Here is a 42,577-nt window from a genome sequence, read left to right on the forward strand (position 1 = left end):
CTTCTTCAAGATGTCCTAAAAGAAAGTAACAAAAAGATTCAAAAGTTAATTCGATGTCAACTACAACACTGGATTGCAGGCTTACCTAATTACATCAAGGTCTACCTGCCTATTTCAGTGAGCGAAAGTTGAGTTAATAAATAAAAAATTAGCTTAACTTGCTAGTTTAAGTTATGGAAAAATTCATTAATAACTTGTTTGGCAGGGCATTATAACTTGTAAGTTAGCAGGCATTTCATGCCTTATGTTTTTAACTCACCTTTTTACCATAATTATTGAGATAATATATATTATTTTGCCTATTTTCTATTTTTATAGGTCTTTTAATTATAATATTTAGAAAATAATGAATAAGTTAATAGAAGTAAAATATCAACTTTTAAAAACTCAAAGGTGTGGAGGGTTATATTTGGCCAAAGTAACCGTGTTAATGCCTGTATATAATGGAGAACAATTTTTAAACGAATCGATTAAGAGTATTCTAAGTCAGACCTATAAAGATTTTGAATTATTAATTATCGATGATGGATCAACTGATAATAGTGTAAAAGTTATTAAATCATTTCAAGATTCAAGAATTCGTTTAGTTCATAATGAAAATAATTTAAAGTTAATTTCAACTTTAAACAAAGGTATTAGATTATCAAAAGGAGATTATATCGCAAGAATGGATTGTGATGATATTAGCTTACCAGAACGGATGGAAAGACAATTTAAATTTTTGGAAAATAATTCAAAAGTAGGTGTTTGCGGAACTTGGTTAAGGAGAATGGATAAAAACAGCATCTGGAAAGCTCCTTTACATCACGATGAAATTAAATGTTCCCTACTTTTTAATAGTTGTATTTACCACCCTACTGTTATGATTCGAAAGAACATCCTTAATAAATTTAACTTATTTTATAACGAGGATGCCATACATGCTGAAGATTATGATTTATGGGTTCGTTTAGCACAAAAAACAAATTTAGCAAATTTACCTGAACCCTTATTATTTTATAGAATGCATAAAAATCAAATAGGAAAAGTATTTTATAAAGAGCAATTAAACACAACCAATAAAATTCGTTTAAAACAAATACATTATCTTGGAATTGAACCAACTAAGGAAGAATTCCACATCCATCGACTTCTTACTAAATCAAAGAACCAAAAACACCTGAAATTATTAAAGCAAAAAATTACGGATGTAGAAAAATGGATTGATAAATTATTACAAAAAAACAACAAAATACATTATTTTAATCAGGACTCTTTTAAAAAAATATTATCAAATTTCCTTATAAAAATTAAAAAACAGTAAAAGGAGCATATAAATGTTTAACAATATTTCAGTTCTTATCCCTTTTCAGTCGGATAATAGGATGAGAAAAGATATATTCGAATGGGTAAAAAGATTCTACAAAACAATGCTTCCTGGAGCAGAAATATGTATTGGTGAACAAAATGATGAAATATTTTCGAGGTCTAAAGGCATAAACCAAGCTGCTCAAATGGCAACAAATAGTATTTTTGTTATTGCTGATGCTGATATATTTTATGATCCAATTATTATAACCAAGTCTATAAAACTACTTGAAATCCATCCATGGGTTATTCCATATAATAATGTATTAAATTTAACGGAAACTAGTACTAAAAAGCTTTTGAAAACTAAACCTATATGGCCGACGAATATTAGAATAGAGGCTAGAAAACGCCATTCCGGAACCTACAGTAGTGTTGGCGGATTAAATGTCATTCCACGACATCATTTTGAAGCTGTCGGTGGTTTTGATGAAAGATTTGTAGGTTGGGGGAGAGAAGACGATACATTTGTCTTGGCAATGAATGCAATATGTGGTCCTTTTGTCAGAATAGATTCAAGTATTTATCATTTATGGCATCCGCCCATGGAGAAATCAAATCTTAATCAGAACGATCAACTTTATCAAAAGTATAAAAAAGCTAGTGGAAAAAAAGAAGCAATAGAAAAACTCATTAATGATAGAAAAAAAAAGTAAAAATCAACAGGTAATAGATTATTAATTTAACTTGTTTTGAAATGGAGGTATTTTTGTAATGGTATCAGTTATTACCTGTACAATGCGACAAAATTATATCGATAATGTTTTTGAAAATTATAACACTCAAGGGTGGAGAGACAAGGAATTAATTATCATTTTAAATAAAGATAATATGGATCTTAATGAATGGGAAAATAGAGCAAAAAATGCTCACAATGTTTCAGTGTATCAATTACCAGAAAAGACTCCTTTAGGCCAATGTTTGAACTTTGGAGTTGGTAAAGCAAAATACGATTATATTGCTAAGTTTGACGATGATGATTATTATTCAACTCATTATTTAACAGAAGCGATGTTAGCTTTTAATAAAATTAATACTCAAATCATAGGTAAAACAACATATTACGCATATATTGAAAGAAAAAATGCTTTAATAATAATGCATAAAAATAGTGAAAATCAGTATGTAAATTCTGTGGCTGGTGGAACGCTCATTTTTAAAAAAAATGTATTTCAGAAAGTGAAATTTGGTAATAGAAGAGTTGGATCAGACCAGGAATTTTTAAAGCAATGTAGGAAATGTGGTTTTAGAATATACTCTACAAATAAGGAGAACTATACCTTAATTAGAAAGCCAAATCAAAACCATCATACTTGGAAAGATGGTGATGATTTTATTTTAAGAAAAGGAGAATTAATAACTTTTACTGATAACTTTAAATCGATCGTTTCATCACAGGATAAATAATATTTAAATTAAAAAGCGTTGGTAATATTAATAAATTTGTGTAAATCGATAGATTACTTTTCAGTATTTGTATTTATAAGGGGCTGATTATGGACCACGTATCAGAAAAAAATCTCTATCTAATGAACAGGTGGTGATTATTTTATAGTTATTCCCAGTTTTGGTTCAATTAGTGTTTTACTCTGTTATACTTAAGCTAACAAAAGATCATTGGAGAGGTAGTGCTATGGATGAATTAATGAAACTACTTGACTACTTGACGAGAATTTGATTTTTACAGGTACTGACATATCCATTTCTATGTTAAATCTACTCAAAAAGAATGTATGTGTCCTTTTTGTTAAACAGTATCTTCCCGAATCCACTCTCGTTACAAACGAAGCTTTCAAGATTTACCTATTCAAGGTAAAAAAGTGTTGATTACGTTATCCAATCGAAAAATGTTTTGTGATAACCCATAATGTGATCGTACGACATTTGCAGAATCCTTTTCCTTTATAGACAATAAAGACAAAAAAACAAAGTGGTTAAAAGAAACGATCATCGAAATTTCACTAACACAAAGTTCTGTTTCAGCCTCAACTTATCTAACGCAACATGTAGTCGATGTTAAAAAAAGTACGATCTGTTATTATCAAAAAAAACGAACCGACAATAAATAAAGAGAAAATAGAAGCTGTCTGTATCGATAATTTTGCTATGAAAAAGAGAACTAGTTACAGCACTGTAATGGTTGATCTAAACGATGGCAGGATCATTGATATAATAGAATCAAGAGATAAAAATGACGTTGTCGCTTGGCTCTCACAATTTCCAAATTTAAAATATGGCCCAAGAGATTGATCTCATACATATGCTTCTGCTATTCGAGAAGCTCATCCAAACGCCCATCACATCAGTTATCGATTTCATTTAGTGAAAAATTTGACGGATGCGATCATCCAATGTATTTATAAGTTTTTATCTGGACGAATTGTCATTTCTTTGACAAAGGAAAAGAAAGTGATGAACGAACTGCTGAGTAGTAAACCGTCACGCCGTGATAAAATTCTACTGGTCAAGTCCTTGGCTTCTCAAGGACGAACCATACAAAAAATCAAATCTCTAACGAAATGCAGTCTTCAAACAATTCGAAAATATATTAGAATGCCTGAATGCCTGAAGAAGATATCCCAAAAAATTCAGATGATAAGCGTTGTCGTGAACATAAGGAAGCTATCCAGAAGATCATGGATAGAGTCAAAGAAGTAAGAGCTTTACAGAAAGAAGGGTATAGTATAAGAAAAATAGCAGATAAGACAGGCTATACAAAGAAAACAATAAAAAATTATTTATCTCCCAACTTCAATCCTATTCATGGTCAATATGACGTACAGCGTCCAGGAAAACTGTCTCCCTTTAGAAATGAAGTCATTGCATTGCGTGCGAAAGGAATACCCTATAAAGACATTCATACATCCCTTCGCAAAAAGGATATACAGGATCAGAAGCTGCTATTAGACAATTCATAGCGAAAGAAAAAAGGCAGCAAAAAGATCTCAAAGACTATGATGCTGTTGGTTCTACTGAGATCATAGAAAGAAAATAGCTAGTAAAGCTACTTTATAAACCTCTAGAGAAAATGAAATCACTCACCCATGAACAAGTGAAGAACGTTGTCCAGAAGTATCCGTTATTAGATAAATTGCACCACTTGGTTGGCATTTTAAAGAGATACTTCTTTCAGGGAAAAAAGAATCTTTACATGCATGGATAGCAGAGGTAGAAAGCCTCGAATTAAGTGAATTGACTAGTTTTCTCAACGGAATAAAAAAAGAAAATAAATGCGGTTAAAAATGCATTTACGCTTCTCTATAGTAAAGGATTGGCTGAAGGGAGTGTGAATAAGTTAAAGACAATCAAACGCATCATGTATGGCAGAAATAGTTTTGAACTTCTACGGAATAAATTATTGCTACTTGAATCACGCAAATTCAACTAACACTGGAAAAAACTGGTTTGGCGCTTACCTTATTTTCACAAAAGGTCCTTTATCGATTTCGATAAACACTATTTTTGAAAAATATCCATCTGTTCATATAAGCCTCCCTATACTGTTTCACCAAAATTGCGAGAGAACCATTTTACCATCGTTACTTACAAAGTGTTTAGATAATTCCAACATTAATAGAACAAAGACTTCAAAGATAGCGATATCTAAGAAAACATTTTTAATTAATCCCATAGATTTTTTGTATAATCTTTTTCTCCAAACTTGTATTTTTTGACCATATAAGTAAATTTGAAAAAACCTTTTTTCTTTGTATATTAGGGTCATTTGTACTTTGGCTCCTTTCACTATTAACAGGATCATCATTATAAACTAATAATGGTTCATTAATAAATGCGAATTTAGTTTTTGTAGCTACTCTTAACCATAATGCGTAATCTTCTACTCCTCTCATATCTCTCCCTTCCGGAAAACCAATGACATCTAAAAATAAAGATTTATGAACAATAGTAGAACTACATATGACTTGATTTACTTTAATTAAATCATCTAAAGTTAATATTGATTTGTTTTCATTGATTAATAAGGTATCTGAAACACCTTTATTTGGTATATATCGATACGCGTTAGTACAAGATGCTAGATGATTATGTTTAGTTAAAGTAGTTAATTGCTTTTCTAATTTATTTGGCATCCATTCATCATCACTATCTAAAAATGCAATCCATTGACCTTTACTTATTTTGATTCCTCTATTTCTAGGAATAGCAGGTCTTCCACCGCGCTCTCCTGGAATCCACTTTACCCTATCATCTTTTAACGAAATTACTATATTTTCACTTTTATCTGTTGAGCCATCATCACAAACTAATACCTCTATTGAATCAACCGTTTGATTAAGGGCACTTAAAATAGCTTTTTTAAGGGTTTTTTCACGGTTCCATGTAGGGATAATAACTGATATTAAACACAAGGATTCCACCTTCTTTTTTAAAAACTTTCTATAATCATTTATTTAAATGACTAACTTATAGTTGCTTGTGTATCATCTTTATTGATTTACATAAAGTTTAGGTTGATTTTTCTTAATCTGGTTTATAAGAGACGTACGATTAGAATCAGCTTTCGGTCCCATTGTACATCCATGGCGACGATAAAAGAATAATGGTTCCCGAATAGTATCACCAAGCCATCCTTTCTCTGTAAGGGAAAGTCAAAAGTCCCAATCTTCATATCCTTATTATAACTACTAGCTAATTCCCAAACTTGTTTTCTAACTAGAGAACATACAACTACAATATTGATGTGAAAAAGTGTTTGTATATTAAAAGCTGCAGGAAGTCAAGTCGTTTCAAGGTATCAAAAAAATTTGATACTACTAGGAGAAACAAAACTAATTTATGGCTTGTTATCAAGACTTTAACATCTTTTTCAATTAAGGTTGGGGAATTTTATCGTCTGCATGTAAAGGGAAAATATAGTTTCCTTTTACTTCCTTATTTCCAGCATTCTGAGCAACAAGTAATCCTTTATTTTCCTGATAGGTCATCCTAGTTTTCGATTTATTCCTTAAGTTTTTTGTATATCGATTGGTAGAACCGTTATTTACAATAATGAGTTCAATATTTTGAAAGACGGAACTTAAACAAGAATCCACAGCTTCTTCAAAGAATTGTCCGTAATTTTAACAAGAAATAATAACACTAACCTTTGGATTATTTTGAGAGATAGATATATTAACTTCTCCAAATAGTTTGATATTCTATTGTATTAAGTTATAAACCAGTACGTTCTAGGCACAACACTAGATTTAGCCAATTCCTCATTCGTTTAGAATATTGTCTGTAAGTTAGCTTTAATAATAATGAAATTCCTTTTAGTTAAGTAACTATACATTTTAGGTAATAAGTACATAAACTACATTAGAAGTTTAAAATTAAAAAGGTGTGTTGTGATACTAATGAAAATAGTTTTGGTGACAGGGGGAGCAAGCTTTATCGGCTCGCATATTGTTGATTTATTATTGAAAACCGGATATGAACCTATCATTATTGATAATTTAAGTACAGGGGAAAAGGAAAATATCCCTAAAAATATTACAATGTATAAAATGGATATATTATCATCTGAAGTAATAAATGTCTTTTCTAAAGAAAAACCGGATTATGTTATACATCAGGCCGCGCAAGTAGATGTGACTCGATCTATGAAAAGTCCTCTAACAGATGCATCTGTAAATATTATGGGTACATTAAATTTATTAAAGTATTGCAAAACATTTAAAATAAAAAAGTTTATATATGCCTCTACGTCTGCTGTTTACGGTAATACTTCTGATTGCAGTATAACAGAATATTTCCCAATTCAACCAATCTCTTATTATGGTGTTTCTAAACATTCTTCGGAATTGTATATTAAGCTTTTTCATCATCAGTATCATTTACCTTACACAATTTTAAGATATGCCAATGTTTATGGTCCCCGTCAAACACCAAAAGGAGAAGGAGGAGTTATTTCTATTTTTATTAAAAAGTTGTTAAAAAGCGAAATACCGATTATTTTTGGAGATGGAAACCAAACAAGGGATTTTATTTATGTAAAGGATGTAGCTAATGCAAATATCCGTTCATTAAGTTATGGTGACAATAAAGTAATTAATATTTCTAGAAATGAAAAAGTCACCATAAATGAGCTTTATCACAAAATAATTTCTCTAATCCCAGGCCCTTCTATCCCTTCATATTAACCAAAGCGAGATAGGGATATTAGGTATAGCAGGTTATGTAATAAGAAAGCAAGAAAACTTCTTAAATGGCAGCCAAAATATAATTTAATAGATGGTTTAAACGAAACGATTAATTTTCACAAAAACTTATGAACTTACAACTAAAACGGTTCCAAAAAGAGGTGGAGAATTTTGAATAAAGTAGGCCTATTATATATTTGTACAGGTAAATATGAGATTTTTTGGGAGAGCTTTTATAACAGTTCTGAAAAATTCCTTTTACCTAATTGTCAAAAAATGTACTTTGTCTTTAGTGATGCTAAGAGGATATATAACGAAGATAATGATACTGTAAGAAAGGTATCCCAAAAAAATTTAGGTTGGCCGAGAAATACATTAATGAGATTTAATATGTTTAGAAAAATAGAAGAAGAGTTAAAGGAATATGATTATTTGTTCTTTTTTAATGCTAATATGTTGCTCGTAGATATTGTGTATGAAGAAGAAATCTTACCCAAAAAAGAAGGATTAATGGCAGTTATTCATCCAGGTTTCTATAATAAAAAAGAAAATGCTTTTTCATACGATAGAAACCCTAATAGTCAAGCTTATATTCCATATGGGCAAGGTAAGTACTATTTTATGGGTGGATTAAATGGAGGAAGATCACATGATTATTTGAAGTTGATAAAAACATTGGATGGAAGGATTAAGAAAGATTTAGCTAATGGAGTTACCGCTATATGGCATGATGAATCACATTTAAATAAATATCTTTTAGGAAAAACCATAAAAATACTAAATCCATCTTATGGCTATCCAGAAGGTTGGAACCTCCCATTTACTCCTAAAATCATAATCAGAGATAAAAAGAAATGGGGGGGGCATGCTTTTTTAAGACATAACTGATAATGAGTAAATTTAATTCAATATATTCTCATTTTATAAACATAAAGGTTCTTGACCTGAGTTGGTGCTTTAAATTAATTAGCTGTTTCAAGCTTTACTAGTAGGTTGAAATGATGTCCGATAGCTAAAGACACGTCGTTTTATCATTTTAATCTTGTTGTTACTTCCTTCGATTCAAAACTTTACTAAAAAAGGAACTATCGTCTGTGTATGTTCTATGTTAAGAAAATAGACATGTCGTGATGTAGGGAATATACTGAACAAATGAAAGAAGGATTTGAAGATTGGGGTTTTTAAATTTCACCAGCTCTACAAATGGATGGTAAGCCTGGACTATAAAAATAAGCGCACCTTCACGGTACGCATCACAAATAGCCGTATATCATGATTTTTTTATCGAGATATACTGTAAATCATCACATTATTTCAGGTCAGCTTTTTCACATTCATTCATCCTAAAATCTGAAATAATGTGATATTTTTTTCGGATTATTTCAGATTTTGTACGTTCTCTGTAAGCCCGAATTATAAAAAAATAAGCGCACCTTACGGTACGTACAACAAATGGCCGTATATCGCGATTTTTTTTAGCCGTATATCGCGATTTTTTTTAATCGAATATACGGCTATTTTATTTTCTGCTACACGCTGCCTGAATTAACTTTGACCAAGGCATGTATTGATTTAAAATTTCAGGGTTTTAATGGATGTTGAAATTCGGTAGATCCGTCAAAAGTTTCTTTATGTATTCATAGAAATCTACACCGTTACTTTTAGCGGTTTCTGCAATACTTAAACAGATGACGTTTGCTGTTGCACCAGATTCACTAACGGAGTGTAGCCAGCTTTTTCTTCCCACCACACTTGGACGGATAGCGTTTTCAGCTGGTTATTAAAACATTAGAATAACCAGCTGAGCGATCCATCAAGCCCGTGGTCATTGGCCGTAAAAACTTCTTATTCAGCAACACTCCTCGCGGGCCAAGGCCAGCGCGATCATCTACAGCATCGTGGAAACCGCAAAAGCAAACCAGCTTAATCCGTTTCAGTACTTGACCTATCTCTTTGATCGGTTGCCTCAGCTCTCCGATCCAACCGATCCTGAGGCGTTGAAAATGCTGGTTCCTTGGTCGTCATCCTTACCGTTGACTTGCCGCATCTTTTCCAAATAAGCGTAACTCAGCCCTCATCTTCTCACAAGGTGTGGGCTATTTGACGCTTATGACTCTACATATTGTCGAATATGGGGATATCTCCATATTCGGCACACTTGTGCTACACATCTCCTGCAAGAGGGAGCTCATTTGGTGTCTATTCAAAAATTGCTTGGACATAAAAGCATAACGACCACTCAAATTTATTTGCACATCACCACCTCTGACTTAAAAGAACTTTCAAAGCATCATCCTATGCGAAAAATGCGTAACATAATGGGGTTAAAAGGCGATCCCGTCCATTCCTTTCAGACTCCTTATGGCATCCGGACAGGAACATAACGAAATTTAATGAAATACTGCGGATGAGCTAGATTGGAATAGAATTACCATATCTAACTGACCTAAACGGTTAATCTGAGCCTAAATTAATGCCGCTAAATCCTTTAAAATCTCCTTCAAATATCCATGTTTTCGTGCTATTGGCATTCGCTTTTGCGTGGATACTTTGTATAGCGTCATGTGTCCTCTTCGGTCGAAACCCATAGGAAGTCGCCACAAATTGAGCTTCCCATTGAGGTTCCAGCGCATTTTTGACCACATTCTTCCATACTCTATCTTTTATAATGGGTATGCCAAGCGGTCGTAATTTTCCATTTTTTTCATAATGCGAATCCGCCTTGCAGGTTTAGGTTGGTGAGTGTAGACACTCTGTGTTTTCATAAGGATAAATAATTCTTCTCTAGCTGAAGGCTTATGAACTTTATGTCCATCTACACCTGCTGTGCGTTTACCTCAGTTAATTTGAGTTACTCGTTTAATAGACCATAACAAGTTAGCCTGGCTGCGAAGCATCAAGCGTTGTAACTTCCTTACTTTTCGATGATGAGCTAGCTGTTCAGCACGAAAGATCCGTTGTCGTAACTTCTGTACATATCGTTCGATCTCTTTCCAATTTAGTAAGGACCATTGGATAAGTGAGGGAATAGCCGACTTTTGATGCAAAGCATTCATAACTTATTCCTTCCTTTCGACAGAAGATGCTTTTCGCTTTCTTTCTGGTTGATGACCAATTGGAAGTCAGCACCCTTTGGGGTTACATCATGGATTTGGTCACTTGACCGATGTTATCCGTTCAGTTATGTATTCCTGTTGCCTTTCGGCGTAACGGCCTTCGCTTCTTCCAATCTCCTTTACCTCCTGCAACGTCGGTTTATCTTGCGATATTCCTACTACATATGCAGATTGCATGAGGCTTACCAAGTTCCGCTTAAATCAGATACGATGAAGGTAGGTGTCTTCTCTACTCCGACAGGTTTGTGGTCGTTGTTCAATGGCCGTAGAAGCCCATTTTTCCTACCTGTTCTACTAACGCAACGCATTTCTTTTTCGTTAGCTGTTTATGACGAAGCTTACAAAGATTCACGTAAAGTTCAACTTGTTCATCTTTCCCTTGCGCGGTTTCCATGTGCGCTCATGTACACCTTACGCTTTATCTCATGCAACCGACCTATCTGTTGCCAGATACGCCGTTTCGATTGGGAATTGCCTTAACGACTAGGCAAGTAATTGTATTACACTGATATTAAGCAACTTTCATGTAGCACCCTACGCTTAAACATAGCCGTTACCTTCTATTCTCCAAGGCTAACTACCAGTGGTCGGCTCAACCTTTCTGGGTGGGATTCGCACCCACTATATGACACGCCCCTGCTTGGAAGCATGGTCAGTCCCTCAGTTAGTTAAAGCACGAAAGTGCTTTAAAGTTTCCGTTCATTGGTTCGTATCATTGAAGTAAAGACTAGTGAAACTTGGGATGCTTTGCGTAAAGAATTGGAACGTATTCATCTTGGACATTTTTCTTCAAAAAACGGTGACGTCTACCAAAGCACAGAACTGACAACCAAACAACGTCAAGCCTTTGCGGCGCTTGAGGTTGAACCTCCTCCAAGGTTCATAAAAATTGATCCGAAGGCATAGATACACACCTTATCTGTGTCCCAATCCCGTGAGCCCACAATGGATAAGGGTTTGCAGGTATTTTATTTGCCTAGCAATTGTCGAACTCGGCTGGAGCAATTGAGGTTATTATATCCCTTTCACTACAGTATCTTGACAATGAAATTTCTAGCTTGTTCCAGCTTTTTTTAAAGATTTTAAGAAGACAAATTTATATTTATTTGAAATAATTTCTGGCTACTGACCATTTTCTACATGGAAGGGAGTAAAAGACTTCTGATAAAATATTAGGGAATCATCGTAGAAAAAAGTATATCTATGGTTTTCCATATCTTGATATATCTTCTAACCACAATGTTAAAAGTTCAATTTCCTCTTTTTTAACAATACCACTTTTGTATAGTGCCTCATAAGCTTGATACATGTTATCCTCTATGGAATATTCTGATTTAATACTCCTAGATACTATATCAATAATTTTGTAAGGATATAGATAACATGGGATTTCCGATTCAAAATCTTTGATAAACTCATGAGCATTTCTTTCTTGAACTACCGTTGCTTTAGTAAAGCCTAAATGATAACCTTTAGTCCACATAATGGGTTGGGCAACTAAACCTCTTAGAATATCAGTAAAACGAAAGGTTACATATGCGGGAAGATACAATAAGGGAAATAGTTCTTTACGAAATGCAGTATTTTGTGAATTAAAAGGGGAAATTGTTCCTTTTCCAAGAACAATTGGCCCAATTTCATCAAAATAACAAGAGGTATTATTAGTTAAACGATATATTGCATCTACATCAGGATCACCATCTGCTAAGCCCTGCCAAACGCCAATAAAGGAATATTTTTTTTTCAAATTGGTTGAAAAGTTTTTTGGCTTTGTAATTTTATCCAGTGGCAAACCTCGTGGCCATATGTGCATATTGGAAAAATACTTATAGATGTTAATAAACCCCAAATTCTGATCAGTAATTTCAAATGGACCTTCGAACTTTGGAAAACCCCAGTTGTTTTTAGGAATATTATCATCATCAGTATCAACAATAATCTGCGCTCCAGATTGTATAGAATATAGATATCCGATCATTTTCCGAGAATAATGATTATATGGTAATTTTTTTATTATTTTATAATCAATATTATTCTGTTTATTAGTTGGGAAAAATACAACATGACTATGTTGCCAATTTGAAGGGGTCTTAAGGTCTCCAACTACAATAATATTGTAGTTGGAAAATGTCGAAAATTTTTTAATAGCTGAAGTCGGATCATGAATAGTGGTGATAACAATAAAAAATTTATTCCGCTCATCGCTGTGCTTTTTCAAGATCACTTCACACCTTTCAAATATTTATCAAAAAAAGCTTTCGTGGTATACTTATTTTTAGCTTTCTCATAAGCATTTTGAACAATTGGCAAATATTCATTATAATTTTTCAATATTTCTGCTATCTTCTTATCCAATTCATTCTCTTGATAATAAATGAATTCTTTATTAGGTTCAAAAAAATACTCTATTATATTAAACGGATCCTTTCTACATAGAATTAAAGATTGAGAAAATGCAGCTTCAAACACTCTCGATTTTAATTGAGGTACAAGAACTTCGCTGTCCTTAAGATCATCGCCGGGTTTAGGAACATAATGAAAAGCCTCATTATTCTCCCACCCATCAATTTGATAGAGATGATTTAATTGATCTTTCCCTAAAAAGAGTAAATTATGAACAACACTGATTTTCGATTTTGAAGCAATTTCCAATTTTTTTTGATAGGACACACTCCTATCGGTTACAAGTTTGTGGTTGCTATGTGATACGATCTTGTAGTTGTATTTACTTATTGTTTGAGCCACCTCTATAATATTTTTTTTGCGTAAATGACCTGAATAAAAGACATCAAATATTTTATTATTTTTTTTAGGGATTAACTGCTCATTAAAAGGGAAAAATACAAATGTTCTTTTATTATTTGAATACTTTTGATTCAACCATTTTGAGGTATATGGGCAAATTGTAAATATTTTATAAAAATAATCCTCATATGGTATATGATTAAATGAAGCATCTGGAACCCAAAGCCGATTAGGTTCTTCAAATTCAAGATACACTATTTTCTTATTTTTTGTACCCAACTTTCTCCAATCAACAATATTATGAATAAGCAAAAAATCCCCAGCTAATGATTTGAAGCGTGAAAAATTATAAAAGCGCGTAGGATCTTCAGGGTAATTTTTTATCCCTTCTTGATATACTTCCACTCCACTATCCTCCTCTCCGTTTATTACGACTTTCATTCTTTGGCTAGTATTTCCTTCATCTTCTATAAATTATTATTTTTCATAACTAACTGTTACAACTTTTATTTTATTGCCTATTTGATTTATTTGGACAATACTTCTATAGAAATTTATCCCGAATTTCGAAAGTCCGTAACATCAACCCAAATCAGGCTCTTCGCCACTAGCTGTGATGTAATAACATAGTTTCTCTATTGTAAGCGTCAAACTATCTACACCTACAAAACCTAGATAGCGTTTATCATAATAGTACCCAGGAGGTGCTATTATGGCAGAGGTTACTAGAAGATTAAGTACGCAAGAGTGGGACGAACTCATTGAAAACTACCATATCAGCGGATTAACTGCAGCACAATGGTGTGAATCTCATAGTTTTAAAGTTAGTCAATTACGCTGGCAGATGATCAAACGATTCAATGGGTACCTCTTCACACCGATTCCATTATCTCTGGATCACCATCGATTACTGTAAAGATCGGTAACGCGGAGATTTCCGTCTCAGAAGGATTCAACAAACAACTTTTTGCAGAAGTTGTTCATTCTCTACTAACCTTATGTTAAACCTGAAGCAGACATCAAATGTATACCTTGCCATAGGAAAAACGGACATGCGAAAGAGCATTGACGGGCTGGCCATTATAGTTCAGATGAGTTTCAAACTAGATCCTTTTTCCAATGCTATCTTTGTATTTTGCAATTTAAAACGAGATAAAATTAAATTGCTTTATTGGGAAAATAATGGGTTCTGGCTTGCCTATCGCCGTCTGGAAAGAGGGAGATTTAAATGGCCGGAAAATGCGAACGATAAAGTGATGCCTATTACCGAACGACAACTTCGCTGGCTCCTTATACTGAATTCGGAATAAGGAGCCAGCGAAGTTCCTACTGCGACAGATTACGGACTTCTTGTTCATCTTTCGGCCATTGCAGCTTACCATTATCCAAACGTTTATAGAGCATAGCGAAGCCATCCCCATCGAAATACAGACATTTATATCGATCTTTCTTCCATCCAGCAAATAAGAATATAGAATCGCCATAGGAACTAATTCAAAAGAGTCTTGAATCAGGGGAGCTAATCCGTCAATTCCTTTTCTCATATCCGTCTTTCCAAAAATGATATAGATATTTTTCACATCCGTATAATCATGTTTCACCAATGCTTCAACTCCTTTATGATCGTTTGGATGATGTGCCCCTCAACGCCGTTGTAAAAGGAGATCTCTACTTTTTCCGTTTTGATTGTGCAGATGCTAGAGGAACCGATTGTTGAACAAACCGGTGAGGATTTACTATTTTCGGGAAGAAGTGTAACGGGGACAATAGTTAATTTTTCTTGCGGCATCAAAAAAGCACCTCCTTCTATTTATACTTGTATCGTATTAGGAGGTGCTGCCTAATTATATGCGTTGTTTGAATGGGGGCTTACCGTTCTCTCTCCATTTTTTCAAATTATTTCAGTTTAAAATGAAGGGTAGTAGAGTAAGAAACTGATTTCAAAGGGGCTGTCCCATAAGGTCATAAAATGACCTTATGGGACAGCCCCTTTTTTCATAATATTTTTTAAAAAAAGTGCACAAAAAAATCGCCAAATCGATTAAAATGAAGTCACCACAACTAAACAAATTAAAAGAAAGAGGCGATTTTTTTTGAGTAACCAAGTGGCTACGTTTAAACAGTATAACATGAATCAACTTATTCTTCCTATTGACTTTTCAGATTTTAATCCCAGACAATCATGTCGTTCGAGTGGTAAACGGCATGATCAATGCGTTAAGTGATGATCTTTTCTTCCAGGAGTATAAAGGTGGCGGTCGCCCTGCTTATCACCCGAAAATGATGACGAAAATTGTACTCTTTGCCTACACACAAAAGATGTTCTCTTGTCGAGAAAATGCCAAAGCTCTTCAGGAGAACCTTCCTATGATGTGGCTAGCGGCTCAACAAACACCAGATTTTCGTACGATCAATCGTTTTCGTTCTGAACGGCTAAAACTATTAATGGATACGTTATTTTCAGTGTTAACCTGCTTACTTATTAAAGAAGGTTATGTGGATGGGAAGTCTTATTTTTTAGATGGGACTAAAATTGAAGCGAATGCCAATAAGTACTCCTTTGTTTGGAAAAAGAGCATCGTTGGATATGAGGAAAAGCTCCAAGTTAAAATAGAAGAGATGCTTCAAGCGATCGAGGATCATATTGAACTAGATACAGCTCAGCCTAAACAAGAAGATACCCTATTTGAAAAACCACGTATTTCAAGCGAAGCTCTTCAAACCGTTATTCATTCGATTGAAGAGGAATTACAGAAAAAAGAAGAGCAAATCGAACAAGCGAAAGATAAAGAAGAAAAGAAAGTCCAAAAAAGAGAAGCAAAACCTCTTCAAAAACTTTATCGAAAAGTCACAACCGATTATCTTCCTCGCCTTTTAAAATACGAGGAAGCCTTCGGTCTCTTTGGTGAGCGTAATAGTTACTCCAAAACCGATCCCGATGCGACATTTATGCGCATGAAAGATGACCATATGAACAACGGACAGTTAAAAGCAGGCTACAACTGGCAAGTCGGAACGAAAAATCAATTCATTCTTTTTCATACGCTGTACCACAATCCAACGGATAAACGATGTCTTGAACCTCATGTCAAAGCGCTAAAAGAAAGTGGGATTCCATTGCCAGACACGTTAATTGCCGATGCGGGTTATGGAAGCGAATCCAATTACGTCGCCATGGAAGAAGAAACATTTGAAACCTTGATTCCGTACAATACATTTCGCCAAGAACAAAAACCATCCTTCTCTAAAAAAACGTACCATCCTCACAACTGGAATTATAATGAGAAAGATGACTTCTACTGGTGCCCGAATCAACGGAAAGTAATCTTTAAACGCTATAGTAAAAAGACGGATCAGTACGGATATACTCGGGATTTTAAAATCTATGAATGTGAATCTTGTGAAGGTTGTCCTTTTAAAGCAGACTGTACAAAAACAAAGGGAAATCGCCAAATTCATTACAATCCAGTTTATGAAGAATTAAAAACGAAGCAAAACCAAAAGTTAAATAGTGAAGAAGGCCGAACGCTCTACCAAAAAAGAAAAATCGATGTGGAGAGCGTATTTGGTCATGTCAAACAAAATCTTGGCTTTCGAAGACTCCACCTTCGAGGGAAAGAAAAAGTATACATTGAACTAGGATTAATTGCATTAGCCCACAACATTCTTAAACCCTTGTAGTTTACGGTTCAGACCTTTAACCAACTCTCGTATATCCATGTATAATTTATGTCGTGGTTCTGTATTATTTACCCATTCTAATTGCCATTTTGGTTCATTTAAGCAAACACAATTATTTAAACTGTCTAGTAATGCACTCGTTAAAGTAGTCCCCCCCTCTTGGAATTCCTGTTACAATTATGTTTTTTGTTTCTAAGAAAACTCTCCTTTTATAATAAATACATAGACCTAATAAAATGTAATATCATTTCCTTATATTAATATAATAACTTTTTATAAATTAATAAGAATAGATATATACTATTCCTTTTCTCCTTGCTAGTACTGTATTCTCAAAAATAGTGGTAAGGAATTTGTCCCATTCGAAAAAGGCTGATGTTGACAGTATGAATTTGAATTATAATTGAATACTTACTCCTTCCTTGATGCATTGTCCTGTAAAAAAACTCTTATCAGACCTAAATAACTAGGACTTCACCCATTTTTCAGCGATATACTGGGATATTGTCACGTCTTTCCTATGCCCATTAATACGATATATAAGCCATTACTTTCGATGTCGTATTTGCAGTTTGGAAGGAGATTTCAGATGAATATATGTGTGATTGGAGCTGGGTATGTAGGACTTACAACTGCAGCCGTTTTATCTGACTGTGGTCATTATATCGATTGTGTAGATATAAATCATGAAAGGATAGCCATGTTAAAAAAAGGAGTCGTTCCAATTTTTGAACCGGGCTTAGAAGAAATAATTTCAAAAAACATAGAGAACAACCATTTAACTTTTTCAACTAAAGTGAAGGAAAAAATTGATGAAAATCCAATAATTTTTATTACGGTTGGCACTCCATCATTAGAAGATGGAAGTCCAAACCTCACCTATGTAAAGTTAGTTGTCGATGATATTGCCAATTCAATAACTTCTCACAAAACGATTATTATTAAAAGTACGGTACCACCTGGAACAAATGAAGAAATTTATAACATGTTTATTGAAAAAGATGTCGACCCTGAATTGTTTGATATCGTTTCCAATCCTGAGTTTTTACGTGAAGGCTCAGCTGTGAAGGATATGCTGGAGCCAGATAAGGTAGTAGTCGGTATAAAGCGACCTGAGCCAGTACAAGTGATGCAAAAGATTTATCAACAAATACATGCTCCTTATATTGTGACAAGTCTAACGGGGGCGGAAATGATTAAGTATGCTTCGAATGCTTTTTTAGCGACCAAGATTTCATTTATTAATGAAATTGCCCGAATATGTGATGCGTATGAAGTGAATGTATCTGATGTTGCTTTGGGACTCGGAACCGACCCGAGAATTGGTCCACTTTTCCTTCGAGCGGGGTTAGGATACGGTGGATCATGTTTCCCTAAAGATTTACAAGGACTGACGTATGCCGCGAAAAAGAAAAACATTCACCCCGAGTTAATTACTTCCGTACAAAACGTCAATGATATGCAAATTGATATCTACTTGAAAAAACTGAAAAGCGCTATTCCAGAGCTAAAAGAAAAACAAGTTACGGTTTGGGGACTTTCCTTCAAACCTGACACAGACGACACCCGTTATTCTGCTTCAATTCGATTAATCGAAAAATTACTGGAGGAAGGTGCAACCATTCACGCATACGATCCTGTAGTTAAGCTAGACCATCCCGAGATTATTTGTCATTCGAACGCCTATGAAGCTGTTAAACAATCTGACGCACTGATCGTTGCGACCGAATGGAATGAATTTAAAGAAATCAATTGGTTAAAAGTGAAAGAATCAATGGATGGAAACATTGTTCTTGATGGCCGCAATATCATTGACCCTAGAATCGTAAGGCATGCCGGCTTCCACTATTTAGGGGTGGGGCAATTGTGAAAATACTAGTGACTGGTGCCGCTGGGTTTATCGGCTCGCACCTATGTGAATATCTACTAACAGATGAATCAAATGAAGTCATTGGGGTTGATGGTTTTGTAGGTTTTACGGACCATGCTATAAAGCAGAGAAACTTAGTGAACCTTATGAACCACCCTCGTTTTCAATTTGTAAAAAAAGATTTGCTCGATATTAATTGGGATGATCACCTGAAAGACGTCGATGTCATTTTTCATTTAGCCGGTATGCCAGGGGTGAGAACGAGCTGGGGGGAAGACTTTAAACTTTATGTTAACTATAATATCAATGTGACTCAACGTTTATTAGAGGCGAGCCGTAACTTACCCATTAAAAAATTCATTTATGCTTCCACTTCCTCCGCTTACGGCGACAAAACAGGAAAAGTATCAGAGGATTCCAGGTGTACTCCTCTTTCCCCATATGGTGTAACGAAATTAACTGGTGAATATTTATGTCGGGTCTATCATGAAAATGATGGTGTTCCTATCGTAATCCTAAGATATTTCACCGTTTATGGCCCGAGACAACGACCTGACATGGCTTTTCACCGCTTTATTAGAAAAATAATGCTGGGTGAACCAATCGAAGTCTATGGTGATGGAAAACAAACTCGCGACTTTACGTTTATATCTGATTGTGTAAAAGGAACAGCAGCGACACTTTATACAGACCATTCTATTATCGGAGAGACGATTAACATTGGTGGAAAAGAACGAGCTTCAGTCTTAGATACCATCTCCATTATTGAAGAGCTTTTTCAACAAAAAGCGAATATCAATTTTACTGGAAATACTCGCGGGGAACCGAAACACACGTGGGCCGATATTTCTAAAGCTCAAAAACTCCTTCATTATTATCCAACCATCTCTCTAAAAATAGGACTACAAAAAGAAATAGAAGATTTAAAGCAACTCTACAAGGAGGTGTGATCATGAAAGTTGCGTTGGTATGTACCGAGAACCTTCCTTCACCGGCTATCAAAGGTGGAGCGATCCAAGTGTTAATTGATGGAATCGTACCAATATTAAGTGAGAAGCATGACATTTCCATCTTTTCAGTCGCTGACCATTCACTACCTAATCGAGAAATAGTGAATAACATTGAATATATTCGCGTTCCTTATAAAAATTATATGAGAGAGATTGCTAAACTTTTATCTCAATCTCGCTTTGATATTATTCAAGTATACAACCGTCCAAAAGCGATATTACATTTTAAAGAGGTTGCTCCAAACAGCAAATTGATACTAAGCCTTCATAATGATGTATTACGTGAAGAAAAGGTTGCTTATGAGTTAGGAAAAAAGGTGATTGAGACTTGTGATCATATTTTTGCGATCAGTCAATATATTAAACAAGAACTCATGAATCGGTTTCCTGAAGCCGGTGATAAAACGACCGTTGTTTATTCAGGTGTGAACTTAAATGACTATTCGCCGATTTGGTCCTCACATATTCAACCCATACGTCAGCATTATCGAGAAAAATATGGTGTAGAAAATAAAAAGGTGATTTTATTTGCCGGGCGTCTTTGTAAATCGAAAGGACCCCATATTCTAATTCAAGCGATGAGATCCTTGATAAAAAAACATCCTGATGCTGTTTTAGTCATTGCTGGCGGCAAATGGTTTAGTGATAATACAATTAATCATTATGTGTATTACCTCTACCAGCTTGCAAAGCCTTTAAAGGAAAAAGTGATTTTTACAAAATTTATTCCTGCACAAGAAATTCCTAAATTTTTTCTAATTGCCGACATTTTTGTATGCAGCTCTCAATGGGAGGAACCACTTGCTAGAGTTCATTATGAAGCAATGGCGGCGGGGCTCCCGATTATTACAACAAATAGAGGCGGTAATACCGAAGTTATCACCCATTTAAAAAATGGCTATGTTATTGATGATTATAACGTACCGAAACAATTTGCCGATGCCATTGATTACTATTTATGTAACCCAAATGTTGCTTTACAGTTTGCAAAAAACGGTCGTTTACTCGTTGAAGAAAACTTTCAATACAAGCATACTGTAAAACGTCTTGAAACAGCCTATGAAGCTATAAAAGAAGGGATTACAAATTAGATTTTAATAAATAGCACCAGCGGTAGGGTTTAGGATGTTCTATTTTCTCCTAAACCTTTAAATTTTTGTTCACCACTAAATGCGTTTCCACCTTTATTAAGCGGATTAAAAATGTTAACACTTCTTAGGCAAGCGACAGAACAAATCCACTAAAAGGTACATATGTAAGTAGTAATATATTGAATAGGTATGGTGTGCATTATGTCTTTTTCTGTTATAACGGTTACTGTCGTTTTAATTTTTATGTTTATTTGTCTTATTAAAGAATGGTTTGCACCTGAGCTTACCGTTTTTACTTCATTAGCTTTGCTTATTGTTTTAGGAGTTCTGCCTATCCATGAAGCTTTTCAAGGTTTTGCAAACCCTGCAGTTCATACGATTGGCTTATTAATGGTTATTGCCTATGCTGTTCAAAAATGTGGCATTGTACCGAAGCTCCTAACACGTATTTTAGGGAAAAATTCACAACTACCTATCGTCCTTATTAAAATGATGCTTCCTGTTTCTTTTTTATCGGCATTCATGAATAATACTCCAATCGTTGCCATGCTTACCCCGATTATTCATAGTTGGGGGATGAAAAATAAAATCTCTCCTTCTAAACTACTTATTCCACTTTCTTATGCTGCCATTATTGGAGGAACGATAACGTTAATTGGCACATCGACAAATTTACTCGTTCATGGATTACTACAGCAGCATGGACATCCAGGATTTTCAATGTTTCAGTTTTCATTAATTGGTATCCCGCTTTTTCTTGTTAGTTTATTTTATATGATCATTTATGGTCATATAAAATTACCGAATAATCAAAATTTGATCGAGGCCTACCAATCTACCAGAAAAGATTATACGGTTGAAGTCAAAGTAAATATTGATTCCCCTTGGATTGGAAAAACGGTAAAGGATGTTAACTTAAGGGCATTGCACGATATCTTTCTCGTTCAAATCATTCGAAGCAATAACGTCATCACTCCAGCCTCTAGGTATGAAATTATTCAAGAAAACGACGTACTGATCTTTTCCGGTAATGTAGAAAGCATTTTGAAGCTGCTCCATTTAAAAGGAATAGAGCTCACTACCTTGAATGAAGAAGTGGAACCCGTTTATAAGCCCAATACCTCTAATTTAGTTGAAGTCGTTGTATCCCACTCTTCTCCTTTAATTCGAAAAAAAATTAAAGATTCGAACTTTAGAGCTCAATATAATTCTGCAATCGTCGCTATTCGCAGAAACAATCAACAAATCTCTACCGGCATCGGAAACATTGTCATCAAGCCAGGAGATACACTCCTGCTTTTGGAAGGAAAAGATTTTATTAACTCATGGTCTAACTCTCGTGATTTTTATCTTGTGTCTGGGATCCAAACAGATGAAACAACAGTCACCGCTAAGTCCAAGGTTATTATTCCTACCTTAGTTGTCGTCATTGCATTAGCATCCCTTCAACTCTTATCGATATTTGAAGCCGCTCTTCTAGGAATGATTATATTAACTGTCACGAAATCCATAACAGCTGTTGAAGTAAAAAATGCCATTGACTGGGGGATTTTAGTACTCATCGCTTCAGCAATTGGCATAGCAAAAGCAGTTGAAAATGCTGGATTACCTACTCTAATAACCAATCTCTTAAACTTGGCGAATCCAATGAACGTAATCATCCTTTGCTTCATAATCTACCTAGTAACTCTCATTTTAACAGAACTAATCAGCAATATCGCAGCGGCTGCGCTTATGTTTCCGATTGGATTTTCATTAGCGGTTCAACTAGGTTACAATCCTGAACTGTTTGCGATCATTATTGCCATAGCTGCCTCCTGTAGCTTTATGACTCCTATCGGCTATCAAACGAATTTACTCGTTTATGGACCAGGTGATTACCGTTTTTCTGACTTTTTTAAAGTAGGCTTTCCACTAAGTCTCCTATGTATGATTGTTACCGTATTTATAGCTGTTTTTATTTGGGGATGAGTAAGAGAGAGTTTTTAATAATTAGGAAGGGAGTTGTCCAAAATGAAAAAGAAGAAAAACACCCCAGCAAATATTGTTTGGCATCAATCTAAGATTACAAAACTCGATCGACAAAAATTACACGGCCACAAAAGTCTTATGCTTTGGTTCACAGGCCTCTCAGGTTCGGGAAAGTCCACAATCGCTAACGCTCTTCAACACGAATTGCATCAAGACGGAATGAGTGTGTATTTATTAGACGGTGACAATCTTCGTCATGGGATCAATCGTAATTTAACGTTTTCTGAGCAAGACCGGAAAGAAAATGTTCGCCGAACAGCTGAGGTCGGAAAACTATTTGTAAATGCAGGTATAGTTGTTCTTGCAGCGCTTATTTCCCCTTATGAAGAAGATCGCGAGCAAGCCCGATTACTGTTTGAACCTGGTGAATTTGTTGAAGTTTATGTGAAGTGTTCATTACAGGAATGTGAAAAACGAGACCCAAAAGGCTTATATAAAAAGGCTCGACGTGGTGAAATCCCTCAATTTACCGGGATAAGTCAGCCTTATGAAGAACCACAAAATCCAGAGGTTACGATTGATACGACAAAAATGTCGGTAGGTGAATCTGTTCAAAAGATTAAATCCTTTATCTTAAGTGAATTAAAATTAGCAGAACATAAAGAGGAGTGAGTGTTTTGACACATAGTATCCCCCACGGTGGAGAGCTGGTTAATCAAATTGATTTAAATTTTGATTTCTCTTCAATCTCTTCAGAAGTTAAAATCGATAGAATGGCCTTATCTGATTTAGAGTTAATCGCAAACGGAGCTTATAGTCCACTAACTGGATTTTTGGGAAAGGATGACTATGAATCTGTTTTACACAATATGATGCTTAAAAATGAGATGGTTTGGAGTATTCCGATTACTTTGCCGGTGACTGAAAAAGCTGCAAAGCGCTTGATTATAGGAGAACCTATTAAACTACTCTTTGACAATACAGTCTACGGCATTTTACACGTTGAAGAAATATATACACCAGATAAATTGCTTGAAGCAAAGCTTGTCTATCAAACAACGGATAAAAACCACCCAGGAGTTAAAAAACTACAAGAACGTCCAAATGTTTATGTAGCTGGCCCCGTTACTTTAACGAAAATTCCTTCTAAAAATAAAAAGTTTTTACAATACTATAACTCCCCATCGGAAACGAGAAAAGCATTTGAACAAAATAATTGGAAAACAGTCGTTGGATTCCAAACGCGAAACCCTGTGCACAGAGCTCATGAATTCATTCAAAAATGTGCCCTTGAAACAGTTGATGGTTTATTTCTTAACCCCCTTGTCGGTGAAACAAAATCAGATGATATACCTGCTGACGTTAGAATGGAAAGCTATGAAGTTCTTCTAAAAAACTATTATCCTAGTGAGAGAGTATTTTTATCCGTATTTCCAGCAGCGATGAGATATGCCGGTCCGAAAGAAGCTGTGTTCCACGCGCTTGTTAGAAAAAATTATGGTTGTACTCATTTTATCGTCGGTCGTGATCATGCTGGTGTTGGCGATTATTATGGAACATACGATGCACAGGAGATTTTTAAGCAATTTTCACCAGAAGAAATAGGGATCAACATTCTTTGTTTTGAACATAGTTTTTATTGTAAAAAATGTGAGAACATGTCTTCGCGTAAAACGTGTCCACATGGGAAGGAAGATCATCTGCATTTATCGGGAACGAAGGTACGTGAAATGCTACGAAATGGAATTACACCGCCGCCGCAATTTAGCCGACCAGAGGTGATCGAAGTGTTAATGAGGGGGATGGAAAGTTAATTTTTTACCACTGAAGTTATATTAACTAGGGGCTAAAGAAGAAATTTGGAGATTACCGGTTGAAATCGGATTAGTTTTCAGGAAATTCTAGCTTATATTTTCTTCCCTTGTTCTCTCCTATTTGTTCGAAATTTGATGCAATGAGTAGTTTTTTTGCAACAGTAGTAGACATAATGTTTAAAAAGGTTCTCACTTGTTGATTTGTAACCTCTTTATCTATTAGTAAAGAATAATCTTTAAGTGAAAAAATGTGGGCATCAGAGGAATGAGTAGTACATTCGGGACAAACCCATTTCCCTCTTTTTCTAATCATCGCAATTCTGAAACATTCTGGGCAATGGACTCCCGTTAAAATATCTGTATGTGGGATTTGATATTGCTGGAGTAAATTTTGATCTCGAGGCTGGTGTTGCTTTATTAAGAGATTAGATAATTTTTTTATTTCTTTTAAAGTAAGGATTTCCTTATTGGAGAATTTATCTAACATGATTAGCTTATTTGGAAGTGAGGCAGCATGAATAACTTCTTTGTTCGGTGCTGCTTTAATAATTGTTGAGGGATTACTAATCACAACTATTGTTTTAATTGGTACTGGGGGAAATTTATGTTTTAGTAGCCACATGTCTAATTGTCGTTTTTGTCGTTCTACCTGTAATAGAGGATCTGGGAATGCCTCTTCTACATCATTTGAAGTACGGATTAACTGCTGAAACGTTTGATCGAATATTAATGACCCATTTATATTTTTCACTTCGAGAATAAGGAGAAATTTCGGTGTCAAAACCAATGTATCCATTTGAAAGTAGAGTCTATCATTATGAGGGATTCTGAGATCGTGCAATATCGTGTACCTTTCTTCAGGTAAAAAGGATAAATGAAAGTCAATCGCCTTTTCTCCATTATATCCTGCTAAACTTTTAGCGAGAGCTTCCTTTATCTGGCTTCTTTTTGGGTGCTCTAGTGGCAGTCTCCTTAGTAACGCTTCTAGTTTTAATATCTTCAATGGAATACTGCGTTGTTTTTTAATCAATTTGGATCACTCTCCTCTTGTTTTGAAGAAAATTTCTCCATGAATAGATAACATCCCTTCATATATGTACGAAAATTAATAATTAATTTACGAAACAACTAGCCCCACTATGAATATATCATTCTAATTTAAATTATATCGGTCTAATTTACGATATATCAGTCTAACTCCAGATATATCAGTCTAACTCTCGATATATCGGTCCAACTCAGAATATATCAGTCTAAGCCTATTTTGATCCCTAACTTTATCTACTAATTTAAAAAGGTTTGGGATCTCCTCCCAAACCTTTTCCACTCATCCTCATACCGTAAATTAACTCGCTTTCTTCTTAAAACTAAGCCACGGCGGTGCCGGCGGGTTGTCATTGCAAATGAATATGCCTCGTTTTCGTTTCTCTTCTTCTTCGTCGATTTCAACAACCTCTTCTTCTACTTCTTCAATAGTTTCTACGATCTCAGTATCGATTTCAGCTTCAGTATCTAGTACTTCTTCAATTTCTTCGCCCAGTACTTGTTCTTCTTCTGTGCTATCCGCATTAATCGGAATATTATTTTTAATTTTGTGCTCGATTTCAGTCCAAACGGCTAAGATATCATTTTCTACTCGGTTCCAGTGAAACTTTTCTTCAACTAGCTTCCGACCATATTGACCCATATCTTTACACTTTTGTGAGCTCGAAAGCAGTACAGATAAATGTTCAGCAAACTCATTTGGATCTTCTGGATTCGCGACAATTAATCCGTTTTTATTTACTTCAATGACTTCTGGGTTTCCACCACGGGCTGTTGTAACAATCGGTAATCCTGCTGCCATCGCTTCGTAATGCACTCGTGCTAGTGGTTCCTCCCATTGCGAAGGACAAACGAATATATCAGCTGTAGCGAACCAGTCTTGGATTTTATCAGGTGCGACAAATCCTGTCGTAATCACCGGAACTGGAGAGCGATCTGCTAAGGCACGGACATAGGCAACATAGTCCGTTACTCCGTTATCACTAAACCACTTACTTCCCATTAGGACAAGGGCAACATTGGAATGTTTTTTCGCGAGAATGTTCATCGCACGAACGAGGACATCTGCCCCCTTATTTGCTGAAAGGCGACCTGCAAACAGGATTACTTTTTTTCCTTCTAGATTGTATTCTCTACGTAAGTTTTTCCTTATCCCGTCCGCTTTTTGTGAGTAGGCAGGGACAAATCGGTCTAGATCGACGCCTGAATAAATCGTTTTTAATTTAGGAGCCGCTTCTGGGAATAGTTCCGTAATAGCCTTACCGATATAATCACTGATCGTAATAATTTTATCGACTTGCTCAATGGCAAGAGCTCCTTCCTCGGGAGATATCTTTTGAGGCTTAAACATATCATTATGCATACTTAAAATGATCCGCGCCTTCGGAACACATTCTCGTACTGGAGAAACGAGACGTGGCCGGTTAAAAATGTGGATTAAATCGAAGGAGGAATTGGATTTTAAATACTCAACAACACCTTGTCGATACGTTTCAAGTAAGCCACCTGGACATCGAACATAATGTATGCCGTCTTTCGTTTCTTTATCAGGTAATGACGGATCATTTCGTCCTAGTATTGTGATCTCATGTTTTTTACTTAGAAATGGCACAGCACCTGCGATATACGTTTGGATAGCTCCACCGCGTACAGGAGGGACTGGTAATTTCTCAGTACATATGATTAAGATTTTCACTTTTTCACTCCTCCTAACCAACTGTTATCCGCTAGTTCTTCGAGTACAGGCCATTTCGTTTTATCGATTTCTACAATTCTTTGAACTAATAATTTGAGTTCATCATCCATAAATACGGTTGGTTCATAAATCATTTCTTTGACATTTTTATAAAATAAATTAGGTAGGGCCATATCAATCATTAAAATCTCATACAGTTGATCATCTATTGGATAAGCTTCGTGATAGGCTAAAATCATTTCTTTGACCCAATGAACATCCCAGGCACCTAGATCATCCATCGTACCAGTAATTAATTTTCGCAGATCGCGAATCGGTAAATCATAGGCTACCCCGTCCAAGTCTATAATCCACATACCGCCGTCACCCTTTTGCCCGTTAGACCAACCGTAGTCTTGGTGAACCAGTCCCCATTCCTTATTCCCTTTTTTGACAAGTTCATGATAAGTGGATTGCTCTAGTCGTTCTAACGCTTTAATTGCTTGTTCTTCAAACATATCGACAACAGATAGTACCTCAGAACTTGCAGGCATCTCATTATATAGAGTGGCTATATCTCTTAACCAATTCATTTTATTGACAATTTTTTTATACGTTTTTGGCCAGCGGTAAAGTCTTGAAGCATTTTCTGCTCCTTCTGGTGGTGTGTAGCCTTTTGACAGTTGGTGGAACTCTCCAATGGCATAACAAAGTTCTTTTGCTCCTTCTAGATCTTTTGTCACTTGGAAAAGAGATTCAATCCATTCAGCAACAAACCAAAGCTTCCCACCCATTTCTACATACAATTTTCCGTCCTTTGTCGGAATGATCGGAGGAACTCGCGCATTTTTTTCTTTGACTAAATATTCTTGGGCACCGAGACTAAACAAACTTCTTGTTGGTCTACGATGTAATAATTTTAAACTTCTTGGTCCCTTATCAGTTTCAATCTTCCAAATTAATCCACCTTTATCTGCTTTTGTCGTTATGACTTCCATGTGGCTAACGTTCATATCATAATGTTTATTAACTTCATGAGCCATATTAACAATGTATTCTGGTACATAAAATTCATCTTGTAGTTCAGCTTCTTCTAAATCCCAGGGGGTAATAAGCTGTTCATTATCCATCTATTTACCTCCTTATAGTCTAATATAATAATTAATGTATTCGTAATTGGGAATTTAGGAATGGACAAATACCCACAAATGCAAAAAAAACGAAAAAACTCAGGGGGTAATGTTGAAGTTACCCGAGCTCTTTCGCTTATTAAGGCCGTTTATACTCACACTTTTATTTTTATTTTCATCGCATGATATCGTTAATATTCCTGAAGTTGATTTGCAGTGTACCACTCGATCGTTTCAATTAACCCTTTATAAAAAGACGTTTGCGGTCGCCAATGTAACGTAAAATGGATTTTCTCCCAATTCAAAGCATAGCGTCTCCCACCATTTTCTCGATCAGCGACGTGACGAATTAATTGATGATCCTTATTCATATAATCAAGGATAAGTTTAACGACATCTATAGTCGATCGCTCACGTCCCCCACCGATGTTGTACACTTCCCCTAACTTACCATGCTCGACAATCGTTTCAAGGGCACGACAATGATCCCTAACGAAAATCCAATCACGTTTATGTTGTCCGTCTCCGTAAATCGGAATTTCCTTTTCTTCAATGGCATTTAAAATAACAGTCGGAATTAATTTTTCCTTTTGCTGATACGGTCCATAATTATTACTACAACGAGTAATAATAGCTGGTAAACCGTATTTTTTTATATAGGCACGAACAATCATTTCGCCGCTCGCTTTACTTTCCGCATAGACATCATTTGGGTTGAGCCTTGCTTCTTCTAAATTTGGCCGATCTTTTTCACCTAGTGCACCGTATACTTTACCAGTTGATACATAGATGATTTTTTTGCCATAGCCTTGCCTTACTTTTTCCAGTAAATTCAACGTTCCGAAAACATTAACATCGTATAAATCAATCGTAGAATCCTTTTTCTCGGTTCCATCGGTTAGTGTTGCTAAGTGAACGATTGCATCATATTGACGGTCAAATACTTTATTGAGCTGCATAGCATTACATATATCTACTTGAAAAAATCGATAGTTTGGTAATTTTAAAGGTGCAATAAATGCTTCGGGATTGGTTGAATGTGTGAGAGAGTCAATATTTGTGATGTGGTAGGATGTATGGTCAAGAAGATACTGTATAAAGTTGGCCCCTATAAAACCTGCACCACCTGTTACTAATACTTCCTTCCTCACTTCCATTCCCTCCATGGACTTTAAAATTTTATAAAAAAAAAAATTATAATTGAATAACTTTTTGCACAACCGCTTCAATCACAGAGCCACACCCTGCAATCGCAAAGATGATAACAATTGGGAGAAAAACGGTAGGATAAATAATAAAACCAAAATAAAGAAAGGCCGCTGTCCAAATGCCAGTGCACCAATAGCATGCAATTAATTCACCGATAAACTTCCGCACTCCACTACCTTTCACTTCAAGGTAAGATGCTACCGTACCATCGGAAAGCGTTTCTGTTGTAATTTGATGAAATGGATTTCGTAGTGGTGCCATTATTTGATCAAATACTACTAAATGCGCTAAACGAAAAGAAGCTAGTAATAACAGAATAAATTCGAAAGGACTTATCATTTTCATCCATCCTCTTTTTTAATCTGCTAACAAAATATGTATAAAACTTAAATATGTGCCTAGTTCCTTTGTCTTTTTGAAAGGATTTTCAACCTCTTTTACCGATGAATGTGAAAGTTTACTAGTTATATGCACACTTTTCTTTCTTTACCATAGCCTAATAACGAAAAGAAAGGAGATGATATCACTATGTATCATTATCATCAAAATGAAATGAACTATCATGACTATTACCGTCAACAGCCTTCACTACAATATATTCCTCCAACGGTTATCGATCGTTATGTAAATCAATGGATCACTACATCCATCCCTAATTACGGTCAAGTCATTGCTTATGTTCTTGATTACAATCCAAGAACAGGAATGGTTTCAATGTTCATCTATCAACCACCACGGTATCGTCAACAATATATTCAAGTACATTATAGCGACATGGTAGGAATTAGCCCTTATTTCGGCCCGACTCCTCCTCGTCCACATCATCAACCGTCACCGTGGCAGCCTTGGCAGCCATCTCCTCCATCTCCGTGGCAACCATCGCCTCCATCTCCATGGCAGCCGTCACCGTGGCAGCCAGGGCAAGGGGGCGGGGGCGGCTTCTGGCCATGGTTGTTTGGAACAGCATTTGGATCAGGACAGCAACAATAATAATGTCAGTTTTAATGCCATTTAAAGGGTATGAAAAAGCCTCTTCCATTATGGAAGAGGCTTTTTCACAAGGAATTTAATGTCTAAATGCTTTTTCAGCTACTTCTTTTTGCTTCTTTTAGGAAAATGAAGGGGAGAATTTTTTATCTTATAGCTTTTTTTTCAACTTTAGATGTTTTATTTTTAACTTCAGGCCAAATATTTTCAAGTTCCTAGCTTTTATTTTTAACTTATGACCATTTATCGATTTCTCGACAAATACAAACAAAATTCGACACTGTTTTGGTAAACTTACTCTCTCAATTACAAATGTACATTACATTTTTTCTACCCATTGCTTTATCATTTCAGCTTTATCCACTTAAAATAGACAAAATTCCCTAGTGACAAATAGAAAAGGAGCCCTAGTTGAGCTCCTTTTCTCATCGATTAAGAAAGTGATAAAATGTTATATCCGCAATCGACATGGATCATTTCGCCTGTGATACCGCGAGACATGTCACTCATTAAGAATAATGCTGTATCTCCGACTTCTTCTTGTGTTGTCGTACGACGAAGCGGGGCACGTTCCTCAATTTCTTTTAATACATCATTGAAACCAGAAATACCTTTCGCTGCTAATGTACGGATTGGACCAGCAGAGATTGAGTTTACGCGAATGCCGTCTTTACCTAAGTCATTGGCTAGGTACTTTACGCTTGCGTCAAGTGAAGCTTTTGCAACACCCATAACATTATAATTTTTCACGACACGTTCACCGCCAAGATAGGTTAAAGTAACAATACTTCCACCTTCTGTCATCAGTGGACGAGCTGCTTTTACAACGGCTGTTAACGAATACGCACTAATATTTTGAGCGAGTAAGAACCCGTCACGCGTTGTATTTAAGTATTCCCCTTCAAGTTCATCCTTGTTTGCAAATGCAATACAATGAGCAATTCCGTGAATGACACCAACTTGTTCTTTGATGTTAGCGAATGTTTTTTCCACTTCTTCATCATTTGTTACATCACAGGGAAGAACTAAGAAATCATCTCTTTCTAACGTTTCTGCTAAATCTCGAACATTTTTCTCCAGTCGCTCTCCTGCATAAGTAAAAATTAAACGTGCACCTGCTTTTGAAAGAGATTGAGCAATTCCCCAAGCGATACTTCGTTTATTAGCTACTCCCATAATGACATATGTACGATCTTGTAATGATAAATTCATCATTTCCCCTCCTGCTCTATTAGGAACAATTTTAAGATTTGTTTTTACAATATTAAACACTTACTATTAGTACTTGGTACCAATAAGAGTATAGCATGTTTTTCATTATTTGGTATAGTCTAGTCATTAATATTCTTCCTTTATCGTTATTACCCTTTTTTTGTTGTGATATTCCTTTTAATAAAATGACAGTGTTCACACTCAAATATGACGTTTTGATTAGACTGTGCCGTTAATAAATTGGTTAAAGGTTTTTCAATTTTACACTTCGGACAAACAACGATTGGGTCCATCTGGCAATCCCTCTTTTCTAACATAAGTTCCGTACTATTATCACCAAAAAAAAACCTCCTAATAATAGGAGGCGTCAAATTAATCACCAAATTCTCTTCTTGGAAGTAAGGTTCTCGGCACATCTGTCCCCCTTGAACCACGTAAATCGACTTTTTCTGTTTCTGGTGGATACAGCATAATAAAGCTTTCTGGAATGGACTTTGCTAGGATTCTTGGGAGTTCTTCTAACTTAGGATGCCAAGCAATTGTCCCTCTTCTTGCACTGAGAACCACTACCAAGTCATCTTTTTTCAACATCAAAAAGTAATTATGAATTAACTCATTCCATGTTTTTACCTTTGCAAATTTTGTTGAAACATCAGGCTTCATCTCTTCAAATGTTTTTTGATATGAGATACTTTCATCTTTAATAACAAGGACAGATAGATTCGCTCCAATTTGATTGGCCATTTCTTTAACTGTTTTAATTCCTTCATAATATCCTGATTTATGATCTACACCTGAAGGTAAAATAAGAACAATTCTTTTCGTCGTATTTAATGGGTGGCCGAGCTTGGAAACTAATACCATTTCATTTGTTCGATCAAGTAATTGATCTAATACACCACCAAAAATCTTTTGCGGTGTCGATAATTTGCCGTTCCAGCCGACAACGACTTTTGTAATTCTCGTTTCTTCTATCGCTCGGATAATGCCAGATGAAACATTCGGATCGACTCGAGTTAATAAATGAACAGGAATATTGGCTCCTGACGCATATGTCAGCGCCTTTCCAAGCATTTTCTCAGCTTCAGCTACCTTTTCTGCCGACCGGCCATTTTGTTCCCGTGCAACCGTTAACGGATAAATAGGCTCATTACTATTCCCGCGTAAACTAAATGATAAATTTAATAGATCCTCTACTGAATTCGGATTTGCTAACGGTACTAATATTCGTTCTGGTGCATTACTTGGTTCATACGGCTGTTGTTCTTCCAATAAAGCAAGCTTTCGGCCATACTTCTCAACCGTATAAGGACCAACCATACAAGTGACGAGGATCATCACAATAACGCCGTTCACTGTTGCTTGATCAAATAATCCAAGATCAAAACCAACGAGAGTGGCTGCAAGAGTCGCTGCTGCTTGTGGAACTGACAATCCAAACATAAGATGGATTTCCTCTTTAGAATAACTATAGAGCTTTCCACTAATCCATGCAGCTAGATACTTTCCAAGCTGTACAAATAAAACAATTGCCGCTGCTAATATCCATGCGCTCGGTTCACTTAATAAAACTTGAATATCCATGAGCATACCAACGGATAACAAGAAAAATGGAATAAAAATCGCATTACCAACAAATTTAATTCGATTCATTAACGGACTATGTTCTAATATAAAACGGTTCAATGCTAACCCCGCTAAAAAGGCACCAATGATCGGTTCTAACCCTGCAACGGTAGCAAAAAATGCAGTGACAAACAAGATTGTCATTACAAAAATATAATCTAGTGTCCCTTCACTACTCATGGAACGGAAAAAGTATTGTGCCAGAAAGGGTATGATAATAAGTACAACGATTACATAAATAACTAAAGATACAAGCATCGTAATCCAAAGAGCTAAATTTAGGTCCCCTTCCATTGAAGCAGCAATAATCGCAAGAATAAGTAACGCTAACGTATCGGTCATAATCGTGCCACCAACGGTTGTCGTTACACTTTTGTTTTTGGCAATCCCAAGGCGGCTTGCAATTGGGTAGGCAAGTAATGTATGGGAACCCAACAATGAACCTAACAATATAGAAGCTGGAATTGAATATTGTAGTAATAATCCTAGAGCCGTACCTAAAATGAATGGGATTGTAAAAGATAAAGAACCAAATACAATACTGCGGTCTCGATATTTTTTAAAACCTTCTAAATCAATCTCAAGGCCTGCAATAAAAATAATATATAAAAGCCCTACTGTCCCTAATAAAATAATCGTCGGGTCTCGATCTAAAATGCCTAATCCATTTGGACCAATAATGACCCCTGCAAAAATAAGTCCGATAATACCTGGCACTTTAATTCTGGCCATAATTATGGGAGCTAACAGGAATACTAGCATAGCAATTGCAAAAATTAAGACTGGATTAGAGATGGGGTTTTCAAACATACTTGTTGCTCCCTCCTTTTTCAAGATATATTTCACTATTGTGATAAGTTTTCAAAATGATATTTTCAGCAAGTAGCAATGCCATATTCCCTCATTGTATGGGGGATGAACTTGTACTATGCAAATGAGCGAGTTTTTATAATACTACACTTTTACATTGGAGGAAACCATTATGCCTATTGATATTATTGGTGACATTCATGGATGCTATGATGAATTCGTACAACTTACTGAAAAACTAGGTTATGATTGGTCAGAAAACATCCCAATCCATCCCACTGGAAGAAAGCTAGCATTCGTTGGCGATTTAACTGACCGAGGTCCACATTCCGTAAAAGTCATTGAAATCGTTTACGAACTCGTGAACCGTAAGCTGGCTTATTATGTGCCTGGTAATCATTGTGATAAACTTTATCGCTATTTTCTAGGTCGAAACGTACAAACGACTCACGGCTTAGAAACAACAGTCGCAGAACTTGAACAGTTATCTCGCAAAGAATATAATGCAATCAGTGCGAAGTTCCGGAAGCTCGTTGAAAACTCTAATTTATACGCAGTCTTAGATGATGGAAAACTTGTTATCGCACACGCAGGGATTAGACAGGATTACATTGGCCGACATGATAAAAAAGTAAAAACGTTTGTCCTCTACGGAGATATAACAGGTGAAAAGCATCCTGATGGATCTCCTGTTAGAAGAGACTGGGCCAAAAACTATTCTGGTGAGGCTTGGATTGTGTACGGTCATACCCCTGTTGCCGAGCCACGCTTTATTCACAATACGGTTAACATTGATACAGGGTGTGTATTTGGCGGTAAACTAACCGCTCTTCGCTACCCTGAATTAGAAACCGTATCTGTTCCATCATCCATGCCGCACGTCGGAGAGAAATTTCGGGCCTTTGACGATACACTTGAGTAATTATTAAGAAGGTGACACGATGCAATTCATTAAAATTATACTGCTTTTATTAACAATTTTCATAGTAACGAGTTGTGGTCCGCAAGTTGAAATTCAAGGTGATATTGAGAAAAGTAAGGTTATCATTGATGAGGACCGAAATTTACTTACCCTTTATGTTCGTCTCCAAAATACAAGCAGCTTGCCATCTGATAATCTCTATGCCAAATTTGAACTATTATCGGATGAATTAATAAAAGAAATCGGACAGGAAACGATTGTTTTTGTCAATGATAAGCAAATTCCGGAACCATTTAATATTAGTCCGAACAGCGGCTACTTTATTGGAGAATCATTTGAAGTTAACCAAACATTTACTGAAGAAATGGTATCCGGTGCCGTTGAAGTTGTTATTTTTGATGAAGCTGGCGACGACGTTACTCGGTTTCCAATCACAAATGTAGAAATGGAAACGAATTAGGGCTACCAACTCGTCGTCCTATTTTATTTCCATGGAAAAGTAACATTTAAGTCAGCCAGCTTTGCATATCTAGGGGTACTTTTGCTTCGATTGTAATGTTCTCATAAGTAAAAGGGTGTATAAATGAACAGTAATAGCTATGCAACGCTTGTCTGTCTATTTTTTTTCGTTCACCGCCGTACAGATCATCCCCGAGTAATGGGTGTCCTATGGAAGCAAAATGAACACGGATTTGGTGCGTCCTACCTGTTTCGAGCTTGACTCTTACAACTGTTTCTTCATCCCTTTGTAAAAGAACGGTATAATGAGTAATCGCTTCTTGCCCATCTGAGCGCACTTCCCTTTCAATAATACTATCACTTTTTCTACCGATTGGAGCCTGGATTGTCCCTTTTTCTGTCATTAATTGACCATGAATAATAGCAATATACTCTCGGTGAATTTGACCAGCTTTTTGCTCCTTTGCCATTAAGTCATGCGCAAAGCGGTGCTTGGCGATTACCACTATTCCTGAAGTATCTCTGTCAAGTCGGTTGACGGCATGAAACGTGGAGGAAATTCCTTTTTGATCATAATAATATAATACTCCATTTGCAAGTGTTCCGCTCAAGTGATCTCTTGATGGGATCGTCGGCATGCCCGCGGGCTTATTGATTACAAGAAAATGATCGTCTTCAAATAAAATATCGAGAGCGATCGGTTCTAAAAGAATACTTTCACTTCTTGTTTCAGGTGGAAACACAATTGTAACTTCATCACCTGACTGTAGTGTCTTTCTTACAGTTGCCGTTTCACCGTTCACAAAAAGGGAGCCACCAGCAAATTTAATATCCGCTAGGGCTCTTTTCGATAATTTTTTTTCCACTTTTAAAAACTCTCGTAAAAGTTTACCTTCCCAGTCTTTTGCTACAGTCCATGTGATTTGTAGTCTTGTCATTTCACTTAGTCTCCAATAAAAGATTCCTTGACACGTTTCCAAAATGGAAACGGGCGAAAACGTGCAAACTTGATTTTTTCCTCAGCGACCCGGCATTGGATGGACTTGACTTTTTGGTGCACCCAAGAAAAGTGATCAACTGTTATTTGCAAATTCACATCATTTTGTGGCTTTAATAAGCAGGTATGGTGCTGAGGTAAAACGAGTGGTGAGCCTACTGTACGATATACACGATTATTTATGGACGCCATTTCTGCCAATTGAATCGATGCAAGTGACGGATGTAAAATGGCTCCACCGAGTGCTTTATTATACGCGGTACTTCCAGATGGAGTTGAAATACATAATCCATCTCCGCGAAACGTTTCAAATTTTTCACCTTTAATTTCTACATTACATACGAGCGATTCTTCCGGACTTTTTACTGTACACTCATTTAAGGCTAATAATCGTTCAGATTTATTATCACCATAATGTCGGATGACGACCTCTAATAAAGGATATTCAACAATCTGAAAAGGAGTTTTTGCAATATGAATGACTAATTTTTCTACTTCTCCAGGCATCCAATCCGCATAAAAGCCTAAATGACCGGTGTGAATTCCAACAAAAGATGATTCTTCTAAACGATGTTTGTACGTATGAAAAGCGTGTAGTAAGGTCCCATCGCCACCAACAGTAATTACAATTTCTGGTTCTTTTTCATCGTATGTTAATCCAAATTCAACTAAGTAAGTTTTTATCCTTTGCTGAAGTGCATTAGATACGTTATCTCCTCTAGAAGTCACGGTAAAGTTCATAACATCAGACTCCATCTATAATAAATTTATTCATTATTCAAACGGTCATATTTTTTAGAAATGATTTGTTGTGCTTCTCGAACTTCTTCACGAATTTGTGACATTTCCTCATCTAATTGAAAAGCAGCTTCGGCAGCGCGTTGCAATCGTTGTTTAAAATACTCTGGAATTTCTCCACTATATTTATAATTTAAGGAATGTTCGATTGTTGCCCAAAAATTCATGGCAAGTGTCCGTATTTGTAATTCCACGTAGATTTGTTTTTTACCTGCAATCGTTTCAACAGGATACTTGAGGACAATATGGTACGACCTGTAGCCACTCTCTTTTTTGTGATTAATATAATCACGTTCTTCAACGATTTTAAAATCCGTTCGCAGACGGATGAACTCAATTATAGTATTAATATCTTCTACAAATTGACAAACAATACGAATTCCGGCTAAGTCTTGCATGTCTTCTTCAATCCGTGTTAACGGGATGTTTTTACGTTTTGCTTTGTCAATAATACTCGTAACGGGCTTCACTCTCCCCGTCACAAACTCAATCGGAGTATGCATAGAAGATTTTTGATATTGTTCACGAATGCCTTTAAATTTAATTTTTAATTCCTCTACAGCTTGCTTATATGGAATTAAGAACGTGTCCCAATTGTACATGCAACCACCAACCTATCATCAAATAATCGACGTCACTTTTTAAAGCTATGTTGATTATTTTGAAATAATTCTTCCAACAGCTTCGACCATTTTCTCACCGTAATTGCTGTTGTCTTGAATATTATCCAGTAAGTAATTGAATTCATCTTTAAAATATGTACATTCTATCTCAAGCTCATGATTTAATTCGATATACACGCGATCTACTTCATTTAAATGTGTCCTTAACTCAGACCATAGCTGTTCAGGTATACTTACATGTCGATACTTTTCTTCGTCTTCCAAAAGATAAATGAATGCTAATTGATCTGAATCTGCAAGCATTCTTCCAGCAGCTTGCAATGAGACTGCTTCATTTTTGGCTAGCGGTTTGGCTATATGTAAGATTATTTTATCCTTTTTTGTAGAAATCTTGTTAACATCTATTTGTTTCATAATTGGGCCCTCCTATTACTTCTCTATCGTTACGTAACCATCTTACCATAATTTGCAGCAAGACTAGAATACAAATCACTGATCTCAACCGATTGTCCCTCATTTCTATCTGTGACATAATGGAAGCAAAGTGAATGTTTTGATCTTTTTTAGAGAGACAAGAGCTCCTAACTTGAGTTGAACAGCTAATTTCTCAACCCCATTCATGCTAAATTATTTTTAAGGAGTATATATACATGACCCGTGAAATTGAAATAGAAGCAAAAAACCTATTAACAAAAAATGAGCTAGAACGTTTACAAAGCTATTTTTCCATTGACAATTCTCAATTTGTCTCACAAACTAATCATTATTTTGACACTGCTAATTATGCCTTAAAAGAAAAAAAGGCAGCCCTCCGCATCAGAGAAAAAAGCAATAAATATATTATGACCTTAAAACAACCAAACGAAGTCGGTTTAATGGAAACAAACCAAGTAATATCGGCTGAAGAGGCTAAGCATATGCTTAATACAGGATCCATTCCTGATGGTGATGTAAAGTCAGATATTGAAGCTTTGAATGTCCCGATCGAACATTTCACTTGTTTAGGTTCACTTACTACGTCTAGAGCAGAAATTCAGTACAATCATCAACTTGTAGTTCTTGATATTAGCCATTATTTAGACACATTAGATTACGAATTAGAAGTAGAAGGAAACAGTGTAGAGTCGGTACAAGAAGTTTTTAATCACATTTTAAAACAACATAACATCCCGAAAAGACCAACGAAAAATAAAATTATTAGATTTTTTGAAAGAAAACAACAGCAAATGTAGGTCATTAATATTATCCAAAAATCGGACATTGTCTAATGTTGCACTGTAAAGTAAACTGATAATAGAATCAAATTCAGTCCGAGGTGACGTGAATGAACGTAATGTTGTTCCAGCAAATTGCAGAAATGAATGCTATTCGTCAGTTTCGAGGGACAAGCTCCCAAACAAGCAACTCCCCATTTCAATCGTTATTTTCAGATTTTATCCAAAATGAAATGGAGAAAGCGAACATTCAATTAAATACTAAGCAGCGACAAATGGATTTGTTTTTACATCCTATTGCCCAATTAGAGAGTGGAAAGCAGTTGTCTGCATTGAACGATACGAGAATCTCCCCGTTAACAGAAACCGGAAATTCTCGAGTAGATACTTATAAAAAATGGATTAATGATGCTGCAATAAAATATAACATAGACCCAAAGCTTATTGTTTCTGTCATCAAGCATGAGTCTAATTTTAATCCTAATGCTACAAGTCATGCTGGAGCAGGTGGACTGATGCAGTTAATGCCTGAAACCGCAAAATCTTTAGGTATTATGAATGTTTATGATCCCCAGCAAAATATTGAAGGCGGTGCAAAGTATTTACGCCAAATGCTTGACCGTTATAACGAAGACACACGTCTTGCTTTAGCCGCTTATAACGCAGGTCCAGGAAATGTTGATAAGTATGGGGGCATTCCTCCATTTAAGGAAACACAAAATTACGTACCAAAAGTGATGAACACTTTTTTAAACACCTAGCCTATGAAAATGCTTGGATCGGTTACCGATCTAAGCATTTTTTGTTGCAATTTGTTCACCTTTTTCTATCCAAGCAACTTATTTGAGGAGTCGGCTGTGTATTACGATGTAGTTTTCTTAGGATTCCTTGAGAAAATCTTTTTTTGAGATTTGAGCATTCCATTTTTCCCCTCTAGTATTCACTAAGGAGAGTCCTGGGTGACCGTCATCTCCTACTTTTTTCCTCTCTTGGTCACCTAACCTCCTTGTAACCACCACCACACATTTCTAACGTCTTTAGGCTCTTAGACTCACACAAAGACTATTTTCTTCCATTTATTTCAGATTAATTTTTCTTGTATTGATCTAATTCAGTATGATTAGGCTAGCTGTTTCCTATACGATCTCATTTTATATACCCTCCCTAGACTTCAAGTGATAAAATCACCATTTTATTAAAATATATGTTCAGCAAATCAGATTATTTGCTGTTAGAACTAACGATTGCTAAAATGGATTTAAGTAATTGTTACTAAAACATCCTCTTAAAGGAGATAACTATGTCAGAACATCAAACACCCTATGATGCAATAGGTGGAGCAGAAACATTAAGCCAACTAGTAGATACCTTTTACGATAAAGTAAGTCAGCACCCAGAGCTTGCACCGATTTTTCCAGACGACTTAACAGAAACTGCAAGAAAGCAAAAACAGTTTTTAACCCAATTCCTAGGGGGACCCACCTTGTACTCTGACGAACATGGTCATCCCATGTTAAGAGCTAGACATATGCCTTTTAAAATAACACCAACTAGGGCTTCAGCTTGGTTAGCTTGTATGAAGGAAGCAATGGATGAAGTTGGTCTACAAGGGGCTTTGCGCGAACAAATTTTTAGTCGTCTAACCTTTACAGCACATCATATGGTCAATCATCCACAAGATACGGAATAGGAAGGGGGACACTCAGGTGACTTCAAAAGATAATCAGTCTAGCTGTGATAATATTCGAGGCTTTTGTGGTCCTATTGACGAACCATCCGTATCCAAAGAAAACAATTGTGTTAAAAAACCGTTGGAAATCTATATATTTATTGATCCACTGTGCCCGGAGTGTTGGGCCTTTGAACCAATGTTAAAAAAGCTGCAAGTTGAATACGGAAAATATTTTAAAATACGATACTTTGTTGCTGGTTCGCTTGAGTATTGGAATAAACCACAGGCAAAAACAGAAGAAACGAAAAAGCTCGAAGAAATTGCGAAAAGTTGGGAGAAAACCGCTAGTCGGACAGGTATGAGCTGTGATGGTGATCTCTGGTTTGAAGATCCTATCACCTCTCCTTACACAGCTTCAATCGCTATTAAAGCAGCTGAAATGCAAGGTCAATTTGCGGCAATGAAATTTTTAAGAAGGCTAAGAGAACTACTCTTCTTGGATAAAAAAAATATATCTAAAGAAGACGTATTAATTGAATGTGCAAATAAAGCGGGATTAGATGTCGATGAATTCATTCGAGACCTTCATTCAGAAGGAGCAGTGAAAGCCCTACAGTGCGATGTAAAAATGACAAAGGAACTTTCTGTCGACTACTCCCCTACTTTTGTATTTTTCAATGATAATATCGAGGATGAGGGTTTAAAGGTTACTGGGTTTTATCCTTATGAGATTTTTGTTGAAATTATTCAACAACTATTAGGATATTCACCTGAACCTTCACCATCGATTACATTGGAAGAATTCTTATCTTGCTATAGTTTTGTTGCAACTAAAGAGGTAGCTGTCGTCTTTAATATATCTATTCAGGAAGCGGAAAGAAAATTAAAGCGGATGATGTTACAACAACAAGTAGAACGTGTCCCCGTTAAACATGGAACTTTTTGGAGATACATTACGAAATAAGAAAAGCGGAAGCGCCCGTTTACCGACGTACGGACTGGACTGAGCCGCAGAAGATAAAGGAAACACGTTGAACGGTAGTGAGTCGATGTTGACTTATCGTACGGCGGAGAGGGAAGTCTCGCTAGTCGGTGGGTGCTGGAGCTAGACAGTGAAAAGCGGAAGGTGTCTGCTTATCGGCGACAAGCGCTGGAGGACCAGCAATTCGTGTCCTGACTTTTGGACACGTTTGATGGACCGAAGCGACCTCGAGCCGATGACACCTGAAGCTAGACAATAGAAAAGCGGAAGCGCCCGTTTACCGACGTACGGACTGGACTGAGCCGCAGAAGATAAAGGAAACACGTTGAACGGTAGTGAGTCGATGTTGACTTATCGTACGGCGGAGAGGGAAGTCTCGCTAGTCGGTGGGTGCTGGAGCTAGACAGTGAAAAGCGGAAGGTGTCTGCT

The 42,577-nt window shown here is 36.0% G+C and carries 41 protein-coding genes and 6 pseudogenes; 28 read left to right on the forward strand and 19 right to left on the reverse strand.

Going from position 1 to position 42,577, the window contains the following annotated elements:
* Nucleotides 1–409 precede the first annotated feature (409 nt).
* The 7 genes from J0N78_RS23440 (at nucleotide 410) to J0N78_RS26605 (ending at nucleotide 4,735) form a co-directional block, all read left to right on the forward strand.
* On the forward strand, nucleotides 410–1,303 hold the full coding sequence (locus tag J0N78_RS23440; protein ID WP_209125515.1) for a glycosyltransferase: 894 nt from the start codon (nucleotides 410–412) through the stop codon (nucleotides 1,301–1,303).
* 13 nt (nucleotides 1,304–1,316) lie between these two features.
* Nucleotides 1,317–2,003 carry a galactosyltransferase-related protein gene (locus J0N78_RS23445; protein WP_209125516.1) on the forward strand — a complete coding sequence of 229 codons (687 nt, stop codon included), beginning with the start codon at nucleotides 1,317–1,319 and terminating at the stop codon, nucleotides 2,001–2,003.
* A 58-nt stretch (nucleotides 2,004–2,061) separates the two neighbouring features.
* The gene (locus J0N78_RS23450; protein WP_209125517.1) at nucleotides 2,062–2,754 is read left to right on the forward strand and encodes a glycosyltransferase family 2 protein; all 693 of its coding nucleotides are present in this window, start codon (nucleotides 2,062–2,064) and stop codon (nucleotides 2,752–2,754) included.
* A gap of 359 nt (nucleotides 2,755–3,113) precedes the next feature.
* Entirely contained in the window at nucleotides 3,114–3,215 is a 102-nt protein-coding gene (locus tag J0N78_RS26595) for a transposase family protein (RefSeq protein WP_209125552.1), read from the forward strand.
* Nucleotides 3,216–3,360: 145 nt separating this feature from the next.
* Complete coding sequence (locus J0N78_RS26600; RefSeq protein ID WP_209125518.1) at nucleotides 3,361–3,597, forward strand: transposase; 237 nt, start codon at nucleotides 3,361–3,363, stop codon at nucleotides 3,595–3,597.
* A gap of 311 nt (nucleotides 3,598–3,908) precedes the next feature.
* Nucleotides 3,909–4,265, forward strand: coding sequence for a helix-turn-helix domain-containing protein (locus J0N78_RS23470; protein ID WP_209125519.1), 357 nt, complete (start codon nucleotides 3,909–3,911; stop codon nucleotides 4,263–4,265).
* Between the two features lie 308 nt (nucleotides 4,266–4,573).
* Complete coding sequence (locus J0N78_RS26605) at nucleotides 4,574–4,735, forward strand: transposase (RefSeq protein ID WP_209125554.1); 162 nt, start codon at nucleotides 4,574–4,576, stop codon at nucleotides 4,733–4,735.
* A gap of 229 nt (nucleotides 4,736–4,964) precedes the next feature.
* On the opposite strand, the gene J0N78_RS23480 is transcribed toward J0N78_RS26605, so the two are convergent.
* Complete coding sequence (locus J0N78_RS23480) at nucleotides 4,965–5,717, reverse strand: glycosyltransferase family 2 protein (RefSeq protein ID WP_209125520.1); 753 nt, start codon at nucleotides 5,715–5,717, stop codon at nucleotides 4,965–4,967.
* Between the two features lie 462 nt (nucleotides 5,718–6,179).
* A pseudogene (locus J0N78_RS26610) lies at nucleotides 6,180–6,413 on the reverse strand (glycosyltransferase family A protein); the annotation flags it as partial.
* A 291-nt stretch (nucleotides 6,414–6,704) separates the two neighbouring features.
* Here J0N78_RS26610 and J0N78_RS23490 point away from each other — a divergent pair.
* Nucleotides 6,705–7,490, forward strand: a complete 786-nt coding sequence (locus J0N78_RS23490; RefSeq protein WP_307794997.1) for an NAD-dependent epimerase/dehydratase family protein — start codon at nucleotides 6,705–6,707, stop codon at nucleotides 7,488–7,490.
* A 171-nt stretch (nucleotides 7,491–7,661) separates the two neighbouring features.
* Complete coding sequence (locus J0N78_RS23495; RefSeq protein WP_209125522.1) at nucleotides 7,662–8,378, forward strand: family 6 glucosyltransferase; 717 nt, start codon at nucleotides 7,662–7,664, stop codon at nucleotides 8,376–8,378.
* 631 nt (nucleotides 8,379–9,009) lie between these two features.
* On the opposite strand, the pseudogene J0N78_RS26695 reads toward J0N78_RS23495, so the two are convergent.
* A pseudogene (locus tag J0N78_RS26695) lies at nucleotides 9,010–9,267 on the reverse strand (transposase domain-containing protein); the annotation flags it as partial.
* A 23-nt stretch (nucleotides 9,268–9,290) separates the two neighbouring features.
* Here J0N78_RS26695 and J0N78_RS23500 point away from each other — a divergent pair.
* Together J0N78_RS23500 and J0N78_RS23505 are read left to right on the forward strand one after the other, a co-directional pair.
* Nucleotides 9,291–9,550, forward strand: a pseudogene (locus tag J0N78_RS23500) (transposase domain-containing protein); the annotation flags it as partial.
* An 87-nt stretch (nucleotides 9,551–9,637) separates the two neighbouring features.
* Entirely contained in the window at nucleotides 9,638–9,874 is a 237-nt protein-coding gene (locus J0N78_RS23505) for a tyrosine-type recombinase/integrase (protein WP_307794998.1), read from the forward strand.
* Between the two features lie 100 nt (nucleotides 9,875–9,974).
* Here the strand turns inward: J0N78_RS23505 and J0N78_RS23510 are convergent.
* A pseudogene (locus J0N78_RS23510) lies at nucleotides 9,975–10,546 on the reverse strand (reverse transcriptase N-terminal domain-containing protein); the annotation flags it as partial.
* A gap of 316 nt (nucleotides 10,547–10,862) precedes the next feature.
* Complete coding sequence (locus J0N78_RS23515) at nucleotides 10,863–11,000, reverse strand: hypothetical protein (protein ID WP_209125523.1); 138 nt, start codon at nucleotides 10,998–11,000, stop codon at nucleotides 10,863–10,865.
* Between the two features lie 308 nt (nucleotides 11,001–11,308).
* On the opposite strand from J0N78_RS23515, the pseudogene J0N78_RS26700 reads away from it, so the two are divergent.
* A pseudogene (locus J0N78_RS26700) lies at nucleotides 11,309–11,512 on the forward strand (IS1634 family transposase); the annotation flags it as partial.
* A 295-nt stretch (nucleotides 11,513–11,807) separates the two neighbouring features.
* Here J0N78_RS26700 and J0N78_RS23520 read toward each other — a convergent pair.
* A complete protein-coding gene (locus J0N78_RS23520) occupies nucleotides 11,808–12,824 on the reverse strand; it encodes an STELLO glycosyltransferase family protein (RefSeq protein WP_209125524.1) in 1,017 nt (338 codons plus the stop codon).
* Between the two features lie 2 nt (nucleotides 12,825–12,826).
* On the reverse strand, nucleotides 12,827–13,756 hold the full coding sequence (locus J0N78_RS23525) for a glycosyltransferase (protein ID WP_209125525.1): 930 nt from the start codon (nucleotides 13,754–13,756) through the stop codon (nucleotides 12,827–12,829).
* A 307-nt stretch (nucleotides 13,757–14,063) separates the two neighbouring features.
* On the opposite strand from J0N78_RS23525, the gene tnpA reads away from it, so the two are divergent.
* Together tnpA and tnpB (J0N78_RS23535) are read left to right on the forward strand one after the other, a co-directional pair.
* The gene (gene tnpA, locus J0N78_RS23530; protein ID WP_209125526.1) at nucleotides 14,064–14,267 is read left to right on the forward strand and encodes an IS66 family insertion sequence element accessory protein TnpA; all 204 of its coding nucleotides are present in this window, start codon (nucleotides 14,064–14,066) and stop codon (nucleotides 14,265–14,267) included.
* Between the two features lie 82 nt (nucleotides 14,268–14,349).
* Nucleotides 14,350–14,661, forward strand: coding sequence for an IS66 family insertion sequence element accessory protein TnpB (gene tnpB, locus J0N78_RS23535; protein WP_280637269.1), 312 nt, complete (start codon nucleotides 14,350–14,352; stop codon nucleotides 14,659–14,661).
* Between the two features lie 16 nt (nucleotides 14,662–14,677).
* Here tnpB (J0N78_RS23535) and tnpB (J0N78_RS26615) read toward each other — a convergent pair whose 3' ends face one another.
* The gene (tnpB, locus tag J0N78_RS26615) at nucleotides 14,678–14,845 is read right to left on the reverse strand and encodes an IS66 family insertion sequence element accessory protein TnpB (RefSeq protein ID WP_209125556.1); all 168 of its coding nucleotides are present in this window, start codon (nucleotides 14,843–14,845) and stop codon (nucleotides 14,678–14,680) included.
* Between the two features lie 599 nt (nucleotides 14,846–15,444).
* Between tnpB (J0N78_RS26615) and J0N78_RS23545 the strand changes: the two are divergent.
* From J0N78_RS23545 to sat, 7 genes and pseudogenes are all read left to right on the forward strand, one after another.
* Nucleotides 15,445–17,023 (forward strand): annotated as a pseudogene (locus J0N78_RS23545) (IS1182 family transposase); the annotation flags it as partial.
* Between the two features lie 598 nt (nucleotides 17,024–17,621).
* Nucleotides 17,622–18,902 (forward strand): UDP-glucose dehydrogenase family protein, encoded by a 1,281-nt coding sequence (locus J0N78_RS23550; RefSeq protein ID WP_209125528.1) that lies wholly within the window; start codon nucleotides 17,622–17,624, stop codon nucleotides 18,900–18,902.
* Nucleotides 18,899–19,852 (forward strand): NAD-dependent epimerase/dehydratase family protein, encoded by a 954-nt coding sequence (locus tag J0N78_RS23555; RefSeq protein ID WP_209125529.1) that lies wholly within the window; start codon nucleotides 18,899–18,901, stop codon nucleotides 19,850–19,852. Before J0N78_RS23550 ends, J0N78_RS23555 begins: the two co-directional genes overlap by 4 nt.
* A 2-nt stretch (nucleotides 19,853–19,854) precedes the next feature.
* Entirely contained in the window at nucleotides 19,855–21,003 is a 1,149-nt protein-coding gene (locus tag J0N78_RS23560) for a glycosyltransferase family 4 protein (RefSeq protein ID WP_209125530.1), read from the forward strand.
* Nucleotides 21,004–21,204: 201 nt separating this feature from the next.
* The gene (locus J0N78_RS23565) at nucleotides 21,205–22,974 is read left to right on the forward strand and encodes an SLC13 family permease (RefSeq protein ID WP_209125531.1); all 1,770 of its coding nucleotides are present in this window, start codon (nucleotides 21,205–21,207) and stop codon (nucleotides 22,972–22,974) included.
* A gap of 42 nt (nucleotides 22,975–23,016) precedes the next feature.
* On the forward strand, nucleotides 23,017–23,646 hold the full coding sequence (gene cysC, locus J0N78_RS23570) for an adenylyl-sulfate kinase (RefSeq protein ID WP_209125532.1): 630 nt from the start codon (nucleotides 23,017–23,019) through the stop codon (nucleotides 23,644–23,646).
* A 5-nt stretch (nucleotides 23,647–23,651) separates the two neighbouring features.
* On the forward strand, nucleotides 23,652–24,788 hold the full coding sequence (sat, locus tag J0N78_RS23575; RefSeq protein ID WP_209125533.1) for a sulfate adenylyltransferase: 1,137 nt from the start codon (nucleotides 23,652–23,654) through the stop codon (nucleotides 24,786–24,788).
* A gap of 70 nt (nucleotides 24,789–24,858) precedes the next feature.
* Here sat and J0N78_RS23580 read toward each other — a convergent pair whose 3' ends face one another.
* The 5 genes from J0N78_RS23580 to J0N78_RS23600 form a co-directional block, all read right to left on the reverse strand.
* Entirely contained in the window at nucleotides 24,859–25,818 is a 960-nt protein-coding gene (locus J0N78_RS23580; RefSeq protein ID WP_209125534.1) for a nuclease-related domain-containing protein, read from the reverse strand.
* A 315-nt stretch (nucleotides 25,819–26,133) separates the two neighbouring features.
* Complete coding sequence (locus J0N78_RS23585; RefSeq protein ID WP_209125535.1) at nucleotides 26,134–27,528, reverse strand: glycosyltransferase family 4 protein; 1,395 nt, start codon at nucleotides 27,526–27,528, stop codon at nucleotides 26,134–26,136.
* A complete protein-coding gene (locus J0N78_RS23590) occupies nucleotides 27,525–28,637 on the reverse strand; it encodes a CotS family spore coat protein (protein ID WP_209125536.1) in 1,113 nt (370 codons plus the stop codon). The genes J0N78_RS23585 and J0N78_RS23590 overlap by 4 nt, the downstream gene beginning before the upstream one ends.
* 191 nt (nucleotides 28,638–28,828) lie before the next feature.
* Nucleotides 28,829–29,788 carry a dTDP-glucose 4,6-dehydratase gene (locus J0N78_RS23595; RefSeq protein ID WP_209125537.1) on the reverse strand — a complete coding sequence of 320 codons (960 nt, stop codon included), beginning with the start codon at nucleotides 29,786–29,788 and terminating at the stop codon, nucleotides 28,829–28,831.
* Between the two features lie 43 nt (nucleotides 29,789–29,831).
* Nucleotides 29,832–30,185 carry a DUF1360 domain-containing protein gene (locus J0N78_RS23600; RefSeq protein ID WP_209125538.1) on the reverse strand — a complete coding sequence of 118 codons (354 nt, stop codon included), beginning with the start codon at nucleotides 30,183–30,185 and terminating at the stop codon, nucleotides 29,832–29,834.
* Between the two features lie 189 nt (nucleotides 30,186–30,374).
* On the opposite strand from J0N78_RS23600, the gene J0N78_RS23605 reads away from it, so the two are divergent.
* Nucleotides 30,375–30,836, forward strand: a complete 462-nt coding sequence (locus tag J0N78_RS23605; RefSeq protein WP_209125539.1) for a hypothetical protein — start codon at nucleotides 30,375–30,377, stop codon at nucleotides 30,834–30,836.
* Between the two features lie 429 nt (nucleotides 30,837–31,265).
* On the opposite strand, the gene fabI is transcribed toward J0N78_RS23605, so the two are convergent.
* Both fabI and J0N78_RS23615 read right to left on the reverse strand, forming a co-directional pair.
* Nucleotides 31,266–32,045, reverse strand: coding sequence for an enoyl-ACP reductase FabI (gene fabI, locus J0N78_RS23610; RefSeq protein ID WP_209125540.1), 780 nt, complete (start codon nucleotides 32,043–32,045; stop codon nucleotides 31,266–31,268).
* Between the two features lie 372 nt (nucleotides 32,046–32,417).
* Entirely contained in the window at nucleotides 32,418–34,481 is a 2,064-nt protein-coding gene (locus tag J0N78_RS23615; protein ID WP_209125541.1) for a cation:proton antiporter, read from the reverse strand.
* 172 nt (nucleotides 34,482–34,653) lie between these two features.
* Here J0N78_RS23615 and prpE point away from each other — a divergent pair, with 172 nt between their 5' ends.
* Together prpE and J0N78_RS23625 are read left to right on the forward strand one after the other, a co-directional pair.
* Nucleotides 34,654–35,403, forward strand: coding sequence for a bis(5'-nucleosyl)-tetraphosphatase PrpE (gene prpE, locus J0N78_RS23620; protein WP_209125542.1), 750 nt, complete (start codon nucleotides 34,654–34,656; stop codon nucleotides 35,401–35,403).
* A gap of 19 nt (nucleotides 35,404–35,422) precedes the next feature.
* Nucleotides 35,423–35,863 (forward strand): hypothetical protein, encoded by a 441-nt coding sequence (locus J0N78_RS23625; protein ID WP_209125543.1) that lies wholly within the window; start codon nucleotides 35,423–35,425, stop codon nucleotides 35,861–35,863.
* A 46-nt stretch (nucleotides 35,864–35,909) separates the two neighbouring features.
* Here the strand turns inward: J0N78_RS23625 and J0N78_RS23630 are convergent, their stop codons facing one another.
* The 4 genes from J0N78_RS23630 to J0N78_RS23645 are packed head-to-tail and all read right to left on the reverse strand — an operon-like array spanning nucleotide 35,910 to nucleotide 38,694.
* Nucleotides 35,910–36,800, reverse strand: coding sequence for an RluA family pseudouridine synthase (locus J0N78_RS23630; RefSeq protein WP_209125544.1), 891 nt, complete (start codon nucleotides 36,798–36,800; stop codon nucleotides 35,910–35,912).
* Between the two features lie 5 nt (nucleotides 36,801–36,805).
* Nucleotides 36,806–37,600, reverse strand: coding sequence for an NAD kinase (locus J0N78_RS23635; RefSeq protein WP_209125545.1), 795 nt, complete (start codon nucleotides 37,598–37,600; stop codon nucleotides 36,806–36,808).
* A gap of 26 nt (nucleotides 37,601–37,626) precedes the next feature.
* Nucleotides 37,627–38,259 (reverse strand): GTP diphosphokinase, encoded by a 633-nt coding sequence (gene yjbM / locus J0N78_RS23640; protein WP_209125546.1) that lies wholly within the window; start codon nucleotides 38,257–38,259, stop codon nucleotides 37,627–37,629.
* Nucleotides 38,260–38,313: 54 nt separating this feature from the next.
* On the reverse strand, nucleotides 38,314–38,694 hold the full coding sequence (locus J0N78_RS23645) for a UPF0738 family protein (protein ID WP_209125547.1): 381 nt from the start codon (nucleotides 38,692–38,694) through the stop codon (nucleotides 38,314–38,316).
* Between the two features lie 236 nt (nucleotides 38,695–38,930).
* Here J0N78_RS23645 and J0N78_RS23650 point away from each other — a divergent pair, with 236 nt between their 5' ends.
* The 4 genes from J0N78_RS23650 to J0N78_RS23665 all read left to right on the forward strand — a co-directional run bounded on the left by J0N78_RS23650 (nucleotide 38,931) and on the right by J0N78_RS23665 (nucleotide 42,130).
* Nucleotides 38,931–39,512 (forward strand): CYTH domain-containing protein, encoded by a 582-nt coding sequence (locus J0N78_RS23650; RefSeq protein WP_209125548.1) that lies wholly within the window; start codon nucleotides 38,931–38,933, stop codon nucleotides 39,510–39,512.
* 92 nt (nucleotides 39,513–39,604) lie between these two features.
* A complete protein-coding gene (locus J0N78_RS23655) occupies nucleotides 39,605–40,255 on the forward strand; it encodes a lytic transglycosylase domain-containing protein (protein WP_209125549.1) in 651 nt (216 codons plus the stop codon).
* A gap of 539 nt (nucleotides 40,256–40,794) precedes the next feature.
* Entirely contained in the window at nucleotides 40,795–41,184 is a 390-nt protein-coding gene (locus tag J0N78_RS23660) for a globin domain-containing protein (RefSeq protein WP_209125550.1), read from the forward strand.
* Nucleotides 41,185–41,257: 73 nt separating this feature from the next.
* Entirely contained in the window at nucleotides 41,258–42,130 is an 873-nt protein-coding gene (locus tag J0N78_RS23665; RefSeq protein WP_307794999.1) for a ClpXP adapter SpxH family protein, read from the forward strand.
* The last annotated feature ends 447 nt before the right edge of the window (nucleotides 42,131–42,577 follow it).

Source organism: Alkalihalobacillus sp. BA299, assembly GCF_017745675.1.
In the GTDB taxonomy this organism is placed as follows: Bacteria; Bacillota; Bacilli; order Bacillales; family Bacillaceae_F; genus Alkalihalobacterium.

What these genes read in the sequence shown, in the direction of transcription:
- J0N78_RS23490 (WP_307794997.1), top strand. Translation starts at nt 6,705, where the DNA reads ATGAAAATAGTTTTGGTGACAGGGGGAGCAAGCTTTATCGGCTCGCAT.
- tnpB (WP_280637269.1), top strand. Translation starts at nt 14,350, where the DNA reads ATGTTAAACCTGAAGCAGACATCAAATGTATACCTTGCCATAGGAAAA.
- yjbM (WP_209125546.1), bottom strand. Translation starts at nt 38,259, where the DNA reads ATGTACAATTGGGACACGTTCTTAATTCCATATAAGCAAGCTGTAGAG.
- J0N78_RS23635 (WP_209125545.1), bottom strand. Translation starts at nt 37,600, where the DNA reads ATGAACTTTACCGTGACTTCTAGAGGAGATAACGTATCTAATGCACTT.
- J0N78_RS23515 (WP_209125523.1), bottom strand. Translation starts at nt 11,000, where the DNA reads ATGGAAACCGCGCAAGGGAAAGATGAACAAGTTGAACTTTACGTGAAT.
- J0N78_RS26600 (WP_209125518.1), top strand. Translation starts at nt 3,361, where the DNA reads ATGTTAAAAAAAGTACGATCTGTTATTATCAAAAAAAACGAACCGACA.
- J0N78_RS23550 (WP_209125528.1), top strand. Translation starts at nt 17,622, where the DNA reads ATGAATATATGTGTGATTGGAGCTGGGTATGTAGGACTTACAACTGCA.
- J0N78_RS23660 (WP_209125550.1), top strand. Translation starts at nt 40,795, where the DNA reads ATGTCAGAACATCAAACACCCTATGATGCAATAGGTGGAGCAGAAACA.
- prpE (WP_209125542.1), top strand. Translation starts at nt 34,654, where the DNA reads ATGCCTATTGATATTATTGGTGACATTCATGGATGCTATGATGAATTC.
- J0N78_RS23450 (WP_209125517.1), top strand. Translation starts at nt 2,062, where the DNA reads ATGGTATCAGTTATTACCTGTACAATGCGACAAAATTATATCGATAAT.
- tnpA (WP_209125526.1), top strand. Translation starts at nt 14,064, where the DNA reads ATGGCAGAGGTTACTAGAAGATTAAGTACGCAAGAGTGGGACGAACTC.
- J0N78_RS23470 (WP_209125519.1), top strand. Translation starts at nt 3,909, where the DNA reads ATGCCTGAAGAAGATATCCCAAAAAATTCAGATGATAAGCGTTGTCGT.
- J0N78_RS23655 (WP_209125549.1), top strand. Translation starts at nt 39,605, where the DNA reads ATGAACGTAATGTTGTTCCAGCAAATTGCAGAAATGAATGCTATTCGT.
- J0N78_RS23630 (WP_209125544.1), bottom strand. Translation starts at nt 36,800, where the DNA reads ATGACAAGACTACAAATCACATGGACTGTAGCAAAAGACTGGGAAGGT.
- J0N78_RS23445 (WP_209125516.1), top strand. Translation starts at nt 1,317, where the DNA reads ATGTTTAACAATATTTCAGTTCTTATCCCTTTTCAGTCGGATAATAGG.
- J0N78_RS23625 (WP_209125543.1), top strand. Translation starts at nt 35,423, where the DNA reads ATGCAATTCATTAAAATTATACTGCTTTTATTAACAATTTTCATAGTA.
- J0N78_RS23565 (WP_209125531.1), top strand. Translation starts at nt 21,205, where the DNA reads ATGTCTTTTTCTGTTATAACGGTTACTGTCGTTTTAATTTTTATGTTT.
- J0N78_RS23650 (WP_209125548.1), top strand. Translation starts at nt 38,931, where the DNA reads ATGACCCGTGAAATTGAAATAGAAGCAAAAAACCTATTAACAAAAAAT.
- J0N78_RS23600 (WP_209125538.1), bottom strand. Translation starts at nt 30,185, where the DNA reads ATGATAAGTCCTTTCGAATTTATTCTGTTATTACTAGCTTCTTTTCGT.
- J0N78_RS23645 (WP_209125547.1), bottom strand. Translation starts at nt 38,694, where the DNA reads ATGAAACAAATAGATGTTAACAAGATTTCTACAAAAAAGGATAAAATA.
- J0N78_RS23560 (WP_209125530.1), top strand. Translation starts at nt 19,855, where the DNA reads ATGAAAGTTGCGTTGGTATGTACCGAGAACCTTCCTTCACCGGCTATC.
- J0N78_RS23605 (WP_209125539.1), top strand. Translation starts at nt 30,375, where the DNA reads ATGTATCATTATCATCAAAATGAAATGAACTATCATGACTATTACCGT.
- J0N78_RS23590 (WP_209125536.1), bottom strand. Translation starts at nt 28,637, where the DNA reads ATGGATAATGAACAGCTTATTACCCCCTGGGATTTAGAAGAAGCTGAA.
- J0N78_RS23615 (WP_209125541.1), bottom strand. Translation starts at nt 34,481, where the DNA reads ATGTTTGAAAACCCCATCTCTAATCCAGTCTTAATTTTTGCAATTGCT.
- fabI (WP_209125540.1), bottom strand. Translation starts at nt 32,045, where the DNA reads ATGAATTTATCATTACAAGATCGTACATATGTCATTATGGGAGTAGCT.
- cysC (WP_209125532.1), top strand. Translation starts at nt 23,017, where the DNA reads ATGAAAAAGAAGAAAAACACCCCAGCAAATATTGTTTGGCATCAATCT.